Source organism: Burkholderia sp. BE12, from assembly GCF_002959955.1.
GTDB lineage: Bacteria > Pseudomonadota > Gammaproteobacteria > Burkholderiales > Burkholderiaceae > Burkholderia.
Window position 1 is genome coordinate 112,412 of sequence record NZ_PREY01000016.1, and the last position, 51,402, is coordinate 163,813.

The 51,402-nt window shown below is 68.4% G+C and carries 43 protein-coding genes and 2 pseudogenes (1 of these 45 running past the window's edge); 23 read left to right on the top strand and 22 right to left on the bottom strand.

The genetic code is table 11. The features are described 5' to 3' along the window. Both C4B30_RS19565 and codA read right to left on the bottom strand, forming a co-directional pair. Positions 1–1,256 carry the 5' portion of a chloride channel protein gene (locus tag C4B30_RS19565; RefSeq protein WP_105132836.1) on the bottom strand. Its footprint begins 115 nt before the window's first position, so only the first 1,256 of its 1,371 coding nucleotides appear in the window; it begins with the start codon at positions 1,254–1,256; the stop codon falls past the left edge of the window. A gap of 163 nt (positions 1,257–1,419) precedes the next feature. Then, a complete protein-coding gene (gene codA / locus C4B30_RS19570) occupies positions 1,420–2,661 on the bottom strand; it encodes a cytosine deaminase (protein ID WP_105132837.1) in 1,242 nt (413 codons plus the stop codon). Positions 2,662–2,998: 337 nt separating this feature from the next. Here codA and C4B30_RS19580 point away from each other — a divergent pair, with 337 nt between their 5' ends. Together C4B30_RS19580 and C4B30_RS19585 are read left to right on the top strand one after the other, a co-directional pair. Then, the gene (locus tag C4B30_RS19580) at positions 2,999–4,141 is read left to right on the top strand and encodes a porin (RefSeq protein ID WP_105132839.1); all 1,143 of its coding nucleotides are present in this window, start codon (positions 2,999–3,001) and stop codon (positions 4,139–4,141) included. Positions 4,142–4,387: 246 nt separating this feature from the next. Beyond that, on the top strand, positions 4,388–4,690 hold the full coding sequence (locus C4B30_RS19585; protein WP_105132840.1) for a DUF4148 domain-containing protein: 303 nt from the start codon (positions 4,388–4,390) through the stop codon (positions 4,688–4,690). Positions 4,691–4,782: 92 nt separating this feature from the next. On the opposite strand, the gene C4B30_RS19590 is transcribed toward C4B30_RS19585, so the two are convergent. Continuing rightward, positions 4,783–5,730: a LysR family transcriptional regulator gene (locus C4B30_RS19590; RefSeq protein WP_105132841.1), complete on the bottom strand. Its 948-nt coding sequence runs from the start codon at positions 5,728–5,730 to the stop codon at positions 4,783–4,785. Positions 5,731–5,927: 197 nt separating this feature from the next. On the opposite strand from C4B30_RS19590, the gene C4B30_RS19595 reads away from it, so the two are divergent. Both C4B30_RS19595 and C4B30_RS19600 read left to right on the top strand, forming a co-directional pair. Next, positions 5,928–8,111 (top strand): FUSC family protein, encoded by a 2,184-nt coding sequence (locus tag C4B30_RS19595; protein ID WP_105132842.1) that lies wholly within the window; start codon positions 5,928–5,930, stop codon positions 8,109–8,111. A gap of 136 nt (positions 8,112–8,247) precedes the next feature. Next, positions 8,248–8,460 (top strand): hypothetical protein, encoded by a 213-nt coding sequence (locus C4B30_RS19600; protein ID WP_027782964.1) that lies wholly within the window; start codon positions 8,248–8,250, stop codon positions 8,458–8,460. Positions 8,461–8,607: 147 nt separating this feature from the next. Here the strand turns inward: C4B30_RS19600 and C4B30_RS19605 are convergent, their stop codons facing one another. Continuing rightward, positions 8,608–9,717, bottom strand: a complete 1,110-nt coding sequence (locus C4B30_RS19605) for a DmpA family aminopeptidase (protein ID WP_105132843.1) — start codon at positions 9,715–9,717, stop codon at positions 8,608–8,610. Between the two features lie 64 nt (positions 9,718–9,781). Further along, positions 9,782–11,188, bottom strand: coding sequence for an APC family permease (locus C4B30_RS19610; protein ID WP_105132844.1), 1,407 nt, complete (start codon positions 11,186–11,188; stop codon positions 9,782–9,784). Between the two features lie 133 nt (positions 11,189–11,321). Between C4B30_RS19610 and C4B30_RS19615 the strand changes: the two genes are divergently transcribed. After that, positions 11,322–12,122, top strand: a complete 801-nt coding sequence (locus tag C4B30_RS19615) for a helix-turn-helix transcriptional regulator (RefSeq protein ID WP_105132845.1) — start codon at positions 11,322–11,324, stop codon at positions 12,120–12,122. Between the two features lie 54 nt (positions 12,123–12,176). Here C4B30_RS19615 and C4B30_RS19620 read toward each other — a convergent pair whose 3' ends face one another. Continuing rightward, positions 12,177–12,554, bottom strand: a complete 378-nt coding sequence (locus C4B30_RS19620; RefSeq protein ID WP_105132873.1) for a nuclear transport factor 2 family protein — start codon at positions 12,552–12,554, stop codon at positions 12,177–12,179. Positions 12,555–12,859: 305 nt separating this feature from the next. Here C4B30_RS19620 and C4B30_RS19625 point away from each other — a divergent pair, with 305 nt between their 5' ends. The 3 genes from C4B30_RS19625 (at position 12,860) to C4B30_RS19635 (ending at position 15,621) form a co-directional block, all read left to right on the top strand. Beyond that, the gene (locus C4B30_RS19625) at positions 12,860–13,744 is read left to right on the top strand and encodes a LysR family transcriptional regulator (protein WP_105132846.1); all 885 of its coding nucleotides are present in this window, start codon (positions 12,860–12,862) and stop codon (positions 13,742–13,744) included. 155 nt (positions 13,745–13,899) lie between these two features. Beyond that, complete coding sequence (locus C4B30_RS19630) at positions 13,900–14,832, top strand: AEC family transporter (RefSeq protein ID WP_199779076.1); 933 nt, start codon at positions 13,900–13,902, stop codon at positions 14,830–14,832. Between the two features lie 414 nt (positions 14,833–15,246). After that, positions 15,247–15,621, top strand: coding sequence for a COG4315 family predicted lipoprotein (locus C4B30_RS19635; RefSeq protein ID WP_105132848.1), 375 nt, complete (start codon positions 15,247–15,249; stop codon positions 15,619–15,621). A gap of 127 nt (positions 15,622–15,748) precedes the next feature. On the opposite strand, the gene C4B30_RS19640 is transcribed toward C4B30_RS19635, so the two are convergent. Together C4B30_RS19640 and C4B30_RS19645 are read right to left on the bottom strand one after the other, a co-directional pair. Continuing rightward, positions 15,749–17,266 (bottom strand): CoA-acylating methylmalonate-semialdehyde dehydrogenase, encoded by a 1,518-nt coding sequence (locus C4B30_RS19640; RefSeq protein ID WP_105132849.1) that lies wholly within the window; start codon positions 17,264–17,266, stop codon positions 15,749–15,751. 49 nt (positions 17,267–17,315) lie between these two features. After that, positions 17,316–18,671, bottom strand: a complete 1,356-nt coding sequence (locus C4B30_RS19645; protein ID WP_105132874.1) for an aspartate aminotransferase family protein — start codon at positions 18,669–18,671, stop codon at positions 17,316–17,318. 105 nt (positions 18,672–18,776) lie between these two features. On the opposite strand from C4B30_RS19645, the gene C4B30_RS19650 reads away from it, so the two are divergent. Beyond that, positions 18,777–19,727, top strand: coding sequence for a LysR family transcriptional regulator (locus C4B30_RS19650; RefSeq protein ID WP_105132850.1), 951 nt, complete (start codon positions 18,777–18,779; stop codon positions 19,725–19,727). A 21-nt stretch (positions 19,728–19,748) separates the two neighbouring features. Here the strand turns inward: C4B30_RS19650 and C4B30_RS19655 are convergent, their stop codons facing one another. The 3 genes from C4B30_RS19655 to C4B30_RS19665 are packed head-to-tail and all read right to left on the bottom strand — an operon-like array spanning position 19,749 to position 21,830. Further along, the gene (locus C4B30_RS19655) at positions 19,749–20,990 is read right to left on the bottom strand and encodes an MFS transporter (RefSeq protein WP_105132851.1); all 1,242 of its coding nucleotides are present in this window, start codon (positions 20,988–20,990) and stop codon (positions 19,749–19,751) included. Then, a complete protein-coding gene (locus tag C4B30_RS19660) occupies positions 20,987–21,322 on the bottom strand; it encodes a hypothetical protein (RefSeq protein WP_027782952.1) in 336 nt (111 codons plus the stop codon). The genes C4B30_RS19655 and C4B30_RS19660 overlap by 4 nt, the downstream gene beginning before the upstream one ends. A gap of 37 nt (positions 21,323–21,359) precedes the next feature. Beyond that, entirely contained in the window at positions 21,360–21,830 is a 471-nt protein-coding gene (locus C4B30_RS19665) for a MarR family winged helix-turn-helix transcriptional regulator (RefSeq protein ID WP_105132852.1), read from the bottom strand. 167 nt (positions 21,831–21,997) lie between these two features. On the opposite strand from C4B30_RS19665, the gene C4B30_RS19670 reads away from it, so the two are divergent. Beyond that, a complete protein-coding gene (locus C4B30_RS19670; RefSeq protein WP_050010988.1) occupies positions 21,998–22,489 on the top strand; it encodes a 2,4'-dihydroxyacetophenone dioxygenase family protein in 492 nt (163 codons plus the stop codon). 87 nt (positions 22,490–22,576) lie between these two features. On the opposite strand, the gene C4B30_RS19675 is transcribed toward C4B30_RS19670, so the two are convergent. The 4 genes and pseudogenes from C4B30_RS19675 to C4B30_RS19690 all read right to left on the bottom strand — a co-directional run bounded on the left by C4B30_RS19675 (position 22,577) and on the right by C4B30_RS19690 (position 26,713). Then, positions 22,577–23,725 (bottom strand): epoxide hydrolase family protein, encoded by a 1,149-nt coding sequence (locus tag C4B30_RS19675; RefSeq protein ID WP_105132853.1) that lies wholly within the window; start codon positions 23,723–23,725, stop codon positions 22,577–22,579. An 85-nt stretch (positions 23,726–23,810) separates the two neighbouring features. After that, positions 23,811–24,161, bottom strand: a pseudogene (locus tag C4B30_RS19680) (helix-turn-helix domain-containing protein); the annotation flags it as partial. Positions 24,162–24,217: 56 nt separating this feature from the next. Further along, the gene (locus tag C4B30_RS19685; RefSeq protein ID WP_105132854.1) at positions 24,218–25,570 is read right to left on the bottom strand and encodes an MFS transporter; all 1,353 of its coding nucleotides are present in this window, start codon (positions 25,568–25,570) and stop codon (positions 24,218–24,220) included. Positions 25,571–25,753: 183 nt separating this feature from the next. Beyond that, positions 25,754–26,713 carry an MBL fold metallo-hydrolase gene (locus tag C4B30_RS19690; RefSeq protein ID WP_027782947.1) on the bottom strand — a complete coding sequence of 320 codons (960 nt, stop codon included), beginning with the start codon at positions 26,711–26,713 and terminating at the stop codon, positions 25,754–25,756. A gap of 177 nt (positions 26,714–26,890) precedes the next feature. Here C4B30_RS19690 and C4B30_RS19695 point away from each other — a divergent pair, with 177 nt between their 5' ends. Continuing rightward, on the top strand, positions 26,891–28,540 hold the full coding sequence (locus C4B30_RS19695; RefSeq protein WP_105132855.1) for an IclR family transcriptional regulator: 1,650 nt from the start codon (positions 26,891–26,893) through the stop codon (positions 28,538–28,540). A gap of 806 nt (positions 28,541–29,346) precedes the next feature. Here the strand turns inward: C4B30_RS19695 and C4B30_RS19705 are convergent. Next, positions 29,347–29,829 carry an Lrp/AsnC family transcriptional regulator gene (locus C4B30_RS19705; RefSeq protein ID WP_105132857.1) on the bottom strand — a complete coding sequence of 161 codons (483 nt, stop codon included), beginning with the start codon at positions 29,827–29,829 and terminating at the stop codon, positions 29,347–29,349. Between the two features lie 285 nt (positions 29,830–30,114). On the opposite strand from C4B30_RS19705, the gene C4B30_RS19710 reads away from it, so the two are divergent. The 4 genes and pseudogenes from C4B30_RS19710 to C4B30_RS19720 all read left to right on the top strand — a co-directional run bounded on the left by C4B30_RS19710 (position 30,115) and on the right by C4B30_RS19720 (position 33,575). After that, positions 30,115–30,771, top strand: a complete 657-nt coding sequence (locus C4B30_RS19710) for a LysE family translocator (RefSeq protein ID WP_105132858.1) — start codon at positions 30,115–30,117, stop codon at positions 30,769–30,771. 44 nt (positions 30,772–30,815) lie between these two features. Next, positions 30,816–30,944, top strand: a pseudogene (locus C4B30_RS36315) (voltage-gated potassium channel protein); the annotation flags it as partial. Between the two features lie 69 nt (positions 30,945–31,013). After that, the gene (locus C4B30_RS19715; protein ID WP_105132859.1) at positions 31,014–31,445 is read left to right on the top strand and encodes a YqaA family protein; all 432 of its coding nucleotides are present in this window, start codon (positions 31,014–31,016) and stop codon (positions 31,443–31,445) included. A 147-nt stretch (positions 31,446–31,592) separates the two neighbouring features. After that, positions 31,593–33,575 (top strand): methyl-accepting chemotaxis protein, encoded by a 1,983-nt coding sequence (locus C4B30_RS19720; RefSeq protein WP_105132860.1) that lies wholly within the window; start codon positions 31,593–31,595, stop codon positions 33,573–33,575. A gap of 48 nt (positions 33,576–33,623) precedes the next feature. Here the strand turns inward: C4B30_RS19720 and C4B30_RS19725 are convergent, their stop codons facing one another. Beyond that, positions 33,624–35,276 carry an acyl-CoA synthetase gene (locus tag C4B30_RS19725; protein WP_105132861.1) on the bottom strand — a complete coding sequence of 551 codons (1,653 nt, stop codon included), beginning with the start codon at positions 35,274–35,276 and terminating at the stop codon, positions 33,624–33,626. 168 nt (positions 35,277–35,444) lie between these two features. Here C4B30_RS19725 and C4B30_RS19730 point away from each other — a divergent pair, with 168 nt between their 5' ends. From C4B30_RS19730 to C4B30_RS19760, 7 genes are all read left to right on the top strand, one after another. Next, positions 35,445–36,188 (top strand): Crp/Fnr family transcriptional regulator, encoded by a 744-nt coding sequence (locus tag C4B30_RS19730; RefSeq protein WP_105132862.1) that lies wholly within the window; start codon positions 35,445–35,447, stop codon positions 36,186–36,188. A gap of 185 nt (positions 36,189–36,373) precedes the next feature. Beyond that, positions 36,374–39,622 carry an efflux RND transporter permease subunit gene (locus C4B30_RS19735; RefSeq protein WP_105132863.1) on the top strand — a complete coding sequence of 1,083 codons (3,249 nt, stop codon included), beginning with the start codon at positions 36,374–36,376 and terminating at the stop codon, positions 39,620–39,622. Between the two features lie 36 nt (positions 39,623–39,658). After that, positions 39,659–40,891 (top strand): efflux RND transporter periplasmic adaptor subunit, encoded by a 1,233-nt coding sequence (locus C4B30_RS19740; protein WP_105132864.1) that lies wholly within the window; start codon positions 39,659–39,661, stop codon positions 40,889–40,891. 5 nt (positions 40,892–40,896) lie between these two features. After that, the gene (locus C4B30_RS19745) at positions 40,897–42,399 is read left to right on the top strand and encodes an efflux transporter outer membrane subunit (protein WP_105132875.1); all 1,503 of its coding nucleotides are present in this window, start codon (positions 40,897–40,899) and stop codon (positions 42,397–42,399) included. Between the two features lie 27 nt (positions 42,400–42,426). Further along, the gene (locus C4B30_RS19750) at positions 42,427–43,122 is read left to right on the top strand and encodes a heavy metal response regulator transcription factor (protein WP_027782937.1); all 696 of its coding nucleotides are present in this window, start codon (positions 42,427–42,429) and stop codon (positions 43,120–43,122) included. Further along, complete coding sequence (locus C4B30_RS19755; RefSeq protein WP_105132865.1) at positions 43,119–44,603, top strand: heavy metal sensor histidine kinase; 1,485 nt, start codon at positions 43,119–43,121, stop codon at positions 44,601–44,603. The genes C4B30_RS19750 and C4B30_RS19755 overlap by 4 nt, the downstream gene beginning before the upstream one ends. A gap of 99 nt (positions 44,604–44,702) precedes the next feature. Then, a complete protein-coding gene (locus tag C4B30_RS19760; RefSeq protein ID WP_027782935.1) occupies positions 44,703–45,290 on the top strand; it encodes a LysE family translocator in 588 nt (195 codons plus the stop codon). Between the two features lie 12 nt (positions 45,291–45,302). On the opposite strand, the gene C4B30_RS19765 is transcribed toward C4B30_RS19760, so the two are convergent. Continuing rightward, complete coding sequence (locus tag C4B30_RS19765; RefSeq protein WP_105132866.1) at positions 45,303–46,148, bottom strand: AraC family transcriptional regulator; 846 nt, start codon at positions 46,146–46,148, stop codon at positions 45,303–45,305. Positions 46,149–46,517: 369 nt separating this feature from the next. Between C4B30_RS19765 and C4B30_RS19770 the strand changes: the two genes are divergently transcribed. Beyond that, positions 46,518–47,312 carry an SDR family NAD(P)-dependent oxidoreductase gene (locus C4B30_RS19770; protein WP_027782933.1) on the top strand — a complete coding sequence of 265 codons (795 nt, stop codon included), beginning with the start codon at positions 46,518–46,520 and terminating at the stop codon, positions 47,310–47,312. 39 nt (positions 47,313–47,351) lie between these two features. Here C4B30_RS19770 and C4B30_RS19775 read toward each other — a convergent pair whose 3' ends face one another. The 4 genes from C4B30_RS19775 to C4B30_RS19790 form a co-directional block, all read right to left on the bottom strand. Continuing rightward, entirely contained in the window at positions 47,352–47,726 is a 375-nt protein-coding gene (locus C4B30_RS19775; RefSeq protein ID WP_089501696.1) for a hypothetical protein, read from the bottom strand. A 222-nt stretch (positions 47,727–47,948) separates the two neighbouring features. After that, positions 47,949–49,019 carry an AI-2E family transporter gene (locus tag C4B30_RS19780; RefSeq protein WP_027782931.1) on the bottom strand — a complete coding sequence of 357 codons (1,071 nt, stop codon included), beginning with the start codon at positions 49,017–49,019 and terminating at the stop codon, positions 47,949–47,951. A 137-nt stretch (positions 49,020–49,156) separates the two neighbouring features. Then, a complete protein-coding gene (locus C4B30_RS19785) occupies positions 49,157–50,266 on the bottom strand; it encodes an NADH:flavin oxidoreductase/NADH oxidase (protein WP_105132867.1) in 1,110 nt (369 codons plus the stop codon). 146 nt (positions 50,267–50,412) lie between these two features. After that, positions 50,413–51,099 carry a type 1 glutamine amidotransferase domain-containing protein gene (locus tag C4B30_RS19790; RefSeq protein WP_027782929.1) on the bottom strand — a complete coding sequence of 229 codons (687 nt, stop codon included), beginning with the start codon at positions 51,097–51,099 and terminating at the stop codon, positions 50,413–50,415. Positions 51,100–51,402 lie beyond the last annotated feature (303 nt).

The following is a 51,402-nucleotide window of genomic DNA, read 5'->3' on the forward strand; positions in this document are numbered from 1 at the left end:
TACGCCACAAGCGACCCCGCCATGGCCAGCAGCATCGGCACAAGGCTGTCGTGATTCGCACGCGTGAATTCGAGCAGCAGCACGACCGCCGTGATCGGCATCTGCATCGACGCGGCGAGAAACGCCGTCGCACCGATCAGCGCGCATCCGCCGAGCGATGCTCCGGGCCACACGGCGCCCCACAGGCCGCCGAGCACGACACCGAGCAGCGCGCCGTTCGCGAGACCCGGCGTCAGCAGCCCGCCTTCCGCGCCGGCCCGCAAGCTGCCTGCCTCGATCAGCACCTTCAGCACGAGCAGCGCCGCCGCGAGGCCGATCGTCAGCGTGCCGTCGAACCCCAGCGACGCCGGCCCTTTGCCATTGCCGAGCAGTTGCGGAAACCACATCGCCAGCACGCCAATCACCGCGAAGTTGAGCAGCGCGAACACCGGTAGCCGCCAGTCCTTCGGCGCGTCCGCGCGCGCGCGGGTCGTGAGCCGCACGAAACCGTACGCGGCGAAGCCGAACAGCGGCCCGCAGACGACGGACCATGTGACGAGCGGCGTGCTCAGCACGAACGCCGGCACCGTGTACTGGTGCTCGTTGCCGAGGCCGATCCACGCGACGACCGCCGCGATCGCCGACGTCGCGATCGCCACGATCAGCGCCCGCAATTCGAACGTGCCGAGCAGCACCTCGAGCACGAAGATCGCGCCGCCGAGCGGCACGTTGTAGACGGCCGCAAGCCCCGCGCCGGCGCCGCACGCGACCATCAGCCGGCAGTCGTCGGGCGTGAGCCCCGCCGCATGAGCAAAGCGCCCCGCGAGCAGCGAACCGATCTCGCGCGGCGCGACTTCGCGGCCGAGCGGCGAGCCGAGCGCGACGGTGACGATCTGCAGCAGCGCGTGGACCGTCGTGCTGACGAACGGCATCCGCGGATCGGCCGCGCGCACCGCGCGTCGGATGCCGACGAGCGGCCGGCCATACCGGTAAAGCGCCCACCAGCCGCCGCCGGCGACGATCCCGCAAACCACCAGCACGGCGAGCCGGCGCAGCGGCTCGGCCCCGGTCACGCCACCGAGGAAACTCTCGGCTCCGATCACGTGCGCGACGCTGTAACCGTACGCGATGTGCTGGATCGCATGCAGCAGCAGCGCGAGCAGCATGCCGCCGAGACCCGCGCCGATGCCGGTCAGGATCGTGACGACGGCCATGCGCGCGAACGGGCTGGCGGTCGACGAAGAAGAAGCGGGAGCGGACGGAAGATCGAGGCGCATGGGGTCGGCGAGCGGGAATTGAAAAGACGGCGCGCACCGCGCACGCCGCCGTCAGGACCGCATCGTAGGCTTGCGCCCATCATGAGACAAACGTATTTTTCTAATCGACTCATGCATTTTATGAATGCACGAGGCCGGCGGGCCGTGAGGGTCCGCCTTCGTGTCAATCCGAATAGGTGATGCGCTCCGGTTCGCGCCGCATGATGACCTTCCCGTGGCGCACCGACAGCGTGGCCTTCGCCTGCCGGCGCACGGCTTCGTAGTCGCTGTCCGCGTCGAGCACGACGAGATTCGCCGGACGCCCGACCGCGATGCCGTACCCGTCGCCGAGGTGCATCGTCGTCGCGCTGTGGTCGGTCACGAAGTCGAGGCAGCGCTGCAGATCCTGGTACCCCATCATGTGGCAGATATGGAGGCCCGCATCGAGCACGCGCAGGATGTTGCCGTTGCCGAGCGGATACCACGGATCCTTGATCGAGTCCTGCCCGAAGCACACGTTGAGCCCGGCACGGTCGAGCTCCGCGACGCGCGTGACGCCGCGCCGCTTCGGAAACGTGTCGAAGCGCCCCTGCAGATGGATGCTCTCGGTCGGGCACGAGATGAAATTCAGTCCCGCCCGCTTCAGCAACCGGAACAGCTTCGAACAGTACGCGTTGTCGTACGAACCCATCGCGGTGGTGTGGCTCGCGGTGACGCGTGCGCCCATGCCGCGCACGCGCGCTTCCTCCGCGAGCACTTCCAGAAAGCGCGAATGCGGATCGTCGGTCTCGTCGCAGTGCACGTCGACGAGGCAGCCCGTGCGTTCCGCGAGATCCATCAGGAAGCGGATCGAGCTGACACCTTGCTCCCGCGTGTTCTCGAAATGCGGAATCCCGCCGACGACGTCCGCGCCGAGGTCGATCGCCTGCTCCATCAGCGCGCGGCCGCCGTCGAACGATTCGATGCCCTCCTGCGGGAACGCGACGATCTGCAGGTCGATCAGACCGCTCGCCTCGTCCTTCACTTCCCGCATCGCCTTCAACGCGGCGAGCGTCGGATCGGTCACGTCGACGTGCGTGCGCACGTGCTGGATCCCGTGGTCGCGCAGCATGCCGATCGCCGCATGCGCGCGTGCCTTCGTGTCCTCGTGCGTGATCGTCGCCTTGCGCTCGGCCCAGCGCTCGATGCCCTCGAACAGTGTGCCGCTCATGTTCCACGCGGGTTCGCCTGCCGTCAGCACGGCATCGAGATGGATATGCGGTTCGACGAGCGGCGGAATCGCGAGACGGCCGCCGCCATCGATATGGTCGGGGTTCGTCGATGCGATCGGTGCGGTTTGCGCGTCGATCCGCGCGATCCTGTCGGCATCGATGCCGATCGTGAACAGGCCGTCGCGGCCGCGCAGGCGTACGTTGAACAGGTTCATGGGGAAGCCCTTGTCGTATGCGTGAACACGGCCGCGCGATCTGCGTCGGCGGCCGTGCGGTCCGGGCGACCAGTATGGAGGAAAAGCAGCGACACGCGCACGGGCCGCGCATGTTGCATCGACACGACAGCCGGGCCGCGCCGGACGGAAGCCGCGTGCCGGCCGCCGAGCAAGAACCGCCTGCCCGGCGCGCGCGCACCTCGTCGTGTCGGTTTTGTGAACGACTCTTGCCGAATCCGGAACAGTGCGCTCGCGGCCGCCGGGGCCCTGCGCGTGCCGCGCATTTCTATACTTGCGCCGAACTTTGGTTTCCAGTCCCACACGCAGGAGCTTCACGATGAAAAAAACCCTGATCGCCGGCGCGTGCGCCGCCGCCCTGTTCGCGCCGCTCGCCCACGCGCAAAGTTCGGTCACCCTGTACGGCCTGATCGACGCCGGCATCGCCTATACCAACAACGTAAACGGCGCGTCGCAGTGGCGCATGGCGACCGGCACGATCAACGGCAGCCGCTTCGGCCTGCGCGGCACCGAGGATCTCGGCGGCGGCCTGAAGGCGTTGTTCGTGCTCGAAAACGGCTTCAACGCGAACAACGGCGGGCTCGGCCAGGACGGCAAGCTGTTCGGCCGGCACGCGTACGTCGGCCTGAGCCGCGCCGGCTACGGCACGCTGACGCTCGGCCGCCAGTACGACACGATGGTCGACTTCGTCGCGCCGTTGTCGGCGACGGCCGGCGATTTCGGCGATACGGGCTTCGCGCATCCGTTCGACAACGACAACCTGAACCACTCGCTGCGCGTCAACAACGCGGTCAAGTACACGAGCGACACGATCGCGGGCTTCAAGGTCGGCGCGCTGTACGCGTTCTCCAACTCGGCGAACTTCAGCGCGAACCGCGCATACAGCGTGGCCGCGAGCTACACGAACGGCCCGCTGAAGCTGGCCGGCGCCTACCTGCAGATGAACGGCACGAAAGGCTCGACGAGCGCGAGCCCCGGCGCGACCGATTCGGCCGAAGCGAAGAGCCTGAACCAGGGCGGCTGGTCGATCGGCTCGGACCGCATGCGCACCTACGGCGGCGGCGTCAGCTACGTGTTCGGCCCGGCGACCGCCAGCTTCGTCTACACGCGCGCGCAGTACGACAACACGGGCTCGTTCGGCTCCAGCGGCCAGATCGCGTTCAACAACTACGACGTGAACGTGCGCTATGCGGTCACGCCCGCCGTCAGCGTCGGCGCGGCCTATGTCTATACGGACGCCAGCGTGTCGAATCCCGACACCAAGCACGGGACCGATCCGAAATGGCATCAGGTCGACCTGCAGGCCGTGTACAAGCTGTCGCGCCGCACCGACCTGTACGCGGAAGCGATGTTCCAGCATGCGTCGGGCCGCGGCTATCAGGCATTCATCAACACGTCGGGTGGCGCATCGAGCACGGCGAACCAGGTGGTCGGCACGATCGGCATGCGCACGCGGTTCTGACCGGCATCGCGCGACGGCGCCCGCCCGCGCCGGGTCCGTATGCACGGCGCCCGTATGCACGGCGCCCGTGTCCGCACACGGGTTCGGTCGCCGCGGACGGGCGCCGCCAATGTTGTTCCTTCTGGAACGCAGCCCTCCTGGAATCGGGGTGTTTGCGCGTGCAAGCGCTACGTAGACTGAACGTCGAAGGTCGCAGCCGCGTGACGCGCGCCGCTCCGGCCGCCTACCCCGTACCAGGAGAATCTCGTGAAATCGCTCGTCGTTACCGCCGCCGCTGCCGTCCTGCTTGCCGCACCGGCCCTGTCGTTCGCCCAGCAGGCGAAGTCGCCCGTCACGCGTGCGCAGGTGCTGCAGGAGCTGATCGATCTCGAATCGGTCGGCTACAACCCGGCGCGCGGCGAAGTGGGCAACTATCCCGAGGACATCCTGGCGGCGCAGGAACGACTGCAGGCGAAGCGTCTCGCCGAGCGGAAAGCGGCGCAGGCCGCCTACGGCCCGGCCGGCGAGCCGGCAACCGAATCGGGCACGGCGGCGAAGCCCGCGCGGTGACGGCGTGCGTCGCCCGCATCGAGCATGCATTGCGAGCGACGCGTATTCGGCATCTGCATGAAACAACGAACGCGCCGATGCGCGCACGGCGTTCAGGCGGCCCGCGGTTCGCGGTCGATCGCGTTCAGCATCTCGACGTCGCGCGCGATCATCGCCGGCACCTGGGCACGCAGCATCTCGACCCAGGTCCGCACCTTCGCATCGACGAAGCGGCGCGACGGGTACAGCGCATACACGTTCATCTTCTGCAGGATATGCGCGGGCAGCACACGGACGAGCGTGCCGTCGCGCAGTGCGTCGATCGCCGAATACAGCGGCAGCATGCCGATTCCGATGCCGTCGCGGATCGCGAGTGCGAGCGATTCGGCGGTATTGGTCTGCACCGGCCCGGCGACGTGGATCTGCTCGACGCCTTCGGGCCCTTCGAGCACCCATTCGTGCGTCGGGAACGCCGGCGTACACAGCGTCAGGCACGCGTGCGCGGCGAGATCCTGCGGGCGGACCGGCACGCCGTGCCGTTTCACGTAATCGAGTGATGCGCACAGAATGCTGAACGTCGAGCCGAGCAGGTGCGACACGAGTTCCGAATCGGGCAGCGACGATGCGGTGACGACGGCCATGTCGCTCGTGCCATCGAACAGATCGGGCATGCGCTGCGACAGCGACAGCTCGATCGATACGTCCGGGTACTGCGCGTGATAGCGCGTCAGCGCGGGCATCACGTAGTGGTGACCGACGCTCGCGAAGCTGTGCATGCGCAGCACGCCGGCCGGGCGCTCGTGCGCGCAGCTCGCCTCTTCTTCCGCGCGGTCGACGTCGGCGAGGATCTGGCGGCAGCGCCGCAGATAGCTTTCGCCGGCCGACGTGAGCGCGAGACGGCGCGTCGAGCGATTCATCAGACGGGTGCGCAGGCGCGCCTCGAGCTCCGACACCGCGCGCGACATCGCGCCCGTCGTCGAATTCAGCGATTGCGCGGCGGCGGTGAAGCTGCCCGTCTCGACGACGCGCGAAAACACCCGCATGTTTTGTAGGGTATCCATTCCTGTGAGCGACCTGTAGCGGAGCCGCCATTTTCCTCCAGCGGATGCGACAGATTGTTACCCCGGCTGCAACTATCGTTTCCCGGCAACTGCGTTAATGCGCGGGCGCCGCGCTCCTACAATCGGCGCCTCACCAGTCGAACGGACCCGTCCGGACGCGCCGCGGCACCCCGCCCGGCCCCTCTTGGGCCCCCCTCATGAAGCCACAACCTGCGATCGAGCGACCGTCCATCGAACCGGCACGATGGAGCAAATGGCTCGATCCGCTCGGCAACGCGGCGCGCGACTGGGCCGCGACCGACGGGCTGATCTGGCTGCACCTCGCGAAAACCGTACTCGCGGCGCTGCTGGCGATGGGCATCGCGATGCGTCTGGAGATGTCGCAGCCGCGCACCGCGATGACGACCGTATTCGTGCTGATGCAGCCGCTGTCGGGCATGGTGTTCGCGAAGAGTTTCTACCGCGTGCTCGGCACGGCGGCCGGCCTCGTCGGCGCGCTCGCGCTCGGCGGGCTGTTCGCGCAGCAGCCCGAGTTGTACATGGCCGGCATCACGCTGTGGATCGGCGGCTGCATCGCGCTGGCGGTGCGCAACCGCCACTTCCGCTGGTACGGCTTCGTGCTCGCCGGCTACACGGCCGCGCTGATCGGCCTGCCGGCCGTGATGACGCCGCAGACGCTGTTCCAGTCCGCGCTCACGCGCGCCGCGGAAGTCGCGCTGGGCATCGCGTGCTCGGGCGCGGTCAGCGCGCTGATCCTGCCGTTGAGCTCCGCGAAGGCGCTGATGCGTTCGTTGAGCGCGCGCCACGCGACGTTTGCCGCGTTCACCGCCGGCGCGCTGTCGGGCGACGTCGCGCGCGGCGATTTCGAGCGACGCTTCGCCGATTTCGTCGACGACATCGTCGGCTTCGAAGCCAACCGCGCGTTCGCGTCGTTCGAGGATCCGCACATTCGCGCGCGCAGCCGCCGGCTTGCGCGCCTCAACAGCGAGTTCATGAATGCATGCACGCGGCTGCATGCGCTGCACCAGCTCGTCAAACGGCTGCGCGCGAATCGCTCGGATGCGGTGCTCGACGCACTGGCGCCGCACGTCGATGCGCTCGCATCGCGCTTCGCCGCGTTGCGCGACGAACGCCGGCGCGGCCTCGCACCGGCCACCGGTGCGTTGCTCGAACTGCGCCGCTTTCACGGTGCGTTGCCGAAGGCCGCGCGCGCGTCGCGGCGGGTCATCGAGGACCATGCGGCCGGCGGCCTGCTCGACTTCGATACCGCGATCGAGCTGCTGTACCGGTTCATCGGCGAATATCTGGGCTACGTCGACACTTACGCGTCGCTCGATCAGGACGATCACGCGTTCGAGCGCTCGGTCACCCATTACGCGGTGAAGACCAACGCGTTCTTCGTCGGTTTCGCGTTCCTGCGCACGGTGGTTGCCGTCGGTGCGATGAGCGCGTTCTGGATCGCGTCCGAATGGCCGAGCGGCTCGCTCGCGGTGATCGCCACCGCGATCGCATGCGCGCTCAGCTCGACCTCGCCGCGCGCGCCCAGGTTCGTCGCGCAGATGGGCGTCGGTGCGGCATTCGCGACCGCGGTCGGCTACCTGTTCCTGTGCTACGTCTATCCGAACATCGACGGCTTTCCGCTGCTGTGCGCGGCGCTCGCGCCGGTGCTCGGCCTCGGTGCGTTTCTCGCGATGCGGCCAGGCCTGTCCGGCTACGGGATCGGCTTCGCGGTGTTCTTCTGCCTGCTCGCGGGCCCCGACAACGCGATCGCGTATACGCCCGAAGTGCTGATCAACAACGGGCTCGCGATCGTCGTCGCGATGCTTGCTTGCGCGCTCGTGTTCGCCGTCGTGTTCCCGACGCACACACCCTGGCTCACCGGCCGGATCGCGCACGACTTGCGCCGCCAGGTGACGCTTGCATGCGAAGGCGCGCCGGACGGCCTCGCGCAGCGCTTCCAGTCGAGCACGCACGACCTGATGGCGCAACTGCGTACGCTGCTGGTGCGCCGCACGCGGCAGCATCGCGATGCACTGCGCTGGATGCTGTCGACGCTCGAGGTCGGCCACGCGATCATCGACCTGCGCGACGAACTGCACACGTTCCGCGCATCGAAACCGCCGCAGACGCTGCGCTGGACCGGTTCGATCGATGCGGTGCTGCTCGAACTGCCGCGCTTCTTCGACGATCCGACGCCCGGCCACCATGCGCGCACGCTGAAAGCCGTGAATCTCGCGATCCGCGCCGCGCAGCACGCGCTGCAGGCGTGGTACGCGGTGCCCGACGCGCGTCGCAACGTGCAGCGAATCGTCGGCTGCCTGCACTTCATGCGCAGCGCGCTGCTCGACAAGGACGCGCCGTTCAATCGGCATCGCCATTGAAGACCGGTGCGCGCGCAACGGGATCGTTGTTCCGGATGGAAATAAGCTCTGCAGCCGCGGTGATTAATCTTTAAGCAGTGCGAGCCTATAGTTTCCTCACTGCCAGCGAGACTGGCACTCACCCAGGAGAACCCAAATGAAGCCGCTGCACCTCGCCCTCGTTGCCCTGTCGCTCACCGCTGCGCTCGCCCACGCACAGCCGGCGCCGGCAGACGTCGCACCGCAACAGGCGAACCGCGCCGAGGCGATCAAGGCCGCCGGCCGCGTCGATCGTGCGCAATCGAAGCAGGAAGACCCGAACGCCTGCGTCGGTCCGGTCAGCTTCTGCAACATCTACTTCGGCAGTTGAGCATGGCGCCGCGTCGTCGCGCTCAGGCCCGCATCGTCCACATCGCCCGCACCGCATGCACGACATGCGCGGGCGGACGGCGGTCCGGCCGGTCGCCGCATCGCCGTCCTGCTGCACGCCGCTTCGCTTGAAGCGGCGTTTGCCGTTTCAGGCGCCGCGCCCCGGCCGCCAGCCCACTTCGCGCAACGCATCCAGCAAGCGCGCCTGCCCGAGCCCTTCGACCCGCGTCCCGCGCGACGCGACGTCGCCGCCCGCGACCAGCGCATTCACGATCGCCTCCTCCACCGCTTCCGCCGCCGCGACGAACAGCGCGGAAATATGGTCGTTGTTGACCATCCGTACGTCGGTGGTCGGCGTGCCCTTGCTGCCGTAGTTCGCGGCAGGCAAGCCGTCGTTGCCGGTTGCGAACGCAAGGAAGATGTCGCCGCTCGAATCCTCGGTGCCGCCGCCCACGCGGGCGAGCCCGACGCTCGCACGCTGCGCGAGACGCGTGCATTGATGCGGCAGCAACGGTGCGTCGGTCGCAAGCGTGACGACGATCGAGCCCATGCCGGCTTCGCCTTTCGCTTCTGCTTCGCGGAACGGCGAATGCACGTGCCGCAGCACTTCGCCGACCGGGTAGCCGGCCACGCGCAGCATCTCGCGCACGCCGTAATTCGCCTGCACGAGCGCGCCGACGGTCCAGCCGCCCGCATCGCTCGCCAGCACGCGCGACGCGGTGCCGATGCCGCCCTTGAACTCGTGACAAATCATGCCCGTGCCGCCGCCCACGCCGCCTTCGGCAACCGGCCCCGACTGGGCGGCAGCCAGCGCGCGCTGGACGTGCGCGGCGTTCACGTGCTGCCCCCAGATATCGTTCAGCAGTCCGTCGTAGGTTTCCATCACGACCGGCATGCACCAGTACACGCGGCCGGCCGCCGCTTCGCGTTCGTTCGCGACGAGCGCGTCGCGTACCGCACCGACGCTGTGCGTGTTCGTATAGGCGATCGGCGTCGTCAGCAGACCGGCTTCGCGAATCCATTCGAGCCCGGCCGCGTCGCCGTTGCCGTTCAGCACGTGCACGCCCGCGAAGCACGGCGAATCGTGCACGGCGCCCGCGCGCGGCTCGATGACGGTGACGCCCGTGCGGATCGACGCGTCGCCGTTCTCGACGTTCAGCGTGCAATGTCCGACCCGCACGCCCGGTACGTCCGTGATCGCGTTGAAGCGGCCCGGCGTGCCGAGTCCGATGCGGATGCCGAGATCCCTCGTGCGCATGATTCGATTCCTCCCGTCTTTCAATGGTTCGATGTGTCGGTGGTACAAGATGTCGATCCGGTGTTCAGAGCGCGCGGAACGCTTCGCTGTGACGCGCCCACGCCACGTACATCACGAGTGCCGCGACCAGCAGCCCCGCGATGATGATCAGGTCGGTCGGCTTCGTCGCCGTCGCCAGGGTCGTGACCAGCGTATACGCGGCGCCCGCCACCGCGACGAGCGGCGTCACGGGCCACAGCGGCATCCGGTAGTGATGCTCGACGTCGCGGCGCACGAACCGGCTCGCGAGCGCGGCCAGCCCGACGACGAGATAGATCAGCAGCAGCAGGTCGACCGTGAACGCGGTCAACTCGTCGAGGCTCGACACGAACACGAGCCCGGCCGACGGTATCGCGAGCGCGATCGTCGCAAGCCACGGCGACTCGAGGCGCGGATGAATCGTCGAGAATGCGCGGTTGCAGGTGCGCGACCACAGCGCATGCCGGCCGCTGCTGTACAGCAGGCGGCCCATCGTGATCACGATCGCGATGATCGCGTTGAACACCGACAGGAAGATGCCGCCGCTGATCACGCGCGACACGACCGGGTTGCTCAGGGAGCGCACGACATAACCGATCGGATCGGCGCTCTTCGTCAGTTCGGTCAGCGACGGCGCACCCAGCACGATCGCGGTGAGCGGAACCAGTTCGACGACGAGGATCACGAGCAACGAATAGATCACCGCCTTCGCGACGTTGCGGTTGCCGCCGCGCAGGTCTTCCGCGAGATAGGCTGCCGAGCCGAAGCCGTTGTAGCAGAAGATCGCGGTGCCGATCGCGGGCACGATGGCCGCGAGCGTCGCCGGCACGAGCGCATTGCCGCTCGCGACGACCGGTGCGATCAGCACGTCGGCGCCGCGATGCGGCGACCCGAAACCGAGCCCCGCGATCAGCATCAGCACGCCGATTTCGACGACCAGGAACGCGCCGGTGATCCATGCGTTCGTCTTGATGTTCAGCATGCCGAGCAGATAGCTGAGCAGCACGATCGTCAGCGCGACCGACTGGTTGCTGAAGTGCGTGCCGAGCGCGTTGTTCAGGTACGGCGCGGCGCCGCTCGCGAGCACGGCCGGGATGAACACGCTGACGGACAGCACCGTGATGAAGGTCAGGTAGCCGGGCAGCGTGCCGAACACGCGCTTGGCCATCACGTATTCGCCGCCCGCGCTGCGGTGCGCGGCGCTGAGTTCCGCGTAGCAGAGCGCGAACGCGAGCGCGAGCACGCCGCCGAGCAGGAACGACAGCACGGCGCCGCTGCCGGCCTGCTGGATCGCGAACGGCGCGATCACGAAGATCGAGCTGGCCGGCGTCACGCCCGATACGGTGATCATCACTGCATCGCGCACGCTGAGCGTCTGCGACAGCGCGCGCGGCGCGTCTTCCGTTGCAGGCGCCGCTTGCAGGCTGCCCGTCGATTCCGACATCATCGCCATTTCGTTCTCCTGTCGCTCCTATCCTGCCGTTTTTTGAACGCCCATACTCGGGCCCGATTGATTGCCTGGCAGTCTAGGAAGCCAATTTCAGGACCGCTATTCCCCCTTCGTGTTACGCCCTTCCGGTGGTGGTATGGATCGTCTCTTTTCCGAAATCGCGATGCACCAGGCGCTTGGCCGCGCGATCGATCATCTCGACCAGCCGCGCTTCTGGCGGTTCCTCGTGCTGCTGCTCAACGAAATGGCGCCGTTCGACAACGCGCTCGCGACCGCGATCGGCCGCGACGGCGTGCCGCTCGTGCTCGACGAATACGACACGGGCGGGACCGACACCGCGTCGCCGGTGCCGCTTTACCTGAACGGGTTATATCTGCTCGATCCGTTCCTGCAGGCCGCGCACGACGGGCTCGCCGACGGCTGCTACCGGCTCGAGGAAGTCGCCCCCGACCTGTTCCGGCAGAGCGAGTATTTCCTGAGCTATTTCCGCGACGCGGTCGGCGACGACGAGATCCAGATTCTCGTGCGGCCGAATGCCGACACGCTGCTGTCGCTGTCGCTCGGTGCCTCGACGCGCTTCGACGTCGAGCCGCTCGGCAAGCTGACGGCCGCGATGCCGTGGGTGCTCGCGACGATCCGGCAGCATTGGCGGCTGGTGGGCGACGCCGCGCGCGCGACGCCCGATGCCGATCTCGGCGCGCGCGTCGAGCAGGCGCTTGCCCGCTTCGGAGCGGGCGTGCTGACCGATCGCGAGATGTCGATCGCACGCATGGTGCTGCGCGGCAATTCGTCGAAGGCAATTGCCGAGCGGCTCGCGATTTCACCCGAAACGGTGAAGGTGCATCGGCGGCATTTGTACGCAAAGCTCGGGATTTCGTCCCAACCGGAGCTGTTTTCGCGGTTCATCCAGGCGTTGGGGGACGATGCGGCTGGATGAGCGCATCGATCGGGACGCGTGGCACCGGATGAACCGCCAGCTCCCGGCCGCCGCTCAACCGCGCGGTTCGACGGAGCCACCGTCGGGCGCATCGTGCGGCACGTTCCAGCCGAAATACACCTCGGCCTCGACGATCTGCCCACCCTGCACGCGCACCCGCTCCGCATTCCGGAACCGTCTGCCGTCGGCCGTTTCCGCCTCGTACACGACGAATACGTGCTCGCCGTGAACGGCAACGTCGACGAAATCGAAGCGCGCCAGCGCCACGCTGTTCGGCCAGCAGCGCCGGAAATACGTGTCGCGGTCGAGCCGGTTGTCGAGCGGGCTCGTGAAATGGAAATCCGGCGCGATCAGCGCTTCGATCGCGTCGCGGTCCTTGTCGGCATACGCGCGGTAGCTTGCGCGCGCAACGTCGCCCGGGTTCTGAAGCATCGTCGTGTCCTCCTCGAAGAATCGGTGTGAGCCCCGCGCGCCCCGGTGCGGATGTTTCGGCGGAACGCGTCCGTTGCCGTCCACGCGAACCCGCATCGGCCGGCAGCCCGCGCTTTCCATCGTAAGCCTGCCATGCCGCGGTTGCCCGATTCGACGGGCACGGGCATGATGTCCGCGAATTCGCCGGCAGCTTTATCCGCTGGTTCTCGCCGAGCCCGCCGCACCGGTGCGGCGTGTCACGCGAACGCTGCCGCCGTCTTGCGCGCAATCCGCATGCCGCCCTCGTTGCCAACGTCACTTCGTCCATGTCACTACGCGCATTCAGAACGCTGGTCGCCATCGCCCGATACCGGACCTTCGCACGCGCCGGCGAAGCCATCGGGCTCACGCAGTCGGCGGTGAGCCTGCAGATCAAGGCACTGGAAAGCGAATACGACGTGCAGTTGTTCGACCGTTCGCGCCGGCAACCGGTGCTGACCGAAGCCGGCAACATCCTGCTCGCGCAGGCCGAGCAGGTGCTCGCGATGGTCGACCGGATTCCCGACGCGCTCAGCGACGAGAAGAAACTCGTCGGCCGCCTGCGGCTCGGCGCGATCCAGACCGCGCTGTCCGGCCCGCTGCCCGACGCGCTGCTCGCGCTGCGCAACTCGCATCCGTCGCTGCGCGTGCACGTGTCGGCCGGCATGTCGGCCGAGCTGGCGAACCGCGTCGCGGCCGGCGAACTCGATGCGGCGATCACGACACGCCCCGTGCGCCCGCATCCGGCGGAACTGACGTGGACCACGCTGTACGAAGATCGCTTCTGGCTGCTCGCGCCGCCCGACCATGCCGAACGCGACGCGGGCGCGCTGCTCGAAGCGCTGCCGTTCATCCGCTTCGACGCGCAGGCCTGGGCCGGCCGCATGATCGCCGCCGAGCTGCGCCGCATCGGCGTGCGCGTGCGTGAAGAGATGGTGCTGGACAGCGCGGAAACGATCGCGCGCATGGTGGCGCGCGGGCTCGGCGCCGCGATCGTCGCGCTCCCCGATGCGACGCTCGCGCGCCTGCCGCCCGTCACGCGCTTGCCGTTCGGCCAGCCGCAGATGGGGCGCGCGGTCGTGCTGCTCGAACACCAGTCGCGTCCGGCCGAGCGTTTCGCGCGTGCGCTGGCCGCCGAAGTCGCCGCATCGTCGATGAGAATTTCTCATTGAACACCCGATAATTCACAATTATTCCTGTTGCTTTCGCGTGTTAACTTGGCGGCATCGTCACTCTTTCGATTGCGAGTCGCCATGTTGCCCGCCGGATGGATTCCCCGCCGCTCCGCCTGCCATCCGCTGCCCGCTGCCGGCATGAAGGCGCGCCGATGATCGGCCCGATCCTGCTCGCGCTGGCGCCGGTCGCGCTGCTGGTCGCGTTCGGCCACGGTCTCCGGCGCACGGGTTTCATCGCCGACGCGTTCTGGCCGCAGGCCGAGCGGCTTTGCTACTACGTGCTGCTGCCGGCGCTGTTCGCGAACGGCCTCGCGAGCGCTCGACTGCAATCGCTGCCCGTTCTACCGCTCGCGGCAGCGCTGGTCGGCTCGACCGCCGTCGCCGCGGCGCTGCTCCTGCTGGTCCGTCGGTTCGTCCGGGTCGACGGCGCCGGCTTCACGTCCGTGTTCCAGGGCGCGGTGCGCTTCAACAACTATGTCGGCACCGCACTCGCCGCCGGGCTGTTCGGCGCAAAAGGCATCGCGCTCGCGGCCGTATGCGTCGCGGCGATCGTCCCGACCGTCAACCTGATGTGCGTGCTGGTCTTCGCGCGGTATGGCGACACGCGGCTCGGTGCGGGCGCGCTCGTGCGGCAGATCCTGTCGAATCCGCTCGTCGTCGCATGCGCGCTCGGCATCGCGATGCAGGCCGGCGGTGTCGCGTTCCCGGCTGCCGTCGAGCCGGCCGTACGCGCGCTCGGCGCCGCATCGATGCCGCTCGGCCTGCTGTGCGTGGGCGCGGCGCTGAAATTCGATGCGGCCCGTGCATGGCTGCAGCCGGTGTGCGTCGCGTCGGCGTTCAAGTTCATGGCGATGCCGCTGATCACGCTCGCGGCCGGCCGCCTGTGCGGGCTCGGCGATGCGGCGCTGACGGTCGCGCTGCTGTTCCAGGCGCTGCCGACGTCGTCGGCGTCGTACATCATGGCCCGTCAGCTCGGCGGCGACGCGCCGCTGATGGCCGGCATCACCGCGTTCCAGACCGTCGCCGCGGCGCTGGCGATGCCGGTCGTGCTGACGGCGCTCGCGTCGGCACCGGTATTTCGCTGACGGCACGGCGCCGAACTCTGCTGGGTCACGCTGACATGGAAATTCGAAGGCAGCTGCCGAAACCGAATGACCGCTAGATCGGGGCGACCATCGCGCTGGGCGCTCCCGGCATCCGCGAGTTCGGGCCGACACGCACGCCGCGCAGGCTCGGGGACGGATCCGAATACCGAATCGCGACGGCACTCGCAGCACCGTTGCGCGACGCCTACGCGCCGCCGATACGCGTCCCGACTTTCTCGCAGCCCTGCCAAAAACCGCCTATCGTGAATGAAGCGCCCCGTTCGCTGCCATCCGGCCCCGAGTCGCTCGCACCGGCGGCAACGGCACGGCGCTCCGGCACCACTCATCGCGATCGTCGCGCCCGCTCGCCCGTGCGCATGATCACCGCCGCCCACCGGATGACAGGAGGCACTCATGAAAGCCGCGCTGCTCGTCAGCTCCGCCCTGCTCGCCATTGCGTCAGCTTCGGCCACGGCCCAGGGATCCATCACGAAGGAAGAAAACGGCGCGCTCGTCGCCGCGAACGGAATGACCGTCTATACGTTCGACAAAGACAAGCCCAACGCCGGCACCAGCGCCTGTACGGGCCCATGCGAAACCCTCTGGCCGCCGTACAAGGCCAGCGCGACCGACGTACCGGTCGGGCCCTACACGATCCTCAAGCGCGACGACGGCAGCCCGCAATGGGCGTACAAGGGCAAGCCGCTGTACTTCTTCTCGAAGGACATGAAACAGGGCGAGCGCAACGGCGACAATTTCAAGAACGTGTGGCACGTGGTCGCGCCGTAAGCCTTCTTTCGCCGCGTTCCGCGCCTGTCGCACGGACGTAAAAAAGCCCGCCCCCATCGTCGATCGGGGCGGGCCGCGGCAGCTTCGCACGCCGCACCGGCCGCATGCAGCCGGTGCGTGCGTCGTGTCAGCGGTTCGACGGGAAGCTGAACACCGTCCCTTCGCGTACGCCGGCCGACGGCCAGCGCTGCGTGATCGTCTTGCGTTTCGTGTAGAAGCGCACGGCATCCGGGCCGTATGCATGCAGGTCGCCGAACAGCGAACGCTTCCAGCCGCCGAACGAGTGGTACGCGACCGGCACCGGCAGCGGCACGTTGATGCCGACCATGCCGATCTGGATGTTGTCGCCGAAGTACCGTGCGGCCTCGCCGTCGCGCGTGAACAGGCACGTGCCGTTGCCGTATTCGTGCGCGTCGATCAGCGCCATTGCCTCGTCGAGCGATTTCAGGCGGATGACGCCGAGCACCGGCCCGAAGATCTCGTGCTGGTAGATCGGCATGCCGGGCTTCACGTTGTCGAACAGGCACGGGCCGAGGTAGTAACCGCCGTCATGGCCGTCGACCTTCACGCCGCGACCGTCGACGACGAGCGTCGCGCCCGCTGCCACGCCCGCTTCGACGAAGCCCGTCACCTTCTCGAAATGCTGCTTCGTGACGAGCGGGCCCATGTCGACGCCCGCGCCGCTGCCCGGCCCGACCTTCATCTTCCCGATCTCGGCCTTCAGCCCCGCGACGACGTTGTCGCCCGTTTCGTCGCCGATCGCGACGACCAGCGGAATCGCCATGCAGCGCTCGCCGCACGAGCCGTACGCGGCGCCCATCAGCGCGTTCACCGCGTTGCCGATGTCGGCATCCGGCATCACGACCGCGAAGTTCTTCGCGCCGCCGAGCGCCTGCACGCGCTTGCCGTGCGCGCAGCCCGTCGAGTAGATGTATTCGGCGATCGGCGTCGAGCCGACGAAGCTCACGGCCTTCACGCGCGGATCGGTCAGGATCGTGTCGACCGCTTCCTTGTCGCCGTTCACGACGTTCAGCACGCCCGGCGGCAGGCCGGCCTCGAGCGCGAGCTCGGCCATGCGCAGCGTCGACGACGGCGTGCGCTCCGACGGCTTCAGCACGAACGTGTTGCCGCACGCGACGGCCATCGGCCACATCCACAGCGGCACCATCACCGGGAAGTTGAACGGCGTGATGCCGGCCGCGACGCCGAGCGCCTGGAACTCGCTCCACGAATCGATCGCGGGGCCGACGTTCTTGCTGTGCTCGCCCTTCAGCAGCTCGGGCACGTAGGTCGCGTATTCGACGTTCTCGATCCCGCGCTGCAGTTCGCCCATCGCATCGGCGAGCACCTTGCCGTGCTCGGCCGTGATCAGCGCGCAGAGTTCTTCCGCGTGCTCCTCGAGCAGCGTCTTGAAGCGGCTCATCACGCGGGCGCGCTTCAGCGGCGGCGTGTTGCGCCATGCCGGGAACGCGGCCTGCGCGGACGCGATCGCGGCTTCGACGGTCGGCTTGTCGGCGAGCGCGACGCTCTTGTGCGATTCGCCGGTCGCCGGGTCGAACACCGGCTGGACGCGGCTGCCGCCGTCGACGCGCTTGCCGTCGATCAGGTGGCCGACGGTGGAGGTCACATTGCTGTCGTGTTTCATCGTTCAGGCTCTTTCGTGAATTCGGTTGTCGCTGCGGGCGAGCCGCGGCTCAGTCCACTTCGTTCAGTGCGTCGGACAGCGCGTTGACCAGGTTGTCGATCTCGCGCTTCTCGGCGATGAACGGCGGCGCGAGCTGGATCGTGTCGCCGCCGTAGCGCACGTAGAAGCCCTTCGCCCAGCAGCGCATCGCGATCTCGTACGGGCGCCGTGCCGGCTCGCCCGGCAACGCGGCGATCGTCAGGCCGGCCGCCAGCCCGTAGTTGCGGATGTCCGCGACGTGGCGCTGGCCCTTCAGCCCGTGCACGGCCGCCTCGAAATGCGGCGCGAGATCGCGCACGCGCGCCACCGCGTCTTCCTTCACCAGCAGGTCGAGCGCCGCGACGCCGGCCGCGCATGCGACCGGATGCGCCGAATACGTGTAGCCGTGCGGGAACTCGAGCATGTACTCGGGGCCGCCCGCGGCCATGAACGTGTCGTAGATTTCCTTCGTCGCGATCACGCCGCCGAGCGGCTGCACGCCGTTCGTCACCTGCTTCGCGAAGTTCATGATGTCCGGCACCACGCCGAATGCGTCCGCGCCCGTCATCGCGCCGGCGCGGCCGAAGCCCGTGATGACCTCGTCGAAGATCAGCAGGATGTCGTGCGCGGTACAAATGTCGCGCAGGCGCTTCAGATAGCCCTTCGGCGGCACGACCACGCCCGCCGAACCGGAGAACGGCTCGACGATCACGGCCGCGATGTTCGATGCGTCGTGCAGCGCGATCACCTCGAGCAGGCGGTCGGCCAGCTCGGCGCCGTGCTCCGGCATGCCGCGCGAGAACTTGTTCTCGGCCAGTTGCGTATGCGGCAGGAAATCGGCGTCGAGGCCCTGACCGAACAGCTTGCGGTTCGGCCCGATCCCGCCGACGGAGATACCGCCGAAATTCACGCCGTGGTAACCCTTCTCGCGGCCGATCAGGCGCGTTTTCGTGCCCTTGCCCTTCGCGCGCCAGTATGCGCGGGCCAGCTTCAGCGACGTGTCGGCCGCTTCCGAGCCCGAGCCCGTGAAGAACACGTAGTCGAGGCCGGCCGGCGTCAGTTCCTTGATCTTGTTGGCGAGCTCGAATGATTTCGGATGGCCGAACTGGAAGGCCGGCGCGTAGTCGAGCTGCGCGACCTGGTGGGTCACGGCTTCGACGATTTCCGTGCGGCCGTGACCGAGGCCCGTGCACCAGAGGCCCGACAGGCCGTCGAAGATCTTGCGGCCTTCGCCATCGGTGTAATACGCGCCCTTGCCGGACACGATCATGCGCGGATCGGCCTTGAACTGGCGGTTGGCCGTGAACGGCATCCAGTGCGCATCGAGCCACGCGGCGTCGGTGCGCAGGTTCGTGTCGTCGTGCTGGGCGGTGGTGATGTCGGTCATGTCGGTCGGCGCGGCGCGCCCCTCCTCCTGGTGATGATGTTGCACATTGTCGGGACGCCAATTAGTCTTTTGAATATCGCAATATCAATGTTCACTTGCTCAACTATGCAAGCAAAGAAACCGAAGAGCCGCGCGCTGCTCGGGCAGCTCAGCGACATGGATCTCCGCCTGCTGCGGGTCTTCAAGGGCGTCGTGCAATGCGGCGGGATGGCGGCCGCCGAACTGGAACTGAATATCGGCATCTCGACGATCAGCCGGCACGTGAAGGATCTGGAAACGCGGCTCGGCCTCGTGCTGTGCCGGCGCGGGCGTGCGGGCTTCACGCTGACGCCCGAGGGACAGACGGTGTACGAGGAGACGCTGCGGCTTCTCGCGTCGATGGAAGCGTTTCGCAGCAGAATCGACGGCATTCACGACAAGATGGGCGGAGAACTCCACATCGCCGTATTCGACAAGACGGCCACCAACCCGAATGCCCGGCTCGGCGACGCGATCCGCCAGTTCGCCGACGAAGCGCCCGACGTCGCGCTGAACCTGCACGTCGCGTCGATCAACGAGGTCGAGCGCGGGGTCATCGACGGCAGCTACCAGGTCGGGATCATCCCCGTGCACCGCAATTCGGGCAGCCTCGTGTATTCGGCGCTGTTCGACGAACGGATGCTGCTCTACTGCGGCCGCCAGCATCCGCTCTTCGATGCGCCGCACGGCAAGCTCACGTGGACGACGATCCGCAACCACGCATTCGCCGGGCTCGGGTTCCATTCGCCGAACATGGAGCTGAGCCATCGCGCGAAGCTCACGCGCAGCGCGACCGCGTCGGACCAGGAATCGATCGCGACGCTGATCCTCTCGGGGCGCTATCTCGGCTTCCTGCCCGATCACTACGCGGAGAGTTTCGAAAACAAGGGGCTGATGCAGCCGATCGCGCCGCACCGGTTCAATTACCGGTGCGGGTTCGTGAGCCTGCTGCGGCGCTCGCCGCAGCCGGCGCGGGCCGCGCTGCTGTTCCAGGCTTGCCTCGACGCCGCGCATGCGGCGGCGCGGCCGGCGGCATAGCGGCGGCGTCCTCCGGTTCGGTCAGGCCCCGTCGTCGCCCGTGCGCGGGAGCGCCCGCTTGCGCGCGACGAAATGGGTCGCGACGAGCGCCGCTGCGAAACCGGACGCCGCGCCGACCCCCAGCGCCCAGCGCGGGCCGAGATGGTTCGCGACCCAGCCGGCCACCGGCGCGCCGATCGGCGTGCCGCCGAGCGCGACCGCGAGGCGCAGCGCCATCACGCGGCCGCGCATCGCCGGCTCGGTGGACAACTGCATCAGGCTGTTGGTCGAATTCATGAAGGTGATCGCGGCGATCCCGGTCAGCACCAGCGCGGCGGCGAACGACCAGTAGCCGGGCGCCAGCGCGGCGAACGTGCAGCCGAGCCCGAACAGCGTCGCGCCGATCCACAGATGGCGGAACCGCGGCTGCTCGCGGCGCGCGGCGAGCAGCGCGCCCGAGATCGTGCCGACCGCCATCATCGACGACAGGAAGCCGAACCCGCGCGCATCGACGTGAAACACGCTGGCGGCCATCGTCGAAATGAACAGCTGGAAATTGAGCCCGAACGTGCCGATCAGGAACAGCATCGCGAGGATCGCCGTCAGGTCCGGCCGACGCCATACATAGCGGAACCCGTCGAGCAGGCTGCCGCGCGAGCGCCCCGCCCGCACGTTCGCACGCAGTTCGTCCTCCCGAAGCCGCGACAGCGACGCCAGCACCGCGAAGAAACTGAGCCCGTTCGCGAGAAACGCCCAGCCGGTGCCGACCGATGCGATCAGGAAACCCGCCGCCGCCGGGCCGACCATCCGCGCGGCGTTGAACGACGTCGAATTGAGCGCGACCGCGTTCGCGAGCTCGCGGTCGCCGACCAGTTCGGCGACGAAGGTCTGCCGCACCGGCGCGTCGAACGCCGACGCGCAGCCGAACAGGAACGCGAACACGTACACGTGCTCGAGCCGCACCGCGCCGGTGACCGTCAGCACGCCGAGCACGAGCGCCAGCGCGCCCATCAGCGCCTGCGTCGCCATCAGCAGCTTGCGCTGGTCGTAGCGGTCGGCCGCGTAGCCGGTCCACGGCAACAGCAGCAGTTGCGGCCCGAACTGCAGCGCCATCACCGTGCCGACCGCCGATGCGTCGTGATGCGTGAGCTGCGTGAGGACGAGCCAGTCCTGCGCGGTACGCTGGATCCACGTGCCGATGTTCGACACCAGCGAGCCGATCGCCCATACGCGATAGTTGAAGCTGCGAAGCGAGCGGAACACGCCCGCGGCCGGCACGCTCATCGCCGCTCCCGGTCCGGCTCGTTGCCGCCGTGCAGTTCGCCGAAGTGCCGCGCGAGGAACAGGCCGAGCACCAGGATGCCGAGACCGAGCGCCGCCGCGTCGGACGTGCGCTTCAGGTCGAAATCGCCGACCCGGCACACCAGCACATAAGCGATCGCGAGATTCGCGACGCCCCACGCCACGTTCACGGTGGACGACGACAGCCCGCGGCCGGGCGGATTCGCGAACGGCGTCTGGAACGGCTCGCCGCGCAGTCCGCTGACGAGATGCGGCACGACATTCGCGAGGAAGGCGCCGCCGAAGAAGTACGACACGAGATGCAGGAGATTCATGTGCGGGTTGTCCTTTCGGCGAGGGGGCCGGTGCGGTTCACGGACGCGCGGGGTCCTGGAATTCGGCGAGCCGCTGCAGCAGCTTCACGGCCGCCGCCAGCTCGGCCTGTTCCGCCGCCGACAGTTGCGCGTGCAGCGCGCGAAACAGCCAGTCGTCCTTGGCCGCGCGGTTGGCTTGCAGCACCTTGCGGAAACCGGGCGTGAGCGCGATCAGCGTCTGCCGGCCGTCGGTGGGATCGGGCGCACCGGCGACCGCGCCGAGCGCCTCGAGCGTCGCGACCGTCACGCGCATCGACTGCGGGCGCACGCTTTCGGCACGCGCGAGCGCCGACACGGTCGCCGGGCCGTCGCGATCGAGCCGCAGCAACACCGATTTCTGCGAGGACGTGAGGTCGTTCGGATGGGTCTGCTCTCGCATCCGCCGCATCAGCTTGCCGACCGAGATGCGGAGTTCGCCGGCGAGACCGGTCAGCGGGAGCGTGTCGGGGGGAGACGATGGCAGGTTCATGAATTCAAGATAGCACGTCGACAGTCAAACTGTACAGTTTGACTGTATATTTAAATCCGTAAGGATCGGCCCGTCGCGCACGTTTTCGGCCCGGCGCCGCACCCGGTCGGCCGCGCGATCCGGCTCTGCGATAATGCGGGCTTCCCGTTTTCGGTCCGCCTCCCGCCATGACGCAGCCGTCCGCCCCGCTCTCCACCGACCTGCCGCCGATCTCGTGCCTGCCCGGCGATGCGCTGCCGTGGCTGCCGATGAGCGCCGACCTCCCGGGGCTCGCGATCAAGTACCTGCACATCAATGCGGCCGAGGACACGCTGACCGCGCTGCTGAAGATGCCGGCCGGCGGCACGCTGCCGCGCCACCGTCACGACGGCGAGGTGTTCGTCCATACGTTGCAGGGTGCGTGGCGCTACCGCGAATACGACTGGGTCGCCCACGCCGGTTCGACGGTGCTCGAACCGGCCGGCTCGGTACACACGCCGGAAACGCTCGGCGCGCCGGGCGAGGATGTGATCACGCTGAACGTGATGCGCGGCGACCTCGTGCTGCTCGACGACGACGGCCGTGAAACGGCGCGCGAGAACTGCCGCGTCGCGCTGCTGCGCCAGCGCAAGCATGCGCGTACGGCGCCGGATGCCGCCACGGCGTTCGTGACGCGGTAAGAAGGGCGACGCGATCCACGTCGTGCCGCTTCCGTCCCGCGCGAGCGACTTCCGGTATGGGTTTGTGCCCGCCGGCTTGCCGGCCCGTTACCGGAAGCGCCTGAAAAACCGCCGAATATCGTCGGCCAGCAGGTCCGGCTCCTCCATCGCCGCGAAATGGCCGCCGCTCGGCATGTCGGTCCACTGCACCACGTCGAATACGCGTTCGAGCCAACTGCGCGGTGGGCGGCTGATCTCCTTCGGAAAGCGCGCGAACGCCACGGGCACCGCCACGCGCTGCCCGGCCGCGAAGCGCATCGATTGCAGCCGGTTCTCCCAATACATCTGCATCGACGAGCCGATGCAGCCGGTGAACCAGTAGAGCGAGATGCCGGTCAGCAGCGTGTCGTGCGAAAAACGGCGCGCGACGTCGCCGTCGCAATCGCTCCACGTGCGGAATTTCTCGGCGATCCATGCGGCCAGCCCGAGCGGCGAATCGTTGAGCGCGACGGCCAGCGTCTGCGGCTTCGTCATGTGGACGTGCGCGTATCCCCCTTCCAGCGCCACCCAATCCGCGCGCTGCTTCAGGAACGTCTGCTCGTCGTCGGTCAGCGGCAGCGCCGCGTCGATCGCCGGTTCGTAGCTGCCCGGCAGGTAGTTCAGATGAATGCCGTCGACCACCCCCTCATGCCGCGCGCCGAGCGCGACCGACACGGCCGCGCCCAGATCGCCGCCCTGCGCGCCGAACCGTTGGTATCCAAGGCCTGCCATCAATTCCGCCCAGCAGTCGGCAACCTGAAACGCCGACGTGCCGGGTGCCGCCGGTGCGGGAGAGAACAGGAAGCCGGGCAGCGACGGCGCGACGATGTCGAACGCATCGTCCGGATCGCCGCCGAACGCGGCCGGGTCGCACAAGCGATCGATCAATGCATGGAATTCGAATGCGGAACCCGGCCAGCCGTGCGTGACGACGAGCGGATAGGGTTTCGGCCCCGTACCGCGCCGATGCACGAAATGCACACGCTGCCCGCCGACGTCCGCGACGAACTGCGGCAGCCGGTTGAGCTCGCGTTCCACCGCGCGCCAATCGAAGCCGTCGGCCCAGTACGCCGCCAATTCGTGCAGCCACGCGCCGTCGGTGCCCTGCTGCCACGGCTCGGCGGGCGTCAGGGTCGGCGGGCGGTAGTCGCGCACGCGCCGACGCAAATCGTCAAGCGCGTGCTCGGGGATCGCAATGTCGAACGGTTCAGCGTGCATGGTGTCTCCTCGCGACGAATGTCCACAGGATTCTGCGCGATTTTGCCGGCACGTGCTGAACGGCGCCCGCCGGCCCGACAGCGCGTCAGCCTGCTCCCGGCTCGTCGTCCGCCCGCGCATCGCGCCGCAACGCCTGCGGCGGCACGCCGAACCCGCGCACGAACGCGTCGCGCATATGTCGGCGGTCGCGAAAACCGTTTTCCTTCGCGATCACGTCGAGCGGATGACGGCTCTGTTCGATCATCGGCCGCGCCGATTCGAGCCGCAGCCGCTCGATCGCCTTCGCGGGCGACTGCCCGGTTTCGAGCGTAAACACGCGGCTGAACTGGCGCGGGCTCAGGTGGACGGCCTCGGCCAGATCCTCGACGCTCAGCGCGCGGCCGAGATTCTGCCGCGCGTAGTTGAGCGCGTTCTGGATTCGGTCGGATTTCGGTGCGGACGGGGTGAGCGCCGGTCGCCGCCGCCCGCGGCCGACGGCCGGCCATTGCCCGTTCAGCCGCGCCGTGGGCCTTCGCTTTTCACGCCGACCATCAGCGCCACGCCGCTCGCGACCAGCAGCGCGGCAAGCAGATACACGGCCAGATCCATGCTGCCCGTGCGCGTGCGGATCATCCCGATCACCCACGGGCTGACGATGCCGCTCGTGATCCCGATGCTGCTGATCAACGCGATCCCGGCCGCGGCCGCGTTGCCGGACAGGTAGCGGGTCGGCACGGCCCAGAAGATCGGCAGCGCGGCGAAGATCAGCGTCGCCGCGATCGACAGGCACGCGAGCATCGCCGCGAAGCTGTGCAGGTGCAGCGTCAGCGCCGCGAGCGCGAGTCCGCCGCCGATCGTGCAGCACGCGAAGTGCTTGCGGCGCTCGCCGGTGCGATCCGAGCGGCGTGCGATCAGGACGAGCCCCACCGCGCCCACCGCATTCGGCACGACCGTGTAGAGGCTCACGGCGACGACGTCGGTCACGCCGAAGTCGCGGATCATCAGCGGCATCCAGAAGTTGAGCGTCAGCGACGCGCAGGTCAGCGAGAAATAGATGAACGCGAACAGGTACACGCGCGGGTTCGCGAGCGCGGCCATCACGCTGCGCCCGTCGTGCGCGCTGCCGTGTGCGCGGCCTTCGGCGCACAGCGCGGCGACGCGCGCCTTTTCGTCGGACGTGAGCCACGTGGCGTCCTGCGGCCGGTCGACGAGGAACGTGAACGCGGCGAACGCGAGCAGGATCGCCGGCGCGCCCTCGATCGCGAACATCCACTGCCAGCCGTGCAGCCCGAGCACGCCGCTCATGTCGCGCATGATCCAGCCGGACATGAGGCCGCCGAGCACGCCGGCCACCGCGACGCCCGCGAAGAACACCGAGATCGCCGCCGCACGCCGGTTCGCGGGAAACCAGTAGGTCAGGTACAGCACGATGCCGGGGAAGAAGCCGGCCTCGAACACGCCGAGCAGGAAGCGCAGCCCGTAGAAATGCGACGGCTGCGACACGAACATCATCCCGGTCGATGCGATGCCCCACAGCAGCATGATCCGCGTGAACGTGCGGCGCGCGCCGAACCGCGCGAGCAGCATGTTGCTCGGCACTTCGCAGAACACGTAGCCGACGTAGAACACCGCGGCGCCGAGGCCGTACATCGCGTCGCTGAAGCCGAGATCGTGCTTCATCTGCAACTGCGCGAAGCCGATGTTGATGCGGTCGAGAAACGACACGACGTAGCAGAGGAACAGGAACGGGACGATCCGCCACGCGATCTTGCGGAACAGCAGCGCGTCGCTGGATTCGGACGTCGATGAGGATACCGAAGCGCTCGCGTGCGCGAGCGTCGCTTCGGCGGGAAGCGATTGGGGCATGTCTCTCTCCAAACGGGCCGCGCGATGTCGAGCGCGCAGCAGTCTTCGAGGGCGTGCATGCGCCCTGCTTTCTCGTGAGACCGGATACGGCTGCCGGAACCGCGGCGCAACGCCGCCGATGCCGGCGCCTTCAGGGAAACGGCGAGGCGATCATGTGAACGCCGCCCCGCCGCCGTGCACCGCTCAGTCCTGCAGCGCGGCCCACATGTCCTTGTCGCGCTGCGCGGTCCAGATGCGCGGATGCGTGATGCCGCTCGCTTCGTCGAACGCGCGCGACACGTCGAACGGCAAGCAGTGCTCGTAGATGAACACGTGGCCGAACTTCGGGTCCATCGCTTCGCGCGTGAGCGCCATCGCCGCCTTCAGGTCGAGATTGCGCTCGACGGCCTTGCGGCCCTGCGCGAGCAGCGTCGTGACGAAATCCTTCGTGTAGTCGAGGCCCTTGTCGACCTCGGCCGGATTCAGCAGCGCGGGGCCGCGGCCCGGCACGAGCTTCTCGGCGCCGAGCGCGCGCAGCGCCTCGAGCGTGGCCGGCCACTGCTCGAGCTGCGCGTCGCCGCAATAGCACGCGGCGTCGTATTCGACGAGGTCGCCCGAGAACAGCACCTTCTGCGACGGCAGCCACACGATCGTGTCGCCCTTCGTGTGGCCCGAGCCGACGTGCATGATCTTCACTTCGAGCTTGCCGAGGAACAGCGTGATCTCGCGCTCGAACACGAGCGTCGGCCAGGTCAGGCCCGGGACCGTCTCGACGCCGGCGAACAGGCGCGGGAAGCGCTCGATCTCCGACTTCATGTCGGCCTCGCCGCGCTCGACGATCATCTCGTACGTGCCGCGGCTCGCGATTACGTGCTGCGCGCCTTCGTCGAAATACGCGGACGCGCCGAGCACGCGCACCGCGTGATAGTGCGACAGCACCACGTGCTTGATCGGCTTGTCGGTCACGCTGCGGATCTTCGCGATCAGGTCCTGCGCCATCGCAGGCGTCGCGGTCGTGTCGACGATCAGCACGCTGTCGTCGCCGACGATCACACCGGAATTCGGGTCGCCTTCGGCCGTGTACGCGTACGCGTTCTCGGACAACTGCGTCCAGGTGACTTTCTTCTCTTCCAGATCGGCTTGGGAGGCGAATGCTTTGGCCATAGTGCGTTCCGTGGCTGCGAGCCATGTGTTGAGGGGAGTGAACGGATCATCTGCCCGCGTCGAATATTTGTCAATGGCAAACACGCTTGTTATTGTTTAACTCTGGTAAACCTGAAGTCTGCCGCGCGAAATGGCGTCGGATACCATGCGGGGTTTCGTCAACGGAAGAATCATCGCGTGCAGAACCACGAAGTCAGCGCGGACGATGCGCCGCCCAAGGCGCAGCGCGGCATCCAGAGTGTCGAGGTCGGCGGCCGGCTGCTCGACGCGCTCGCGCGTCGGCGCAAGCCGCTCGGGCTGTCGGAACTGGCCGCGGCGGCCGATCTTTCCACCGCGCAGGCGCACACCTATCTCGTGAGCCTGACGCGGCTCGCGCTCGTCAAGCGCGATGCGATCACCGGCAACTACGAGCCGGGCCCGCTGTCGCTGCGGCTCGGGCTGATGTCGATCGAGCGCCAGCCGGCCTACCGCGCGACGCTGCCGCACGCGGCGCGGCTGGCGGAAACGGTCGGCCTGAGCGTCGCGCTGTCGGTACCGGGCGTGCTCGGCCCGACGATCGTGCGCATCGAGCACGGCGGCTATCCGTTGCACATGAACCTGCACGTCGGTTCGGTGATGTCGCTCGACACGACGGCGACCGGCCGGGTGTTCCGCGCGTTCGGCGACGCCGCGCAACTCGACGCGATGGCGGCCAGCCAGGGCGGCGCGGGCGATACGCTCGCCGGCGCCGAAGGCGCGTCAGGCGCGCCGGACGGCGATGCGCAACCGGTCGAACTCGACGCGATTCGTACGCGCGGCATCGAACGCAGCATCGACCGGCCGAGCCCCGGCGTCAGCGGAATATGCGTGCCCGTTTTCGATGCGCGCGGGCGCCTGCAGCTCGCGTTGACGGTGATCGGTTCGACGGGATCGATCGATGTCGACTGGGACGGCCCGATCGCGGCGGCCCTGCGCGATGCGGCGCGGCAGGCCACCGCGTCGCTCGGCGCGGCGCGTGCGGAACCGGCGCCCGCGCCGGCGCCGGGCGCCGCGCGGGTACCGCCCGCGCTGGCCGACGACGCAAAAGCGCAGCGCGGGATCAATGCGCTCGACAGCACCGGGGAGCTGCTGCTCGCGCTGGTGTCGGCGGGTCGCGCGCTGCCGCTGCGCGATCTCGCGACGGCGGCCGGCATGCCGGCCGCGAAGGCGTTTCCGCATCTCGTCAGCCTGCAGAAGATCGGGCTGCTGAGCCGTGACGACGCCGGCTGCTTCGATGGCGGCCCGCTCGCGCAGGCGCTCGGCCTGATAGCGATGCAGCGCGTGTCGCCGACGCGCGACGCGGAAGCCGAGATCGTCGCGCTCGCCGGCGCGACCGACATGAGCGTGGCCGCCGCGACGCTCGGGCCGCTCGGGCCGACCGTGATCCGGCTCGAGGAATCGGCGCGGCCGCAGCACGTGAGCCTGCAGGTCGGCACCGTGATGTCGCTCGTCAATACGGCGATCGGCCGGATTTTCGCGTCCGGCATGTCAGACGACGTGCTGGCCGACCTGCTCGCCAACGAGCCCGTGCGCCTCGCGGGCGCGCCGGCCGCACCGGACGACGCGGCCTTCCGCGCCCGGCTCGCGGCGATCCGCGCGGACGAACTCGATTTCGCGTTCGACGCGCCGGTGCCCGGCATCGGGACGATCGCCGCGCCCGTGTTCGATCACACCGGCAGCATCCGGCTCGTGATCGCGATCATCGGCTCGTCGCGCGGCTTCCCGCGCGGGCCGGACAGCGAGCTGGCGCAGACGCTGCGGGCCGCGACGCGGCGGTTGTCGTGGCGCTTCGGATGGATCGGCCGGTAAGCGCACCCGTTCCTCTACGCTCGAATCCCTTTCATCTCCACGCGCAGCCGTGCCGGCACGGCCTCGGCACGCCTGTCCGGGCACGCCCGCGCAACCGATATCCATGTTGCGCAGCAGCAACATAAATTGTCAGTAATTCTCATATAACGAAATCGCATTTCACAAGACGGTGACGTTTCGCTATGATTAGGGTTATCCCTAGCTCGCCACCTACATGGGGCTTCGTCATGCAAACGTCTAATGTCTCCGATCGTTCCACCCAATCCGCTGGCTGGCTCGCACGCGTTGGCGAGCTGCTGGCAGAAGCCTGGGCACTGCACCTCGAAAACTGCGAAGTCATCGCTGAAGCACACGCGCGCCTGCCGCGCTGAGCGCAGCGCCGGCCGTTCGATTCGCTTGCGCTGACGCACGCCGATAGCGGCTGTTGCGCGGGGCGCCCGACGGTCGCGCCGGGTGCGTGGGTCGGATAAGCAAGAGGCTGGGCTCGTCCCGGCCCAATGCGCTTACCGCGCGGCGAGTGTTTCAAGATCGTCTCGACGCCGTGCTTCAGGCCGCGTCTCAGCCCGATATCGGCGTCGATTCATACGGATCGACGCGGATTGCCGTCAGTCGCGTACCCGGGCCAGAAGTCATTGCGCGCGGTCGTGCCCGCCCATCGCGGACGGAAGATTCATCCGTTTTCGTGCGTCCGCCGGCCGTCTCCCCGGTGAGCCTTCCCTATCGGCCGATCGCCGGTTTCGTCCGCACCCACGCCCGCTGCATGCGCCCGTCGTTGCAACGACGGCCGCGCTCCCGTCTCCGCTCCGTCACACCTGAATCGACGGCACATCCTTCATGCACCGCAGCGCGAACATGGAACGGCTGTGGCGGATGCTCGAAATCCGGTACAGCTTTTCGCGCAGGAAGCGTTCGTAGCCGGCCGTGCCGTCCACCGCCACCTTGATCCAGTAGTCGTACTCGCCCGACACCAGATACGCCTCGAGCACCTCCGGCAGCGCCGCCAGTTCGGCGCCGAAGCGCGCCAGCGCGTCGTCCTCGTGGCGATCGAGCGTGACCTCGAGAATCACGATGTCCGCGTAGCCGAGCTTGCGCTGGTTGACCAGCGCGACATAGCCGTCGATGTAACCGTCGAGTTCGAGTTGCCGCGTGCGGTTCCAGCATGCGGTGGTCGACATGCCGATCTGTTCGGCCAGTTCGGCGTTCGACAGACGCGCATTTTTCTGCAGTGCTCCGAGGATCTTGCGGTCCAGATTGTCGAGCGTTTTCGGCGTGCGTTCGCGGGTAGCCATGATGAGCAGAATTTTCTACTGAAAATCGGCATTCTATCTGAACAGGATTCTGGTTATAGGTCCGTTTTGATGGAAAACAGGAAGCCTTTTAACCGGGCCGCTTGATATATTTTCTTCATGCCTGCTGCCCGGCACGCTCCCCGCGACACCCCTCGCAACGGGACGCACGGCCGCAATCACGAGTTGCGGTGCCGGCCGGCCGGCGTGCGATTCCCCGCCGCCCGCACGCCTATCCGACCGCGTGCGGGGCTGGTGCCTGCCTTCCCGTTCCTGCCCGCCCGTCACATGTCGTTCAAGCTTTATCTGTCGTTCCTCGCCGCTTCCGTCGTCCTCATCTATGCGCCCGGCCCCGTCAACCTGCTCACGATGAACCAGGCGTTGCGCACCGGCTGGCGCCGCGCGCTGCCGTGCGTCTGGGGCGGCACGCTCGCCGTGCTGCTGCAACTCGCGCTGACCGCGCTGTGCCTGAATTCGCTGGTCCACCTCGATGAACACGCGCTGACCGTGCTGCGCTGGGCCGGCGCCGCGTATCTCGTATGGCTCGGCGGCAAGCAATGGCTGAGCCGCGCGCCGGCCGGCGCAGCCGCGGCACCGGCCGAGGCCGACGCCGGAACGGCAAGCGCCGCGCCGGACACCGACACCGGGCGCGCGCTGTTCTGGCGCGGCGTCGCGACTTCCGGGCTGAATCCGAAGACGCTGCTGTTCTTTCCGTCGTTCTTTCCGCAGTTCATCAGCCCGAATGCCGACTGGAGCCTGAACCTTCAATACCTGCTGCTCGCCGCGACGTTCGCGCTGCTGTTCGCCGGCGGCGTCGCGTCGATGGCGCTGTTCTCGCACCGGCTGAGCCGCGCGTTGCAACGGCCGGCGCGGATGCGTGCGATGAACCGCGCGACGGGCGGGCTGCTCGTCGGGATGGGCGCGATCATGGTCGGCTGGAACTGAACGGACGCGCGTACGGTCGGGCGCGTGAGCGTGGCAGCGCGCCCGAACGGCTGCGGCTGTTGAAATCCGACATGGTGTTTTCGCCGCAACGGTTCGCCGGCACGCTCGACGACGAACCGGTCGACGCGTCGATGATCTCGCCTTTGCCGTTCGGCACGACCGATGCCGCGTGATGTCGTAGGCCGGTGATCCCATGACCGCGTGACCCGGGGCCGCCCCCGCCCGGCCGGTACAATCCCGCGATGTCCGAATTGCTCACCTACGGCGGCCTGTTCGCCGTGTCGATGGTCGCCGCGACCCTGTTCCCGCTGCAATCCGAAGCCGTGCTCGCCGGCCTGCTGCTGGCCGGGCGCGAGCCTGTGTGGGCGCTGGTGCTCGTCGCGAGCGTCGGCAATGTCGCCGGCTCGGCGATCAACTGGGCGCTCGGCCGAGGAATCGAGCATTTCCGCGAGCGCCGCTGGTTTCCGGTCAAGCCGTCCGCGCTCGCGCGCGCCGAGCGCTGGTATGCACGCTACGGCCGCTGGTCGCTGCTGCTGAGCTGGGCGCCGGTGATCGGCGATCCGCTGACGATGATCGCCGGCGTGCTGCGCGAGCCGCTACCCACGTTTCTCGCGATCGTGACGATCGCAAAAGTCGGACGCTATCTGGCCGTCGCGTGGCTCGTGGCGTACTGAAGCCGTCCGTCATCCGGTTCCGCGTGTCGAGCCGGCGCATACCGCCGCCGTGCGCACGCCGCTAAAGAATTCGCCGAAACTGCCGATTACCTTACGACAAGCGGTGACGCGTGCGTTCCGCCCCTCTCTCCCCACTCAGGATCCCGTATGAGATTGACCCAATTGGGCCGGGTGAGCGTCGGTACGCGTCTTGCCGCGCTGGCGTGCGTGCTCGTTGCACTGCTGTTCACCGTTTTCGCATGGGCGCTCGCCCATTTTGCCGGCCAGCAACTCGCCGACGAGGCGCACGCGCGGATCGCCGACAAGGAGCAGTCGATCGGCGCGATGGTCGAGCTGTTCGACAAGGCGCTGTCGGCCGAAGCGACACGTGCGATGACGCTGTTCGCGAGCTTCCTGCCGGCCGACTTCGCGCTCGATCCGGCACGCACCGTCGACATCGGCGGCGTCGCCGCGCCGACGCTGTCCGCCGGCGGCCAGCCGCTCGACCTCGACTACTCGATTCCCGACCAGTTTCTGAAGAAAAGCGGCGCGATCGCGACGATCTTCGCGCGCGACGGCGACGACTTCGTGCGCATCACGACGTCGCTGAAGAAGCAGGACGGCGCGCGCGCGGTCGGCACGAAGCTCGACCGCGCCGGCCCCGCGTACGCGCCGCTGGTCGCCGGGCGCAGCTACACCGGCCTCGCGAAGCTGTTCGGCCGGCCGTACATCACGCAGTACAAGCCGGTGACCGACGCGACGGGCCGCGTGATCGGCGCGCTGTTCGTCGGCCTCGACATCGGCGCCGAGCTCAAGCTCGTCGAAGACGGCATCCGCTCGCTGAAAATCGGCGACAACGGCTACTACTTCGTGCTCGATGCATCGCAGGGCCCGTCGCGCGGCGCCTTCGTCGTGCATCCCGATGCGGCGGGCCAACCGGCCGACGGCACACGCGCACCCTACGCGCAGATGCTCGCGGCCGGCCAGGGCCGGCTCGCGTACACGTCGACCGACCCGGCCGCGCACGACCGCGGGCCGACCGCGAAAGTCGTGTCCTTCACGACGATTCCGCAGTGGCAATGGCTCGTCGGCGGCATCGCGCTCGACGACGAACTGCTCGCCACCATGCGCGCCACCCGCAACCGCTTCCTGATGATCGGCGCCGTGCTCGTCGCGGCGTTCGCGATGCTGTTCGTCATCGTCGTGCGGCGCGTCGTGAGCCGGCCGTTGGAAGACGCCGCCCGCGCGTCCGAGCGCTATGCGGCAGGCGACCTAAGCATGCGTATCCGCGACGGCGCGAACGCGCACGGCAGCGCGGGCAACGACGAGATCGGCCGGCTCGTGCAGGCCGTCGACGGAATCGGCGACGGCCTCGCACGAATCGTCGCGCAGGTGCGCAACAGCGCGGCCGACATCGCGCACGGCACGGTCGCCATCGCAGCCGGCAGCGGCGACATCGCCGCGCGAATCGCGACGCAGGCGAGCAGCGTCGAACAGACGGCCGCGAGCATGGAGCAGATCACCGCCGCCGTGCAGCAGAGCGCTGAGCATGCGGCGCAAGCCAACGCGCTGGTCGCGGACGCATCGGCCGCCGCGACGAACGGCGACGCCGCGGTGCAGCGCGTGGTCGCGACGATGGACGACATCGGCCGCGCGACGCGCCGGATCGCCGAGATCACCGGCGCGATCGAAGGCATCGCGTTCCAGACCAACATCCTCGCGCTGAACGCGGCCGTCGAGGCCGCCCGCGCGGGCGAACACGGCAAGGGCTTCGCGGTGGTCGCGGCCGAGGTGCGCGCGCTCGCGCAGCGCAGCGCGGCCGCGGTCAAGGAGATCGATACGCTGAGCGCCGAATCGTCGACGACCGTCGAACAGGGTTACCGGATCGCGGACGCCGCGCGCGGCACGATGCGCGACATCGTCGCGCGGGTCGACCAGGTCCGCACGCTGATCGGCGAGATCAGTGCCGCGTCGCGCGAACAATCGACCGGCATCGAGCAGGTGAATCTCGCCGTCACGCAGATCGGCGCCGCGACGCAGCAGAATGCGACGCTGATCTCGGATGCCGAGCGCGCGGCCGTCGCGTTGCGCGACCAGGCCGCGCAACTGTCGGACGCGGTGAGCGTGTTCCGGCTGGAGCGCGGCGCGTGACCTCGTGACCTCGTGATCGTCGGTGCGCGGCGGCGGAAAGCCGGCCGCCTACTTCTTCTCGCCGGCCAGGTCGATCGCCTTGTCCGAGCCGACCGCATGGCGCAACTGGAACTTCTGGATCTTGCCGGTCGACGTCTTCGGCAGCTCGCCGAAGCGCACGGCCTTCGGCACCTTGAAGCCCGCGAGCAGTTGCCGGCAGTGCGCGACGATCTCCTCCTCGGTCGCACTCGCGCCTTCGCGCAGCTCGACGAACGCGCACGGCACCTCGCCCCATTTCGGGTCGGGCATCGCGACGACGGCCGCCACGGCGACGGCCGGATGGCGGTACAGCGCGTCCTCGACCTCGATGCTCGAGATGTTCTCGCCGCCCGAGATGATGATGTCCTTCTTGCGATCCTTGATCCGGATATAGCCATCCGGCATCAGCACCGCGAGATCGCCGGTATGGAACCAGCCGCCGCGAAATGCGTCATCGGTCGCCTTCGGGTTCTTCAGATAGCCCTTCATGCAGATGTTGCCGCGGAACATGATCTCGCCGAGCGTCTCGCCGTCGGCCGGCACCGGCGTCATCGTGTCGGGATCCAGCACCGTCGCGCCCGCCTCGAGGTGATAGCGCACGCCCTGGCGCGCATTGAGCCGCGCGCGTTCCTCGTCGGACGCCGCTTCCCAGTGCGCCTGCTTGGCGCAGACGGTCGCCGGGCCGTAGACCTCGGTCAGCCCGTACACGTGCAGCAGGTCGAAGCCGATCTCCTTCATCTTCGCGATCACGGCCGGCGCGGGCGCCGCGCCCGCGACCATCGCGTGCACCGTATGGTCGATCCCGTCGCGGAGCTCGGCCGGTGCGTTCGCGATCGCGCTCTGCACGATCGGCGCCCCGCAGTAATGCGTGATGCGCTCGCGACGGATCAGGTCGAACACGGTCTTCGCGTCGAACTTGCGCAGGCACACGTTCACGCCCGCGCGCGCCGCCACGGCCCACGGGAAACACCAGCCGTTGCAGTGGAACATCGGCAGCGTCCACAGATATACCGCGTGCTTCGGCATGTCCCATTCGAGGATGTTGCTGATCGCCGCGAGATACGCGCCGCGATGGTGGTAGACGACGCCCTTCGGGTCGCCCGTCGTGCCCGACGTGTAGTTCAGCGCGATCGCCTCCCATTCGTCGGCGGGCGGCGTCCATGCGTAGCCGGGGTCGCCGCCGGCCACGAACGTCTCGTAGTCGGTCGCGCCGGCGAAACGGGCGGGATCCGCCGGCATCGCGTCGGCCACGCTGACGATCTTCAGGCCCGGCACCTCGAGCGCCGCGCGATGCGCGACCTCCGCGTACTCGGTGTCGACGATCAGCACCTTCGCCTCGCCGTGACGCAGCATGAACAGCACCGACGACGCGTCGAGCCGCGTGTTGATCGTGTTCAGCACGGCGCCGGCCATCGGCACGCCGAAGTGCGCCTCGACCATCGCCGGGATGTTCGGCAGCAGCGCCGCGACCGTGTCGCCGCGGGCGACGCCGGCCTGCGCGAGCGCGCTCGCCAGTTGCCTGGCACGCGTATGGGTTTCGCCCCACGTGCGTCGCACGTCGCCGTGCACGATCGCCGTGCGCTCGCCGTAGACTTCGGCCGCGCGGACCAGAAAATCGATCGGCGTGAGCGGCACGTAATTGGCATCGTGGCGGCCGAGCCCGGCCTCGAACATCTGCGTCATGATCCTGTCTCCCGTGTTCTGTCGACCGGGGCGCATGCACCCCGGATCGTTTTGATGTGGTTCAATTGCCGACAGCCTAACGGGCGCTATTGTGAGCCGTCTGTCATCGAAACGACAGAGTGCCGCTCGAGCGCTGCGCGTTATCCCTATCCTCGCAAACCCGCACCCATGCAAGACCACCCCGACGCGGCCGCCGCCCCGGCCGACACGCTTCCCGAACCGGGCCCGCTGCCGCCGCTGGCGACGCTGTTCGGCCAGTGCGCGTGGTTCCGCACGCTGGCGCCCGAACACCAGGCGCTCGTGCTGGCCCAGTCGCACGTCGAGCAGTGCGAAGCCGGCGACGTGATCGCGCAGCGGCTCGCGCCGTCCGAATACTGGATCGGCGTCCATCAGGGGCTGCTGAAGCTCGCGATCTTCAACGTGTCGGGACGCGGCTGCACGTTTTCCGGCGTGCCGTCGGGCGGCTGGTTCGGCGAAGGCAGCGTGATCAAGCGCGAGCTGCGCAAGTACGAGGTCGTCGCGATCCAGCGCTCGACCGTGCTGTTCGTGCCGGTCGACACGTTCCATGCGCTGCTCGATGCGAGCCTGCCGTTCACGCGCTTCGTGATTCATCAGTTGAACAACCGGATGGGCGAATTCATCGCGTCGATCCAGAACAGCCGGCTGCTCGACGTCGATGCGCGGGTCGCGCAGGCGCTCGCGCAGCTCTTCAACCCCGCGCTGTACCCGGATACCGGCCCGTCGCTGTCGATCTCGCAGGAGGAACTGGGGATGCTCGTCGGCGTGTCGCGCCAGCGGATCAACCAGGCGCTGCAGCAGCTCGAGAAGCTCGGCGCATTGCGGCTCGCGTACAACCAGATCGAGGTCGTCGATCTCGATGCGCTCGCCCGCTTCGGCATGGAGCAGCTGTGAGCACCGCCCGATGCGCGAAACCGCCGCCGTCGCGACGGCGCATTCCGTCCGCGGAATCGGCCGCCGGCCAGCGCGCCCCAACCTGACAATTCAGCCAGTTTCGCGACAGTAACCCGTGCCGGGCCGACGCCTATCATTCGGGTTCCCTTCACCGACGCCCGATCACCGCCTGTCCCGCCGCCTCCATGTGGATCGTCAATCTCGCGCTCAGGCGCCCCTACACGTTCATCGTCATGGCCATCATGATCGTGCTGGCCACCCCGCTTGCGCTGATGCGCACACCGGTCGACGTGCTGCCCGCGATCAACATCCCGGTGATCAGCGTGATCTGGAATTACAGCGGCTTCTCCGCGACGGAGATGACGAACCGCATCACGGCCGTGCATGAACGGATCCTGACGACGACCGTCAACAACATCCAGCACGTCGAATCGACATCGCTGCCCGGCATCGCGGTGGTGAAGGTGTTCCTGCAACCGGGTGCGAACGTGCAGACGGCCATCGCGCAGACGGTCTCGTCCGCGCAGGCGATCGTGCGGCAGATGCCGCAGGGCGCGACGCCGCCGCTCGTGATCACCTATTCCGCGTCGAGCATTCCGGTGATCCAGCTCGGGCTGTCGAGCAAGACGCTCAGCGAACAGTCGCTCGCCGACATCGCGCTCAACTTCCTGCGCCCGCAGCTGATCACGGTGCCGGGCGTGCAGATTCCGTTCCCGTACGGCGGGCGCACGCGCGTGGTCGCGATCGACCTCGATCCGCAGGCGCTGCTCGCGAAGGGCCTCACGCCGGCCGACATCGTCAACGCGGTCAACGCGCAGAACCTCGTGCTGCCGACCGGCACCGCGAAGATGGGTCAGACCGAGTACCGGATCGATACGAACGCGTCGGCCGATACGATCGCCGACATCAACGACCTGCCGGTCCAGACCGTCAACGGCGCGACGACCTACCTGCGCGAGGTGGCGTCGGTACGCGACGGCTTCGCGCCGCAGACCAACGTCGTGCGCCAGAACGGCCAGCGCGGCGTGCTCATCTCGATCCTGAAAAGCGGCGACGCGTCGACGCTCAAGGTCGTGTCGGACCTGAAGGCGCTGCTGCCGAAGGTGATCCCGACGCTGCCCGAGGGACTCACGATCACGCCGCTGTTCGACCAGTCGGTGTTCGTCAACGCGGCCGTCCAGGGCGTGATCCACGAGGCGCTGATCGCCGCCGTGCTGACCGCGATGATGATCCTGCTGTTCCTCGGCAACTGGCGCAGCACGCTGATCATCGCGATCTCGATCCCGCTGTCGATCTTCACGTCGCTGATCGCGCTGTCCGCGCTCGGCGAAACCATCAACATCATGACGCTCGGCGGGCTCGCGCTCGCGGTCGGCATTCTCGTCGACGACGCGACCGTCACGATCGAGAACATCGAGCGGCATCTGCATCTCGGCACGCGCCGGGCCGCCCCAAGCGTGCCGAGCAGCCCCCTCGGGGGGCAGCGACCGGAGGGAGCGTGGGGGTCGTCGTTCAGTACGGACCTGCACGAAGCGATTCTCGAAGGCGCCGGCGAGATCGCGGTGCCCGCGCTCGTGTCGACGCTGTGCATCTGCATCGTGTTCGTGCCGATGTTCTTCCTGACCGGCGTCGCGCGTTTCCTGTTCGTGCCGCTCGCCGAAGCCGTGGTGTTCGCGATGCTCGCGTCGTACGTGCTGTCGCGCACGCTGGTGCCGACGCTCGCGATGCTGCTGTTCCGCCCGCAGCAGGCGAGCACCGGCCCCGACCATTCGACGTCGCGCTTCGCACGCATTCATCACGCGTTCAACGATGCGTTCGAACGGCTGCGCGCGTGGTACATCGTGCTGCTCAGCATCCTGCTCGTGCGCCGCCGCTTCTACGCGCTGTGCTTCCTCGGCTTCTGCGTGCTGTCGACGGGCCTCGTGTTCGTGCTCGGCCGCGACTTCTTCCCGAACGCCGATTCCGGCAACATCCGTCTGCACATGCGCGCGCCGACCGGCTACCGGATCGAGGAAACCGCACGCCTCGCCGACCAGGTCGAGCGCGTGATCCGCGACACCGTGCCACCCGACGAACTCGGCGCGATCGTCGACAACCTCGGGCTGCCGGTGAGCGGCATCAACCTGTCGTACAGCAACGCCGGCACGATCGGCACGCTCGACGGCGAGCTGCTGATCGCGCTGAAGGCCGGCCACCGCGCGACCGGGCATTACGTGCAGACGCTGCGCACGCTGCTGCCGCAACGCTTCCCGGGCGTCGAGTTCTTCTTCCAGCCGTCGGACATCATCACGCAGATCCTCAACTTCGGGCAGCCGGCGGCGATCGACGTGCAGGTGCTCGGCAACGATCTCGCGAGTAACATGACCATTGCGAGCAGCCTGATGAAAAAGATCAGGCAAATCCCCGGCGCCGTCGACGTGCACGTGCTGCAACGCAACGACGAGCCGACCCTGCTGGCCGACATGGACCGTACGCGCATGCAGCAGCTCAATCTCTCCGCGCAGAACGTCGCGCAGAACATGCTGATCTCGCTGTCGGGGAGTTCGCAGACGACGCCGTCGTTCTGGATCAACCCGCGCACCGGCGTCCAGTACCCGCTGCAGATCCAGACCCCGCAATACAACATCTCGTCGGTCGACGACCTGCTCGGCACGCCGATCTCGGCCAGTGGCCGCACGGGCATGCCGCTGCAACTGCTCGGCAATCTGGTGCGGGTGCGCAGTACCGCGGATCCTGCGGTGATCACGCACTTCAACATCCGCCCGGCGATCGACGTGTACGTGAGCGTCGAGGGCCGCGATCTCGGCGCGGTCGCGGGCGAGATCGATCGCATCGTGGCCGACGCGCGCGCGACGCTGCCGCGCGGCACCGGCCTCGCGATGCGCGGCCAGATCGAGACGATGCGTACGTCGTATCTCGGCCTCGGCGCGGGCGTCGCGATGGCGATCGTGCTCGTCTACCTGCTGATCGTCGTCAATTTCCAGTCGTGGCTCGACCCGTTGATCATCGTCAGCGCGATGCCGGCCGCGCTCGCCGGCATCGCGTGGATGCTGTTCGTCACCGGCACGCACCTGAGCGTGCCCGCGTTGACGGGCGCGATCATGACGGTCGGGGTCGCGACCGCGAACAGCATTCTCGTCGTGTCGTTCGCGCGGCAACGCCTCGCGGACGGCGCGCCGCCGCTCACGGCCGCGCTGGAGGCCGGCGCGACCCGGATCCGGCCGGTGCTGATGACGGCGCTCGCGATGATCATCGGGATGGTGCCGATGGCGCTCGGTCTCGGCGAAGGCGCCGAGCAGAACGCGCCGCTCGGCCGCGCGGTGATCGGCGGGCTGCTGTTCGCGACCGTTTCGACCTTGCTGTTCGTGCCGCTCGTGTTCGGCGGCGTGCATGCGCGGCTGGCCCGGCGGCGCGCGCGCCAGGCCGGACACTGACTTTCGCCCCACTACCCGGTTGAACTGGTTGAATTCATGGAAGAGAAACATCACAGCACCGTCGGCATCCACGTGGACGAACGCGGCATGAACCTGCCGGCGCGCGCGTCGGTATCGCGACGCGCGCGCATCGTCGTGATCGTGATCGGCGTGCTGCTGGCCGCCGGCGCCGCGCGCACGCTCATCGTCAACGGGCTGAACCGCAACCGGCTCGACGCGGTCGCCGAGCAGAACACGCGCCAGTACGTGAACGTCGTGCATCCGGTCGACGCGGCCACCGGCGGCAAGCTGACGCTACCCGGCACGCTGCGCGGCTTCGTCGAGGCGCCGATCTATGCGCGCGCCAGCGGCTACGTGCTGCGCTGGCAGGCCGACATCGGCGCGCACGTGAAGCAGGGGCAAACGCTCGCCGAACTCGATACGCCGGAACTGAACCAGGAACTGGCGCAGGCCACCGCGCAACGCCAGCAGGCGCAAGCCGCGCTCGCCCTCGCGAAGACGTCGTTCGACCGCGCGCAGCAGTTGCGCCAGCGCGATGCCGTATCGCAGCAGGAACTCGACGACCGGCAAGGCGCATTCAGCCAGGGCACCGCGAACCTCGCCGCGGCCGATGCGAACATGCGCCGCCTCACCGAGCTGAAGGGCTTCCAGCGGATCGTCGCGCCGATCGACGGAATCGTCACGCAGCGCAACGTCGACGTCGGCGATCTCGTCAGTTCCGGCAACGCGGGCCGCGCGCTGTTCTCGGTCGTGCAGGCCGACCGGCTGCGTCTGTACGTGCAGGTGCCGCAGGCGTATGCGCAGCAGGTGAAGGTCGGCCAGCACGTGAGCGTCGCGCAGGCCGAACTGCCCGGGCGGACGTTCGACGGCACGATCACGCGCACGTCCGAGTCGATCGATGTCGCGACGCGTTCGCTGCAGATCGAGATCACGCTGCCGAACCCGGACGGGCGGCTACTGCCCGGCGCCTACGTGCAGGCGACGCTGCCGATGACGCCGGTCGGCCGCCTGCAGGTGCCGGCCAGTACGCTGCTGTTCCGCGCCGAAGGCCCGACGGTCGCGACCGTCGATGCGAACGGCGAGGTGCGTCTGAAGCAGGTGACGGTCGTGCGCACGATCGGCCAGACGCTCGAAATCGACGGGCCGGTCACGCCGAACGACCGCCTCGTCGCGAACCCGAGCGACGCGCTCGCGAACGGCGACCACGTCGTCGTGCAGGCGCCGGCGGCGGCGCAGCCGGCCTCGGCGGTCGCCGGAGCGAAGTCGTGATCGCGATGCGCACCCGCGTGCGGCCGGCGGCGCTCGCCGCCGTCGTCGCGGCCGCCGCCCTCGCCGTCGCCGGCTGCACGGTCGGCCCGGATTACCGGCGTCCGGCCGTCGACACGCCGGCCGCGTGGCGGCTCGACCCGGCCGACGGGTACTGGCACCCGGCCGCACCGGCCCGCGCGCCGCTCGATCCGGCCTGGTGGACCGCGTTCGGCGACCCGCAGCTCGACGCGCTGGAAACCGACGCGCTGCGCAACAACCAGAACCTGAAGGCGGTGGCCGCGCGCTACGACCAGGCGAAGGCGACGCTCGCGTCGGTTGCGTCGGCGCAATATCCGGCCGTCGGCCTGAACGCAAGCGGCCAGCGCTTCAAGATCTCCGCCGACCGGCCGCAGACCAACTACGCGACGAAGAGCATGTCGACCGTGCAGAACGAGATCCAGGTCGGCGCGGCGGTCAGCTACGAACTCGACCTGTTCGGTCGCGTGCGGCGCAGCGTCGAATCCGCGCAGGCCAGCTCCGAGCAGGTGCGCGACGATTTCGCGAACGCGCGCCTCGTGCTGAGCGCCGATCTCGCGTCGAGCTATTTCGCGCTGCGCGAACTCGACACCGAGATCGACGTCGTCAAGCGCTCGATCGAGTTGCAGCAGAAGGCGCTCGATTACGTGAGCGCGCGCCACGACCTCGGCGCGGTGTCGGGCCTCGACCTGCTGCAGCAACGCGCGCAACTCGACGCCACGCGTACGCAGGCCCAGTTGCTGATCCAGCAGCGCGCGCAGGTCGAAACCGCGATCGCGACGCTGGTCGGCACGCCGGCCCCCGCATTCTCGCTGCCGCCGCGCGTGGTGCCGATCAACGCGCCCGCGCTGCCGACCGGCATGCCGAGCGACCTGCTGCAGCGGCGCCCCGACGTCGCGTCGGCCGAGCGCGCGATGGCCGCCGCGAACGCGCAGATCGGCGTCGCGCGCGCCGCGTATTTCCCGCGCATCATGCTGTCGCCGGACATCGGCTGGGACGCGACGCGCTTCGCGGGCCTGTTCACCGTGCCTGCGCTGCTGTGGTCGGTCGGCGGGTCGCTCAGCCAGCCGCTGTTCGAGGGCGGCAAGCTGAAGGCCGGCGTCGATTTCGCGCAGGCCGGCTACGTGGCCGCGCAGGCCGGCTACCGGCAGACCGTGCTCACGGCGTTCCAGGAGGTGCAAAATGCGGTGACCGGCCTGTCGGTGCTGGCGCAGGCGGCGCAGCAGGCATCCGCGGCGGTCGACGACGCGCGCAAGCTCGTCTCGCTCGCACAGGACCGTTACGCGGGCGGCCTGACGCCGTTCATCGACGTGCTGACGGCCCAGCAGCAATTGCTGACGAGCGAGCGCCAGGCCGTGCAGATCCAGGGCCAGCGCGCGGCGCTCGTCGTGTTTCTCGCGAAGGCCCTCGGCGGCGGCTGGGACGGCGGTGCGGCGAACGGCCCCGCGCCGTCGGACGTCGCGGCGGCCGGCCCGGCGAACACGAGCCCTTAACCGGATTACCCGGACAACGGATCGAACATGAAAGTGCTGATCGTCGAAGACGAACCGAAAGTCGTCGAATACCTGAAGAGCGGCCTGACCGAGGAAGGCTGGGTCGTCGACACCGCGCTCGACGGCGAGGACGGCGCGTGGAAAGCCGTCGAATTCGACTACGACGTGGTCGTGCTCGACGTGATGCTGCCGAAGCTCGACGGCTTCGGCGTGCTGCGTGCGTTGCGCGCGCAGAAGCAGACGCCCGTGATCATGCTGACCGCACGCGATCGCGTCGACGACCGCGTGCGCGGCTTGCGCGGCGGCGCCGACGACTACCTGACCAAACCCTTCTCGTTCCTCGAACTGATCGAACGGCTGCGTGCGCTGACGCGCCGCGCGCGCGTGCAGGAATCGACGCTGATCTCGATCGGCGACCTGCGCGTCGACCTGATCGGCCGCCGCGCGACCCGCGACGGCGCACGGCTCGACCTGACCGCACAGGAATTCCAGCTGCTCGGCGTGCTCGCGCGGCGCAGCGGCGAGGTGCTGTCGAAAACGACCATCGCCGAGCTCGTGTGGGACGTGAACTTCGACAGCAACGCGAACGTCGTCGAGACGGCGATCAAGCGCCTGCGCGCGAAACTCGACGGCCCGTTCGCGGACAAGCTGCTGCATACGATCCGCGGCATGGGCTACGTGCTCGAGGCGCGCGAGGACGGCGACACGGAGCGGCGCGCATGAAACGCTCGATCATCCTGCGGCTCTCGGCGATGTTCGGCATCGTGTCGCTGCTCGTGTTCACGCTGGTCGGCTGCGGGCTGTTCGTGATGATGGAGCGCCAGCTGTTCGCCGAATTGCGCGCGACGATCGACACGCGCGCCAAGGTCGCCCAGATGATCGTGTCGCACGCGACCACGGCCGCGCGCGGCCGCATGATGCAGGAAAAACTCGCGGATCTCGAACCGCCCGACGGCTCGACGCACTATCAGGTGATCAGCGACGACCCCGCATTCCGCTTCGGCAGACCGGTCAACGGCGTACCGCTCGATCCGCCGGTCGGCGCGTACCAGCGCTACCAGCTCAACGACAGCAGCTACGCGGTGATGACGAAAACCATCACGCTGGCCGGCGCGGACGAGCGGCCCACGCTGCAACTGGTCGTCGCGACGTCGTGCGAGCGTACCCAGCGGATGCTGCGCCGCTTCGGCTGGACGCTGGCCGCGCTGATCGCGACGGCCACCGTCATCACGCTGCTGTTGAGCCGCGCCGTCGCGCGCTTCGGGCTCGCGCCGCTCGACCGGCTGTCGCAGGACGCCGCAAGCGTGAGCGCGACGAACCGCCGCCAGCGGCTGCACACCGATGCGCTGCCGACCGAGCTGCGCGATCTCGCGACGTCGTTCAACGGCGCGCTCGAACGCATCCAGCAAACCTACGCGCGGCTCGAAGCGTTCAACGCGGACGTCGCGCACGAGCTGCGCACGCCGATCAGCATCCTGATCGGCCAGACCCAGGTCGCGCTGACGAGCCGCGACCGCTCGGTCGACCGGATGCGCCAGACGCTGCAGTCGAACCTCGAGGAATTCGAGCGGCTGCGCGTGATCATCAACGACATGCTGTTCCTGTCGCGCAGCGACCGCGGCGAACGCGCGACCGACCTGAAGGACGTGTCGCTCGCCGACGAGGTGCGGCGCATGCTCGACTTCCTCGAAATCCCGCTCGACGAGGCGCAATTGCGCGCCGAACTGCACGGCGATGCGCGCGCGGCCGTCGATCCGTCGCTGTTCCGCCGCGCGATGACGAACCTGCTGATCAACGCGATCCAGCATTCGGCGCCCGGCGCGACGCTGAACGTGACGATCACGCGCCGCGACACGCTCGTCGACATGGCCGTGTCGAACCCCGGCGAGCCGATCGACCCGGTGCAGCGCTCGCACGTGTTCGAGCGCTTCTACCGGCTCGAGGAAGCGCGCGCGAACAGCAAGGAAAACCACGGGCTCGGGCTGTCGATCGTCAAGGCCGTGGCCGAGATGCACGGCGGCGGCGTGTTCGTCGCGTGCTCGGGCGGCGTCAACACGTTCGGCTTCTCGGTGTCGACGCAGCCGTACTCGGGCGGGCCGCTGCGTCCGGCCGATGCCGTCGGCCCGGCCGGTTCCACCGGTTCCACCGATCCCGCCGATCCGCACGCCCCGCGGCCGGCGCACGCGCCGCGCGCGATGCACTGACCGCGGCCCCGCGCCGCCGAGGGCAGTTTTCTTCAATACGGGCCGACGCGGCGCCCGTAGTCTCGATGCGACTTTCGACATTTCGCATGGAGACACCTGATGAGCATCCTGGTTTCGATGGCCGCGTTCGCGCTCGCCTCGTCGATCACCCCCGGCCCCGTCAACATCGTCGCGCTCAGCGCGGGCGCGCGCCACGGTCTCGGCGCGAGCCTGCGCTACGCGGCCGGCGCGACGCTCGGCTTCGTCGCGCTGTTCCTGCTGATCGGCCTCGGCCTGCACGCGGCGCTCGCGCGCTGGCCCATGCTGACGACGGCCACGCAGTGGTCGGGGATCGCGTTCCTGCTGTTCATGGCGCTGCGGCTCGCGCTCGACGACGGCCAACTGTCGGCCGATCCGGACGTGGCCGGCCCGTCGGCGGCGGCAGGCGCGGCGATGCAGTGGCTCAATCCGAAGGCATGGCTGGCGTGCGTGGCCGCGATGGGTGCGTATGCGGCCGACGGCGACCGCGCGCAAATCTGGCAGTTCGCCGCGCTGTATCTGGTGATCTGCTTCGCATCGATCGCATGCTGGGGCTATGCGGGCGCGTCGCTGCGGCACCGGCTCGCGAACGCGCGACGGATGCGCGTGTTCAACCGGCTGATGGCGCTGCTGCTCGCGGGCAGTGCGCTGTTTCTACTCGACGTGTAGCCGCGGCGGCATTCAGCGCATCGCGCTGCGGTACTGCCCGGGCGTCGCGGCCGCGATCCGCCGGAATGCGCGCTGGAAATGCGCCTGGTCCGCAAAGCCGGCGTCGAGCGCGACTTCGGCGATCGGCCGGCCGCGGCGCAATTCGGCGCGGCCGTACTGCACGCGCCGATCGATCAGGAACGCATGCGGCGTCATCCCGTAACGCGCATTGAACGCGCGGATCAGGTACGACGGCGACAGGTCGGCCGCCGCGCAGATCGCATCGAGCGTGACGGCCTCGCGGCAATGGGCGGCGATGTAGTCGGCCGCGCGCGCGAGCTTCGCGTTGTCATCGCCCGGCCGCGAATCGGGCAGTTCGCGATCGAGCGCGCCGTGCAGCGCCGTGAAGAATTCGACCGCCGCGCTCTCCTTGCCGAGCGCATCGATGCCGGGCGACACGAGCGTGCGGTAGAAGCCGCCAAATTGCGAGAACAGGTCGCCGCGCTCGGTCAACTTCGGCGAAAATCCGTGAAAATCGCGATTCGGATCGCGGCCCAGCGCGTGTTGCAGCCGCGCGAGCCACGGCACGTCGACATAGACCATCCGGTACGCCCACGCATCGGGGCCGTACGGGTTGCATGCGTGTACCTGCTCCGGATCGATGATCACGAGCACGCCGCGCCCGACGTGTGCGTTCGTCGCGCCGTTCACGTACGTGCTCGTGCCGCCGACGATCGCGCCCACCGAAAACGTGTCGTGCGTGTGCTTCGCGTAGCAGATCGCACGCCCGTCGTCGACGGTGCGCGCCTCGATGAACGGCAGCGCGGTATCGCGCCAGAACGGCGACGGTACGGCGGATCGGTTGGCGATACGGCTCACGCGGCGGGCTCCCGGGTCGGACGACGAACGCTCACCGTACAAGACCGTGCAGCGTAGCGCAACCGTACCGCCCGGCTTCGACGTTCAGCGCGATTGCGCCCACGAAAATGAGCATGGGCGCAATCCTGCCCCGTCGATTCTTCGACACAAGGTGCTGAGCATGTCGCGCTTAGGCTGGAACAGCTCCCGCCCTGCACCCGCTTGCAGGCATTCCGCGTGCTCGGCGTTCGAGTCGAGGGAATCGGTCTTCGCCTCGACGCCGCCGACACGCGCGCAAGATGGCCTATTGACCGGAATTTGCCTAAGCTTTGAATTCCGTCCGCCGCGGCACGCGCGGCGGTTCCCGTTCACTCTTCCCCCGCCACGCTCATGCAGATCGATCTGAAAGGCAAGACCGCGGTCGTCACCGCTTCCACCGCCGGCATCGGGCTCGCGATCGCCGAAGGGCTCGCGCGCGCCGGCGCACACGTCGTCGTCAACGGCCGCAGCGACTCGTCGGTGCAATCCGCGCTCGAGAAACTGCGCGACGCCGTGCCCGGCGCAAGCTTCGACGGCGTCGCCGCCGACCTGTCCGACGCGGCCGGCGTCGCGCGCCTCACGCAGCACACGCCGGATGCCGACATTCTCGTCAACAATGCGGGTATCTACGGCCTGAAGGCGTTCTTCGACATCGACGACGCCGAATGGGAACATTATTTCCAGATCAACGTGATGTCCGGCGTGCGGCTCGCGCGGCATTACCTGAAAGGGATGATCGAACGCAACGCCGGGCGCGTCGTGTTCATTTCGTCGGAATCGGGCCTGAACATTCCCGTCGACATGATTCATTACGGGTTCACGAAAACCGCGCAGCTGTCGATCGCTCGCGGCCTCGCGAAGCTCGCGGCCGGCACCCGCGTGACCGTCAATTCGGTGCTGCCGGGGCCGACGATGTCGGAAGGCGTGCGCGCGCTGCTGAAGACACAGGCCGACGAAACGGGCCGCAGCATCGACGACGTTGCCGTGGAGTTCGTGCGCAGCGAGCGCGCGAGTTCGATCATCCAGCGGCCGGCGACGACGGAGGAAGTCGCGAACCTGGTCGTGTACGTCTGCTCGCCGCAAGCCTCGGCGACGACCGGTGCGGCGTTGCGCGTCGACGGCGGCGTGGTCGACACGATAGCGTGACGGCAGTATGACGGGCTCGCGCGACGCGTGGCCGCCGCGCTATCGCGACGCGCTCTTGCCCGACTGAAGCGCGCCCTTGCGATCGGCGTCCATGCAGGTATCGAAGCCGGACTGCGTGACGACGCCGGCCTTGTCGAACACGACGAAGTACGACCGGTGATCGTTGCCGTGCTCGATGAAGTAGTTGTAGCAGACGCCGCTGCCGTTACGGACCATCCAGACGCTGCGCGGGTTGCCGGCGGCGCGGACGACGTCGGCGCGCGTCGCGCCGTGCCGCGACGCGGCCCGTGCAAGCGGCGTGCGCGAATACGAGAACGGCAGCCACGAGTCGAACCACGCACAGCCATGCAACATCAGGCAGCTGGCCGCCAGGGACAGCGTCGCTGCGGGACGGGACATCGAAATCAATCGCATGCTCGGGAAATCTGCTGCGCCATACCGGCGTGATCGAAAGCCCCATGCTACTCGACCTTTGGGTCCGGATCGAAAAGAAATGTAGAGATCTTTATCCGAATCCCTGCGGTTGCTGGCTTCCGCGACCGCCGAATCGTCACCAATCGTGACAGCCGGTGCAACGCGCGCGCATCCGCACCGCTGCACCGGTGCATCAGCCCAGTGCAACGGCATGCGCGATGATCAAGCAATCCATTCGGCCCACAGCATCGTCAGCACCGTCATCAGCGCCGGCCCGACGAACAGCCCGATCAGGCCGAACGTCTCGGCGCCGCCGAGGATACCGAACAGCACGAGCAGGAACGGCAGCCGTGTCGAGCCGCCGATCAGCACCGGCCGCACGAAATGCTCGGCGATGAACACGACGATGAACCCGAGCGCCGCCACTCCAACGGCCCACATGGTGGCCCCCTGCACGAACAGCCAGAGCGCCGCGCCGCAGAACACGATCGGCGCGCAGAACGGCAGCATCGCGGCGACCGCCGTGACGAGCCCGAGCAGCGCCGCGTGCGGAACGCCGGCGAGCGCATAGGCAACGCCGAGTAACGCGCCCTCGCCGAGCCCGACGACGACGAGCCCGGTCACCGTGCCGTACACGGCCGCAACCATGCGCTCGATCAGTTCCGCGCCGTTGCGCCCGAACGCGCGCCGCGCGCCCTGCAGCAACGCGCCCGACAACTTGTGGCCGGCGCGCAGGATCACGAACAGCGTGACGAGCATGAAACCGAATTCGAGCAGCACATGCGCGAGCTTCGTGCCGAATTGCCGGCCGAACGCGATGAATCTCTCGCCGTTGACGCCGTGCATCGCGGTCGCCGCATGCAGCGGATGGCCGAGATTGGCCTGCCACCATTCGGTGATCTGCGCGGCGCCGTACGGCAGGCGGCCGACCACCTCCGGCAGCGGAATGCCGTTGTCCTGAATCGTGTGCAGCCACTCGCGCAGGTCGTGCGCCTGCGCGATCGCCTGGGTCGTCGCGATGGCCACCGGCAGCACGACGAGCAGCGAAATCCCCGCCGTGATGACGGTCGCGATCAACGTCGGCCGATCGCGGAACAGCCGGTGCGATTCGAAGCGTTTCAGCAGCGGCCACATCGCGATGGCGATCACGCAGGCCCATGCGATGGCGGGAATGAAGTCGCGGATCACCCACAGCGCGAGCACCAGCAGCGCCGCATACAGCGCGACGCGGGCGATCTGCTGGGCGCGCGGCCGCGCGGCGGAATCGGGAGACGACGGGACATGTGCGGCCATGGCACCTCTGTCGAAATGAAAAAATGGCGGTTCGTCGAGGCAACCGGCCTGGACGAACCGCCATTCTATCCATCGGCGCCGGATCGGCGGCACGCGCGATGCGCGGGGCCACCCGGCACTACGTCGGCGCCCCCCGCTCAGGCTGCCTCGTCGGCGATCCGGTAGCGCTCGAGCCAGTGCGCGTACGGCGCGGGCAGCGTCCACGACGGACGCTCGACGCCGAGCTGCCTGGCCGCGTGATACGGCCAGTGCGGATCGGCCAGATGCGCGCGGCCGACCATCACGAGATCGAGCTGGGCTTGCTCGACCACGCGGTTCGCCAGTTGCGGCGTGTCGATTCCCCACGCGGACGACACCGGCAGCCCGGCCTCGCGGCGCACGCGCTCGGCGATCGGCGCGAGGAACGCCGGGCCCCACGGAATCTGCGCGGTGGGCGTCGAGAAGCCGACCGACACGCTCAGCATATCGAGCCCTTCCCGCTTCATCCGCTGCGTGAGCGCGATCGATTCGGCGAGCGTCTCTTCGTCGCGGCCGTCGTATTCGATCACGCCGAGGCGCGCGGTCAGCGGCAGATGCTCGGGCCAGACCTTGCGAACGGCCGCGAGCGTGTCGACGAGAAAGCGGCCGCGGTTGTCGGCCGAACCGCCGTATTCGTCGGTGCGCTGGTTCGAATGCACCGAGAAGAAGCTCTGGCCGAGATAGCCGTGCGCGAAGTGCAGTTCCAGCCATTCGAAACCGAGGTCGCGCGCACGCTGCGCGGCGGCGACGAAGTCGGCCTGCACGCGAGCGATGTCGTCGTGCGTCATTTCACGCGGCACCTTCGGCAGGTGCGCACCGAACGGCACCGCCGACGGCGCGATGGTCTGCCAGCCGCGCGGATCGCCGTCGGCGATATGGTCGTCGCCTTCCCACGGGCGGTTCGCGCTCGCCTTGCGGCCCGCGTGCGCGATCTGGATGCCGGGCACCGCGCCGGCCGCCTTGATCGCCGCGACCGACGGTGCGAACGCGTCGGCCTGCGCGTCGTTCCACAATCCTGCGCAGCCCGGCGTGATGCGTCCTTCCGGCGACACGGCCGTCGCCTCCGCGATCACGAGGCCCGCGCCGCCGCGCGCGATGCTGGCCAGATGCACGTGATGCCAGTCGTTGACGACGCCGTCCTCGGCGACGTACTGGCACATCGGCGGCACCGCGATGCGGTTGCGCAGCGTGACATCCTTGAGTTTGAACGGTTCGAACAGGGCAGACATCCATGACTCCTTTGCTGGGTTCTGCAAAACGGCTGGGAATGCGCGGTGCGGTGAGGTGTGCACGGCGCAACGATGCGGGCCGTCGGCGGGCCGGCTGCGCCCGACGACGGCAAGGAAGCGGCGCCGGCCCGGCCGGCGCCGTGCTTTCAGCGGTGGCCGAGCTTCGCGAGCAGCGCCTCGGCCGCAGGCGCCGACGACGCGGGGTTCTGCCCCGTGATCAGCAGCCCGTCGGTGACGACATGCGGTGCCCAATCGGCGCTGCGCTCGAATTCCGCGCCGTTGGTCTTCAGCATGTCCTCGACGAGGAACGGCACGACCTCGGTCAGCTCGACGGCCGCTTCCTCGCTGTTGGTGAAACCCGTCGCGCGCTTGCCGCGCACGACCGACTCGCCGGTTTGCGGGTTCTTCACGTGACGCAGTACGCCCGGCGCATGGCAGACCGCCGCGACCGGCTTGCCGGCCGCGAGCGTGCGCTCGATCAGGCCGATCGAATGCAGATCCTCGGCGAGATCCCACAGCGGGCCGTGGCCGCCCGGGTAGAACACGGCGTCGTAGTCGTCCGCCGACACATCGGCCAGCTTGCGCGTCGACGCGAGTTCGGCCTTGGCCGCCGCATCGGCGTCGAAGCGGCGCGTGGCGTCGGTCTGGGCGGTCGGGTCGCTGCTCTTCGGATCGAGCGGCGGCTGGCCGCCCTTCGGCGACGCGAGCGTCAGCTCGATGCCCGCATCCTTGAACGTGTAGTACGGCGCGGCCAGTTCCTCGAGCCAGAAGCCGGTTTTCTTGCCGGTGTCGCCAAGCGTGTCGTGCGAGGTCAGGACAACCAGGATCTTCATGATCGGACACTCCTTCGAAAATGGACGGGGAACGGGGCCGCACGTCGGCGCGGCGCGCCTGTCGGTTAGTCAGCCAGCGCGCGGCAACGTGCGATTCATTCGTCCGTATGCGATATATGTCTATTAGACCAGTCGTCTAGAAGCAGCCGAAATAAAACGACGGCGTCCCGCTACTTGAGCCTGGCGGAAACGTCGCCGCATTCAACGAGGACAGATGATATTCCTGAATTAGACCGGTCGTCTAGAAGAACGCGTATTCGGCCCTGCCATCGTCATGGCCTTTCCGACGGGGCTGGGCTGGGC

Bases quoted from the DNA above. Each gene is read 5' to 3' on its own strand.
- codA (WP_105132837.1), bottom strand. From the start codon at position 2,661: ATGAACCTGTTCAACGTACGCCTGCGCGGCCGCGACGGCCTGTTCACG.
- C4B30_RS19580 (WP_105132839.1), top strand. From the start codon at position 2,999: ATGAAAAAAACCCTGATCGCCGGCGCGTGCGCCGCCGCCCTGTTCGCG.
- C4B30_RS19590 (WP_105132841.1), bottom strand. From the start codon at position 5,730: ATGGATACCCTACAAAACATGCGGGTGTTTTCGCGCGTCGTCGAGACG.
- C4B30_RS19595 (WP_105132842.1), top strand. From the start codon at position 5,928: ATGAAGCCACAACCTGCGATCGAGCGACCGTCCATCGAACCGGCACGA.
- C4B30_RS19600 (WP_027782964.1), top strand. From the start codon at position 8,248: ATGAAGCCGCTGCACCTCGCCCTCGTTGCCCTGTCGCTCACCGCTGCG.
- C4B30_RS19605 (WP_105132843.1), bottom strand. From the start codon at position 9,717: ATGCGCACGAGGGATCTCGGCATCCGCATCGGACTCGGCACGCCGGGC.
- C4B30_RS19610 (WP_105132844.1), bottom strand. From the start codon at position 11,188: ATGGCGATGATGTCGGAATCGACGGGCAGCCTGCAAGCGGCGCCTGCA.
- C4B30_RS19615 (WP_105132845.1), top strand. From the start codon at position 11,322: ATGGATCGTCTCTTTTCCGAAATCGCGATGCACCAGGCGCTTGGCCGC.
- C4B30_RS19620 (WP_105132873.1), bottom strand. From the start codon at position 12,554: ATGCTTCAGAACCCGGGCGACGTTGCGCGCGCAAGCTACCGCGCGTAT.
- C4B30_RS19625 (WP_105132846.1), top strand. From the start codon at position 12,860: ATGTCACTACGCGCATTCAGAACGCTGGTCGCCATCGCCCGATACCGG.
- C4B30_RS19630 (WP_199779076.1), top strand. From the start codon at position 13,900: ATGATCGGCCCGATCCTGCTCGCGCTGGCGCCGGTCGCGCTGCTGGTC.
- C4B30_RS19635 (WP_105132848.1), top strand. From the start codon at position 15,247: ATGAAAGCCGCGCTGCTCGTCAGCTCCGCCCTGCTCGCCATTGCGTCA.
- C4B30_RS19640 (WP_105132849.1), bottom strand. From the start codon at position 17,266: ATGAAACACGACAGCAATGTGACCTCCACCGTCGGCCACCTGATCGAC.
- C4B30_RS19645 (WP_105132874.1), bottom strand. From the start codon at position 18,671: ATGACCGACATCACCACCGCCCAGCACGACGACACGAACCTGCGCACC.
- C4B30_RS19650 (WP_105132850.1), top strand. From the start codon at position 18,777: ATGCAAGCAAAGAAACCGAAGAGCCGCGCGCTGCTCGGGCAGCTCAGC.
- C4B30_RS19655 (WP_105132851.1), bottom strand. From the start codon at position 20,990: ATGAGCGTGCCGGCCGCGGGCGTGTTCCGCTCGCTTCGCAGCTTCAAC.
- C4B30_RS19660 (WP_027782952.1), bottom strand. From the start codon at position 21,322: ATGAATCTCCTGCATCTCGTGTCGTACTTCTTCGGCGGCGCCTTCCTC.
- C4B30_RS19665 (WP_105132852.1), bottom strand. From the start codon at position 21,830: ATGAACCTGCCATCGTCTCCCCCCGACACGCTCCCGCTGACCGGTCTC.
- C4B30_RS19670 (WP_050010988.1), top strand. From the start codon at position 21,998: ATGACGCAGCCGTCCGCCCCGCTCTCCACCGACCTGCCGCCGATCTCG.
- C4B30_RS19675 (WP_105132853.1), bottom strand. From the start codon at position 23,725: ATGCACGCTGAACCGTTCGACATTGCGATCCCCGAGCACGCGCTTGAC.
- C4B30_RS19685 (WP_105132854.1), bottom strand. From the start codon at position 25,570: ATGCCCCAATCGCTTCCCGCCGAAGCGACGCTCGCGCACGCGAGCGCT.
- C4B30_RS19690 (WP_027782947.1), bottom strand. From the start codon at position 26,713: ATGGCCAAAGCATTCGCCTCCCAAGCCGATCTGGAAGAGAAGAAAGTC.
- C4B30_RS19705 (WP_105132857.1), bottom strand. From the start codon at position 29,829: ATGGCTACCCGCGAACGCACGCCGAAAACGCTCGACAATCTGGACCGC.
- C4B30_RS19710 (WP_105132858.1), top strand. From the start codon at position 30,115: ATGTCGTTCAAGCTTTATCTGTCGTTCCTCGCCGCTTCCGTCGTCCTC.
- C4B30_RS19715 (WP_105132859.1), top strand. From the start codon at position 31,014: ATGTCCGAATTGCTCACCTACGGCGGCCTGTTCGCCGTGTCGATGGTC.
- C4B30_RS19720 (WP_105132860.1), top strand. From the start codon at position 31,593: ATGAGATTGACCCAATTGGGCCGGGTGAGCGTCGGTACGCGTCTTGCC.
- C4B30_RS19725 (WP_105132861.1), bottom strand. From the start codon at position 35,276: ATGACGCAGATGTTCGAGGCCGGGCTCGGCCGCCACGATGCCAATTAC.
- C4B30_RS19730 (WP_105132862.1), top strand. From the start codon at position 35,445: ATGCAAGACCACCCCGACGCGGCCGCCGCCCCGGCCGACACGCTTCCC.
- C4B30_RS19735 (WP_105132863.1), top strand. From the start codon at position 36,374: ATGTGGATCGTCAATCTCGCGCTCAGGCGCCCCTACACGTTCATCGTC.
- C4B30_RS19740 (WP_105132864.1), top strand. From the start codon at position 39,659: ATGGAAGAGAAACATCACAGCACCGTCGGCATCCACGTGGACGAACGC.
- C4B30_RS19745 (WP_105132875.1), top strand. From the start codon at position 40,897: ATGCGCACCCGCGTGCGGCCGGCGGCGCTCGCCGCCGTCGTCGCGGCC.
- C4B30_RS19750 (WP_027782937.1), top strand. From the start codon at position 42,427: ATGAAAGTGCTGATCGTCGAAGACGAACCGAAAGTCGTCGAATACCTG.
- C4B30_RS19755 (WP_105132865.1), top strand. From the start codon at position 43,119: ATGAAACGCTCGATCATCCTGCGGCTCTCGGCGATGTTCGGCATCGTG.
- C4B30_RS19760 (WP_027782935.1), top strand. From the start codon at position 44,703: ATGAGCATCCTGGTTTCGATGGCCGCGTTCGCGCTCGCCTCGTCGATC.
- C4B30_RS19770 (WP_027782933.1), top strand. From the start codon at position 46,518: ATGCAGATCGATCTGAAAGGCAAGACCGCGGTCGTCACCGCTTCCACC.
- C4B30_RS19775 (WP_089501696.1), bottom strand. From the start codon at position 47,726: ATGCGATTGATTTCGATGTCCCGTCCCGCAGCGACGCTGTCCCTGGCG.
- C4B30_RS19780 (WP_027782931.1), bottom strand. From the start codon at position 49,019: ATGGCCGCACATGTCCCGTCGTCTCCCGATTCCGCCGCGCGGCCGCGC.
- C4B30_RS19785 (WP_105132867.1), bottom strand. From the start codon at position 50,266: ATGTCTGCCCTGTTCGAACCGTTCAAACTCAAGGATGTCACGCTGCGC.
- C4B30_RS19790 (WP_027782929.1), bottom strand. From the start codon at position 51,099: ATGAAGATCCTGGTTGTCCTGACCTCGCACGACACGCTTGGCGACACC.